Consider the following 52,663-nt stretch of genomic DNA (forward strand, 5'->3'; position numbering starts at 1 on the left):
GGCAATCCCAATGCTGCTGCTCGCGGGCCCACTCAGTTCGTGCCTGACGTACGTCTGTGCGCGATTGCTCGCTGGCGTGCAGGGTTTTTTTTAAACTCAACCCCCATCGACAAGCGTTAGATCCGGCGTGGCTTCTATCCATTGCCGAATCTGCGCTTCCTTGTGCGCAATGCGGGATCGCCGATAACCTCCCATCGGCAAACTATGGCGCTGGCCTTCTTCTTTCCATCGCTTGCGTACCTGATACACCCACATGCGACTCACCTCAAAGCGCCGGGCAATTGCCGTTGGACCTTCGCCACGATCCAACGCACCCAGAATGCGATCCCGAAGATCTTGTGAATAGGCATGCATAACCTTCCCCATCAGTTGTAATAGAGAATAGTCTATTGCATGCATATATTTAAATCAAAAATGCTCTAAGCTTTCTTGCTGCGTTTTTGCCTTTATCCTCTTTTTGAACAGGTTCTAAGATAGACCCGCATATCCTAGGACTAAACAGATCGTACATTTGATTACAACTCTTCCGAGTTATACAAAAAGTAGGCCTTTTATGCTATATTTCTGGCTGGCCACATCTTATTTGTTAATGTGAATTAATAAATAAGATGTAAATTCAATTCATCATCGTTTCATTTCTAATGCATACGATAAAGGAGTTATGAAAAATGAGTACAGTGGAAAAAGACAGCGATATTGATACCACCAAGAATATGTTATTTGCCGGTGTATTTTTATTGGTGCTATTAGCTGGATGTGCTGCACTAGCCGTGCATCTTACGCCTGTTGTGAACTAACTTTTTGACAACTGCATAACACGATATTTCGCTGCTGTGTTGGTTATACCTATACACTATCCCCTCCAGCTTTCCTGCGGCGGGGATGGATTGCAATAATAAGAACAGTTTATTCCGTAATAACTTTATCTTGATCTATCTCGCGTTCAATCATTAACCAGTTCTGTTTCTTTCAGCAACTTGGTTTAATTATCCAGATTTTACTTCAGTTTCATCGTTTATTTCCATATTTATTGGGAAGAAAAATTCTTTTTAAGAATTCTGATTATTTGTTTGTGAGACGGCCGTTTCCCGGGTGGGCCGGTAAATTTACAGTAGGAAGATTCCTGCACCACTTCCCCACGTTAGCCAAATAAACAACTAAACTGGCGAAAGGTAAAAGGTGAGAGGAGTAGAAGATACAGATGAATTTTGGATCCCTGGAACTGGCGCAACGTGCGAAACAAAACAACGTACTGATGAAGATTGACGCGCTGACTGACTAGGGAGCGTTACGTCTGATGCTTACTGGTTTATACAAGCGCGAGCTATCAAATGGTGAAGGACAGTGAGTGGTCTAATTTATCCGGGCACCTCGATAGGTGGAAAATCCACCAGCCGATGAGTTTTACATGAAAAAGCAACGCAGGCAATTTGATACCAGCTTCAAACTAGAAATCGTACGTATGATTAAGGAACAGGGGCTGAGCATAGCCCACATCAGTGAAGCATGAGTATCGGTCAGAGTGCCTCCGTCGCTGGGTAACTTAATATGAATCAGAACAAAGTGGGAATCCTGGCATCGGCATCCGCTCACTGCCGAACAGCAACTTATCCGCCAGCTTGAGCAGGAAAACCGGCAACTGAAGATGGATGTCGATATCTTAAAAAGCGTCAGCCTTCTTTGCCCGGCAACTGAAATGAGCTACCAGCTCGTCAAACCAGTTACAAAAGAAGGCAATCTCTGTTGCCCGTAGTTGTCGCCTCCTGGAGGTAAGCCACTCGGGCTATTATGAGACGCTAGGCAGGCTATGTGTGATTGCGGTCATTGTGGCAAGCATGAAGTTAACGGAACCCGTATCGTACTACCGGACAAGATCCTCAAACAGGATAACCGTTACCAGCGAGACAAAAAGCGCAAGCAATGCAAAAGACATGCAGCCATTGAACCCATCATTGGTCATTTAGAAGCAGATTACCGAATGGCGAAAAATTACCTGAAGGCGCTATTGGTGATCACATCAACCTCTTGATGGCCGCTTGCGCCTGGAATCTGAAACAATGGCTACTGGCCATTTTTTTTGCCGTTTTCTCATACGGAAAATAAAAAAATCATCCCAATCTTCTGATAAAAACCTCAGTTCATGCGAATTGATCCGAATGAACAATAGAAAATCAGATTTGATTCCAAAAACTGCAATCAGTAGCGAGAGTTTTTCAGGGGCGACTAGTTAATATTGGCCTCATTCTACTCAATTATCTGCCTGATCATCAGTGTCGCTGGGCGGGGTTACGATGTTTACTTCGGCCGTATGATCCTGACGATCGTCAATTAGCGGAATAGTTTTGTCGGATTGTTCGATGCCATCCACCGTAACGCGCATTACACTGCTTTGTGGAGCATTGCCAGTATCCGTCGTTTGCGACACGGTAATATGATAGACAGTTTCCCGATACCGATAATATAGTTTAAACGCTTGCCAGGATGCGGGCAGACAGGGATCAAAATAGAGTTTATCCACGTCTAGTCGTAAGCCAAGCAGAGACTCCACAATCAACCGGTACATCAAGCCAGCAGAACCCGTATACCAGCTCCACCCCCCACGACCGATGTGTGGTGAGACCGCGTAGATATCGGCAGTCATGACATAGGGCTCGACTTTGTAAATCGCCACATCTGTTGCTGATTTTCCATGATTCACGGGATTAATCATGTCCATCAATTCCCATGCACGCTGGTTGTCGCCCAAGGCCGCGACCGCCATGACGACCCAGATAGCAGCATGAGTGTACTGCCCTCCGTTTTCGCGCACACCAGGAACATAACCTTTAATATAGCCCGGATCCAGATCGGATGTGTCGAACGGCGGATCAAAAAGCTGAATCAGCGCATGATCGTGCCGTACCAGTCGCTCATAGACGACGTCCATACTCTTGCGTGAACGTATAGGGTCTCCTGCGCCGGAGAGGACCGACCAGCTTTGTGAGATTGAGTCGATCTGACATTCTGTGTTGCTCGCCGATCCCAGTGGGGTGCCGTCGTCGAAGTATGCACGGCGGTACCAGGCACCATCCCAGGCATTTTGCTCGATGCGTTGGCGCAGTTGTTCAGCTTCGTTCCGACATTGTTCGGCAAAAGGCATGTCATCCTTCTGCTGTGCTAGCTCAGCGAAGCGCATCAATACTTCGTACAGGAAGAAGGCGAGCCAGACACTTTCACCCTTGCCGTGCAAGCCTACTAGGTTCATGCCGTCGTTCCAGTCTCCGGAACCGATCAGCGGCAGGCCATGCTCACCAAATTTCAAGCCATGCCAAATAGCACGCGCACAGTGTTGGTACAAACTGGCTGATTCGGTCGAACGTCCTGGCAGATCGTAATATGAGTCATCCTCAGGGCCAACCGGGCGGCCTTCGAGAAAGGGAACGGATTCATCCAGCACACCCATATCACCGGTACTCAATACATAACGACATACTGCCAGCGGTAGCCAGAGATAATCGTCTGAACAACGGGTGCGTACGCCACGACCTGATGGTGGATGCCACCAGTGCAGCACATCACCTTCCACAAACTGCTGCGCTGCACACAGCAGCAATTGCTCACGCACGCGTTTTGGCTCAGCGTGGATTAGCGCCATCACATCTTGCAACTGGTCACGGAAACCAAAGGCACCACTTGATTGGTAATAACCACTGCGTCCCCACAAGCGACAGGCAAGTGTTTGGTAGATAAGCCATCCATTGGCGAGCACGTTGAGAGACGGATCTGGGGTTTCCACCTGGACTGCGCCAAGAGTGTGGTTCCAGTATTGCCATACCGCCTCGAGTGCAGTGTGCGCGGCTGTTGATCCGCGAAAACGATGCACCAGACTGCGCGCATCTTCGGCCCCACGCCTACCGGCCTGCCCCAGGCGGAAAATAACTTCACGTTCTTCTCCGTCTGCCAAGTCGAAACTTACCTGGATCGCAGCACAAGGATCTAATGCTGCCCCCACCTTACCGGAAAGACGTGTGCGCGCCATGGCAGCCGGATTTCTGAGTGACCCGTTACGTCCAATGAACTCGGCGCGGTCGCAACTGATTGAGCGATTGACTCCATCCACATCAAAGAAGGCAATTCGACCAACGAATTCCATATTGTAAGGATTGTGTGCGAACACCGCACCACTGCCAGGATCTACTTCCGTGGTCACATGCATGATTGATTTTGACCGCAAACCGCCCAGCACCCATTCTACATAGCCAGTTGCAGAGAGTCGGCGTGGCCGACCGGATACATTACGTATTTTCAATACCGAGAATTTGACTGCAGCATCTATAGCCACATATACCCACAGCTCTGAGACGATGCCTCCTTCAGTATATTCGAACACACTGTAGCCAAATCCGTGCCGGCTGACATACGGATTTGCGCCACGGCAGGGCAGAGGTGTAGGTGACCAAAAATGGCCACTCTCTTCATCACGTAGATAAAAGGCTTCTCCACCTGTATCAGACACCGGATCATTGTGCCAAGGTGTAAGACGGAACTCGTGTGCATTTTCGCTCCAGGTATAGCCTTGGCCACTCTCGGAGATAACCGTGCCAAAATGTGGATTTGCCAACACATTTACCCATGGTGCTGGCGTCATCTGCGTAGCTGTGGTCGTTATGACGTATTCTCGCCCGTCCCGCGTGAACCCGCCCAGTCCGTTGTGCAGAATAAGATCACGTGGCGGCAATGGGCTACTGTTAGGGGGATCTGCACGGTAGCTTTGACTCGGCCGAAAGCGCGGTATCCGTACATCCCCGATGTTGCGGCGGTTGATCTGTTCTGCCAGCGTTCCTCGGGTATCTGTTATGATCACTCGTGCAACGGATTGGAATAGAATATGGTCTTCGTTCGATATCTGCTCCGTGCGTCGCACGAAGATGCCGCCTGGTTGATCGATGACGTGCGCCTCGGTACTCGCCGCAATTAAACCGATGATTTGGTCTTGGAGCAATTGCCGGTAACCGGCGCGATCTTCATTCCAGATCACTAGATCCACTGCCAACCCTTTTAAACGCCAGTAGGCGTGAGCCTGAACCAATTGACGCACTAATTGTATATTGGCTACATCACCAATCTGTAGCAGGACGATAGGTAAATCTCCAGAAATGGCGTAGCCCCATAAATCGGATTGCCCACGACGATTCTGCATCAAAATGCTGGCTTCAGCGCGCAGTAAACTATTGGTATAAAGAATAGAGTTGGCCAGATGTCCGTAAAGTTGTGCGTCAGCTTCACTTGCATTGAGTTGGCGTAACGCTACTTGGGCATGTGTCCAAGCAACATTAAAGACACGATCCGCAAGTCGCTTGTCTTGATATCTCCCAATCAGACTTATAGCGTCAGCACGCGTCTCTCCTATGCCGCTCACTATATCCAGGGTAATCGTTTGCTCCGGGCCGAGTGTAATGGCATGACGAATAGCGACAATCGGATCCAGCACCGAACCCTGGCTGCCAGAAAGCATTCCTGAGGATGTGCTGCTTAACGCTTGCGGATCGGCTGCAGTGTGACCGCGGCCAATGAATTGCATTCGATCCGTCTCATAAGAAATGGCATTGACATCCACTCCATGCGTTGTCATCATGTGAAACATCCAGGATGTTTGCTCGGTAGCTGAGCGCGGCCGGCGCGTGCAAAGTATTGCCTGATATTTCTCATCAATTTCGGTCTGCACGAACAGCTTACTGAAAGCTGGATGCAGCATATCTGCAACGGGTACAGCGAGCACAACTTCCGCGTAACTCGTCGCTGTGATGGTGCGGGAAGTATGGGCACGATTAGTAATGCGCACACGGCGCAGTTCGATATCGTCTTCTGGTGACACTACGATCTCAGTATAGGTTTCAAAATCGCCATCGCCTATAAAATCACGGCGGCGAAATTCAGCGCGTCCCTCGGAGAAAATCACCTCGTAATGCTGCGGCTGTTTCAGTGTTGGTTGATAGGTAGTTGACCAGATTTCACCACTGCTTTCGTCACGCAGATAACAGAACGATCCCCAATTATCGCAAGTTGTATCTTCGCGCCAACGTGTGACGGCAAGATCTTTCCAACGGCTATAGCCACCACCAGCGTGGGTAACCATTACATGATAACGTCCGTTGGATAACAATTGAACTTCCGGTAGAGGCGTTCTGACATTGCTGAAAATGCGAATCGGAGCTTCTGCAATACGAGCAGCCAGCTGGATATTGGAAAACTGGGTCGTGCGGGGAAAGAATGTCGTAGCTTTGGGAATTCGCTCTTGAAGAAGCAGTAAAGTCGCTTGGAATAATGGTTCTGATTCGAAGCGTTTCTGCATCGGGCGATTCAGCAGTAGATAGGCCAGGGAGAGCAGGCTCATTCCCTGATGGTGAGCCATATAAGATCGTACTATTGTGCTTAATTCCCCGCGCCGCTGACGTGATGGCGTATAGTCGATCGCTTCGTAAAAGCCGAATTTACCTTCCAGTCCTTGTGCAACAAGTTGCTGTAGATTCAGGCACGCTGCCTTGGGTGTTATCATCAGCGCCAGCAGGGTAGCATAAGGAGCAACGACCAGGTCATCAGCGAGTCCGCGTTTGAGTCCCAGGCCAGGCACACCAAATGCTCGATACTGATAATTGAGATGAGCGTCGACTAGGTTATAGCCGGATTCCGACATGCCCCATGGCACGCCTCGTTGCCGTCCATACTCAATCTGCCGTGCTACCGATGCTTTATAGGTCTGGTCAAGCAATGTGTTTTCAAAGGTTGGCATTACCAGGAGTGGCATCAGATACTCAAACATCGATCCACTCCACGATAAAAGCACGGGTTTGCCACCAGCAGTTGTAAGCAAACGCCCTAAGGCAAACCAGCTCTCTTGCGGCACTTGTCCCTGTGCAATTGCAACAAAATTGATTAATCTCGCTTCCGAAGCCAGCAAATCGTAGTAACCTGCATCTCGTCGCAACTCATCCACGTTGTACCCAATTGCCAGTAAACGGGATGATTTATCATATAGGAAGTCATATGCCATGCATGCGAATTCACCCGATTGCATGGCAAGTTGCTCGATGGTCGCAATTCGCTCAGTGGCACGATGACACGCTTGTGTGATGCAGTGCCAGTACTCACGTAGCCATGCATGTTCCGCGGATGTCAAAGTATTCGTAAGGGAGGTTTCAAGTCGTTGTTCGATTGCTGGCAGCAATTTATTTCCGATATTTTCCAATTCTCGTAACGTTGGAATCTCGGTGATATCAAGGTTGTTGTCGAGCCCACTCGGTGCGACTGGCAACGCCAGCCAGGGGGCCAGAAAGGTTAGTTCGTCGAAGGCTGCGCGGCATTGCCGGACCAGCGCATATGACCACCAAACCATGTCACTCTCAGAAGTTGTATCGGAAATGATGGCGCTGGTGTGATCCAAGGTGGGGTTGTCCATGAGATGCTTGTCTATCACCAGGTACCCCCCAGCTTCGGCGAGTGGTTGCTTCTTACGGGTTGATATAAGCGCATTCTCTGTTTGAGAGGGCTGTTGCGTGGCAGTCGTAATGCTGCCGGCAAACGCTTCTGCACGTTTCACCAACTGGCCGAGGCATTGCCGTGCAAGTGTGAGTGTAGTAGGTGGGGCGCTGCATGCGGAATCGATATCTTTCCGTAATGCGATGAGCAGATCCGAGCGAGTATTTCCTGCTGCATCCAACAGAATTCCAAGTGTGTCGTGGAGTCCATGGAACCAGCGTACATCAAAGATTTTTTCGTCGGCAAGCGTAAGCAAACCTGACCGCAAGGTCAACAGATGACCCGCCAGGTTTCCACTATCCACTGTTGAAACATAAAATGGATGTAGTGGTTTCAATGATCGCGTGTCATACCAGTTGTAAAAATGACCGCAATATCGTTCCAGTGTTTGCATGGTATTGAAGGTATGTGTCGTACGCTCAATTAGCTGCCCGGCTGCTAGGTAACCGAAGTCATAAGCGGATAAATTCGCGAGTAGTGCCATCCCGATATTAGTTGGTGAGGTACGGTGTGTAACAGCAACACCATGATGTTCCTGATAATTATCCGGCGGCAGCCAATGGTCTTCTGGCCCGACAAAAGTCTCAAAAAATGCCCAGGTTTTGCGAGAAATCTTGCGCAAAAAGATAGTTTGTTTAGCTGTCAGCTGTGTCTCACCTCGTGTGAGTGGCTGTCCGGTCCACCAGATAAGCATAGGTGAACCTAACCACAGCAGTAGAATGGGTCCCGCTACTACAAGTGCAGTGGGTTTGAATAGCAGCAGGTAGAGGGTTGTAGCAATAGCGATCAGTGGAGCAATCCACATTGCGCGCGATATGGCGGTGAAGCCTGTGTGGCTGCTGCGTGCGACTTCGCCTGATGGATTCCATTCGAGCAGCCGTTTGTGAGTAAATGACATACGCCACACCGTACGCATGATTGCATCTAAGCTGAACCAGGCTTCAAAGGGAAGACATGCTAAAGTAACGGCTCCTTGCGCCAGGCGTTGGCTGGCCGTGTCGAGTGACGCAGCAAAATGTTGATATAACGATCCCTCTTCTGGCTTGCGAAAGATTTCCACAACCAATTCTACTAAGGGTGAAATCAAGAGTGTACCAATCACGGCCAAGGTCCAGAACCAGGGTGAAGCCAACACTACCCAACCTAATAATAGCAGCAGCAGTAACGCAATCGGTACGAGGCTGCGCCGCAGATTGTCGAACAGTTTCCATTGCGACAAACGCGAGAGAGGGTTTTTTGGTCGATGCTTACCAGGACCTGGAACATGTGGCAGCAACCAGCCCAGTAATTGCCAATCGCCCCGTATCCAGCGATGACGGCGGCTCACATCCACAAGGTAGTGTGCAGGGTAATCTTCGTATACATGTACATCACTCAACAAACCAGAGCGCACGTAACATCCTTCCAGCAAGTCGTGACTGAGAATCCGGTTCTCGGGAAAGCGCTCATTCAATGTTCGTTCGAACGCATCTACATCATAAATGCCTTTGCCAATGAAAGAGCCCTCGCCGAATACATCCTGGTAGACATCCGAGATGACGCCGGTGTAGGGGTCGATACCCGCCTCACCACCATGTAATCGTGCATAACGCGAGCAATTAGTGCTCTCCAGGCTCACGCTGACGCGCGGCTGAAGAATGCCGTAGCCTTCACATACAAGTTCTCGCGTCTTATTGTAGCGGGGGCGGTTCAGTGGGTGGGACATGGCAGCTACAAGCTGCCATGCAACATCGCGCGGTAACCGTGTATCCGTATCCAGGGTGATAACATATTTTATATTTGTGAGACAAGAGGTATTACCAACGATACGTGAAAAGCGTTTATCGACATTACTATGTGTTTTATCGCGCAACAATGCATTTAGATCGGCAAGTTTGCCGCGTTTGCGCTCATAACCCATCCAGATAAGCGCTTGTGGATTCCAGCGGCGCGGGCGATGAAAAAGAAAGAAAATACTCTTTTCTGCAGTACCATATTTTGCATTAAGTGTCTCGATTCGCGCCTGAGTCAGCTGCAGCAAAGGCTCGTCTTCGGGTAGCGTTTCTTCATGTGCGTCGTGAAAATCAGTCAAAAGACCAAAATAGAGGTTTTTATCTTGGTTCGCTAAAAAATGCACCTCCAGCACTTCAACTAAGTCGTTGACGCTTTGCGAATTAGTAAGCATGCTCGGCACGATGACTAGTGTCCGAGATTGCGCGGGGATGCCCGTAGAGAAATCCATGCGTGGCAGCAAATGTGGGGTCACAAACAAGGTTGCTAACCAATTCACCAGGGTGAGTGCTAACTGGCTCGTGGGTAATAATGCGAATATACCGATCAACAGCAAGAATTCATCCGACACGTCTTGAGTATGCGCGATGGCTACTAGGCCGGTGCTGAACAGCAGTGTCAGGAGTGTGATCAAACCGAGGTACACGTGTAATGTATACTTCGCCCCCATTTTCATGAGTGTTTTAGCGATAGAGAAGCGTACTTGTGCTTTTGTTTCAAGCTCGTGCAAGCCCCGATCGATCAGATAGAAACCCACATGCGCCATGCGTTCTTCACCATCCGGATGTGCTGCCTGAGCCTCATGTGCAAGTTGGACCGCACTTCGCGCTACCTCGGCTTCGGTAAGGGAACTCCGCTTTGCAATCTTTTCGACTGTATGACGATAGTGGTCACGGGTGGAAAAATCCATCTTGCCATAGGTACCGTCCGGATCTTCCCTCAATGTTTGCTCGACAATACTCATGCTTTCGACAAACTCGCGCCAATCCATTCCCCCCAGAAGACGTAGGCTGCTGATGCTGTGACTAATGGAAACCTGGTCAGCAGCCTGATGTTGATTTCCTGACTGGATAACCTGCTCGATAGTCAGCCCTGACTCGGAAAGCACCTGTTTGATCCAAGATAATGGTAGTGTTAGAGCAAGACCATGCCCTTGCAGTCGGCGCGTAAGTTCTGATACGAATGGTATTGACATTGGAGGTTGCGAGCGCGCCATGTCTGCAATTATCAGCACCAGGTTCTTCGGATCTGTCTCCGCGGCCGTTACCATTCGATCGGCCCATATGTTGGCAAGATCGCTGTCAACTCTATTAGCGGCGATGCGAATGGCAACGCGTCGCAGGTTCTCAATTAAGGCCAGTCGCAGCATGGTGGGAATGGCCCATAATTCACCTAAATTAAGCACACTAACTGTTTGATAAGCCGAGACAAAACGACTGAGACTTTCCGAGTCTACCCGCCCATCCCCGTGCGAAATGATTTCTAGTGCAATATCATAGACACGCGGCAATCCTGCCGAAGAGCCATTCAATAATCGGGGCAATCCACGGTGGTAGCCTTTAGGCATATGGCGCCTGGCAATGCGGATATGTTCTTCGACAAGATAGAAGTTATCAAGCAACCATTCACTGGCCGGTGTGATCTGTTGGTTGGCTTTTACCGCTGCCGTAAGTCGACTGCAGACATTGATTAAGATCGCTTCATTTTCGGCTAGGCGCTGTATCAACTGATTCTGCGAGCGCCCCTGTGACAATTTATGCATGGCCGCAAGACGCCTGCCGCGTTGTTCCATCTGCTCAACACTGAGCAATTCTAAACGTAGCGGCAACTCATTAAAGGCATCCTTCAGTGGAATACCACCACCCAAATAGACGCTCCATCGGCGCAGATATCGGAGGATATAGTTACTATTGGTTTTCATTTATAATGTATTCCGTTTTGGATTAAGATTTCAAATTTCCATTTCCTGGCAATGCCATGATTGGATGAATCAGAATCTAAGTACCTCTTAAAAATACATATCCAGATGGAATGAGGTGGAGCTGGACAGTCATTACTGGCAAGACGCGCAGGGAGCAGGCCTTTTCGTCATATGCGCGTACCCCTACCGTTCAGCTGCATCCAAGGGATACTTCTTTACAGTAGAGGGGACGACCAAAAACTATTTGCGCATGGTTCGTACGATTAAGGAAGCCCCTGCCCCGTTAACCCAACTTATTATGATTATGACGAAATATTGATGAGCAAGCGGCAAGCGCCCAACCAGGCAGACAATTAAATCTAAGTAGCTTGAATGACCGGTGCAACGCCGCACTATCACATATAGCGAGCCTCCTTGGTCGCACAATGTTTTTACATTCCATTCTATTTTTCTACCTATATACCCATATAATGATAAAAAATACAATGGCTGATCAGTTAAGCAATGCAACAATTACTATTTGATTAGCATATCATTCTTGACAGATTTTACACCCGCAACACTACGTGCAACTTCAACCGCTCTATTGGCATGAGCCCGCGAACTAACGAAGCCACTCAATTGAACAACACCTTTGAAAGTTTCAACGTTAATTTCAGCAGATTTTAGGGTGGGTTCATTGAAAATCGCTGCTTTGATCTTTGTGGTAATGACACTATCATCGATATATTCTCCGGTTCCTGATTGCTTTGCGGTCGGCGCACAGCCCAGCAAAGAAATTATTAGGATACTTAAGAAGAAAGTGAAGAAATTGTTATTAAGCTGCGTCATCGTCATGATAAGGTTCTCTCGAATAATTGATAAAGCTAAACACCCTCTCAATTTTTTTAGACCAAGGGGGACTTTGTTTACTTTACTACTTTGGGTACGGTATTCAATCTGAAGTCCGTGATCTTGTTCGATTCTGCGATAAGTCTTTATTATTGCAGGAAACGGTTTTCTGAGAACCCGCCGAGCAAGAATCATCGTACCTTTCCATTTTTAATCGTAATCCTCAAATTAGACTACCAGAAATAATGCACTTGATGTGTACGCTAGCACACAAAGACGACTGCCCCTGTTGTAGATAATGGCAAGATAGTGAAGGATGTCTCATTCCGGATGATTCAGGTTGCTGCACGCGGCAGTTGTGGCCGCTGCCGAAGTGACCGATCGCAAAGGCAGGTTCAAGACTCGACGCTTGATTGCCGCCACATCAAACAATTCCCGCGCTGAACTCCTCAGTCTACGGTGAGGTGATGTTTGTGCGATTGCTCTGGCTTTGTGGGCTGGTGTACATACTAAATGCGCTATTTCTGTAATAATCTTAGAGAGGTAGGCAAGGGGGTTAGCTACTAAAAATTGGAATGGGTTCCAGCAGACTCAGTTCAAACAGAATTGAATCTTCATCCGATTGAATTGGATTAAATTAATATCCTGGTTCAGATAGAAGTACTTTGAAAAGGTTCTTTTGCCCTTTCCTGATAATGCGCAGTGAAGCAATCGTACTCTCAGTATTCAGCCGAGTGATCAAAAACCAAATAGTCTGGAAGACAGATGCAGAAAATACACGAAACAAAGAATTCTCTTTTGGCCCAAAATTGTTCAAATCGCACCTTGAGAAAATTCAGGCATGTTATGCGAATTCTGCTAACCATCATAGTCTCGTTGGCTTGTATATCCACTGCCAGCGCTGCAATAACGGATGATTCTTATATTGCTGGTTACGCTACCGGTATCCTCAAGTACGAACTCAAGAGTGATACCCCTTCGTTAACTGTACGTAACGGAAATATTACCTTATCAGCAAGTGAAGTATTACCAGAAGATCACGCCAGGATCACACAGGTGCTCTTGGAGATACCAGGAGTGACTGGAGTAAACATAAAGGAACCCACTGATCAGCAACCCATCACGACTACGTCTCCAGCGCCGAGTGATACCGTTACTGAAGAAGAAAAAAACATACCCACAACCGATGATCCAACAATACTTGCGACGGGGATTTTACCCTCAGGCTATTTATTTAAGCCGTTACTGGCAGATCCGCGGTGGGCTCATTTTTCTGCTGCCTATCGCAATTACCTTGGGGGCAATATTGATGGTGATAATAACGCTGCTGTTAGTTTTGGTGAAACATTACCGTTTTATCGGGCCAATTTCGGGAAATACTCCGCACAATGGGAAGTGGGGCTGCAAGCTGGCGTGTTTAGCGATTTCAATCTCGACGCCCCTTCATCCGATCTCATCAACACAGATTTCATTGCATCGATTTATTCAAGCATGCGTGCAGGTAATGCATCTGCATTCGCGCGGATTTATCATCAGAGCTCGCATCTTGGGGATGAATTTCTACTAAGGAAGCTAACCGACCTCGATCGGGTCAATCTTAGTTACGAAGGTATCGATCTCAGACTGTCTTATGAACTTCCCTATGGAGTGCGTGTTTATGGAGGAGGTGGCGGTATCTTTCACAAAGAACCCTCAACAATCAAACCTTGGTCAATTCAATATGGCATCGAATTCAGGAGCCCGTGGCGCTTGGATATTGCCCCAGTACGGCCTGTTCTGGCGATTGATATTAAGAATTACGAACAAAACAATTGGAATGCTGATCTCTCTGTTAAGGCTGGATTTCAATTTGAAGATTTTCAGGTTTTCGGTAGGAGACTTCAATTTTTTGCCGAATATTTCAATGGGAACTCTCCTACTGGTCAATTTTTTAAAGAAAAAGTTGACTATATGGGAATCGGAGCGCACTACCATTTTTAGATCTGTCTGTCGCATCCAGGATACTCGTATTCCTGGCCAATCTCGTTGATTGCCTTTACGCCCACGCAGAGCCTCTAGGCCAACCTTGGCTTTGAACTCGGAGCTGTGATATTTCTGCTTTTCGATTCGCTCATTACGACTCGTTCCTTATGGCAGTGTCCAGCTTAAATTGCTATCTTGAAAAAGGGGAGCACTATAGCTCCGCAAACACAATGGGATGGTCGAGCGTTTCAACGGGCGTATTGCTGACGTACTCAAGACACATCGATTCAATAGTATAGTACTGAAGATCTGGAACAGACCTTGATACGTTATGTCAGTCTGTATAACCAGCAACTACCTATGTTTAATGGCGCTGCATTGATTAGGCAGCCCGTCATCAGCCTTCGTCAAATGCATTTTGTATCCATTCAATTTCCCGGTTACCGGAAATCAGAATCGCATCAAAACGGCAGGGAAAATCTTCATCACACCTTGCCAGATAATGCCGAGCGGCGCGTGTCAGCTTGAGCTGCTTGGCAGGCGTGATGCTGGCAGCTGCACCACCAAAGAGTTGATTAACGCGCATTCTGACCTCAACAAATACTACCGTGTCGCCATCCTGCATGATGAGATCAATTTCACCAAACCGGCAGCGATAATTTTTTTCCAGCAGAGTTAATTGCTGTTGTTGGAGAAAAATAGTGGCCTGTTGTTCGGCATCACTGCCTTTGTTTTTCGTGGATGACATAGGAGTACCTGTAACTTATTGGAAAATTATTCCGGGTTGCTTCAGTACGCTACACTTGCGGCTAAAGGTCCATTGGCATTCGCAAAGGCAATTTTTTACTGATTTTTAGAAATTCCCTTTTATCTTTTCACCGGTTTGTACCCGCCACAGGTTGGCATACAGGCCATTATGTGTCAGGAGTGCTTCGTGCGTACCTGTTTCCACTACTTCCCCCTTGTCCAGCACATAAATGCAATGAGCGTTACGGATAGTGGAGAGGCGGTGAGCAATAACAATAGTAGTGCGACCGATGGTAATTCGTTCCAGTGAGCGCTGAATGGCGGCTTCTGTTTCATTATCTACTGCTGAAGTAGCTTCATCGAGTACCAGCACTGGCGGATCCTTGAGCACGGCGCGTGCAATGGAGATGCGTTGCCGCTGGCCACCGGAGAGTTTTTGTCCCCGTTCTCCCACGATGGTCTGATAATCATCCGGTAGTTCTATGATGAAATCATGTGCCTCGGCTGCCTTGGCGGCAGCGATCACGTCTTCCATGCTGGCGCCAAAAGAACCATAGGCGATGTTTTCATACACCGTGCCGTGGAACAGGTAAACATCCTGGCTGACCAGGCCGATTGATTTGCGCAGATCGTGCAGGCGTAAATCCCGGATGTTATGACCATCCAGCAGGATACGGCCTTGTTGTGGTTCATAGAAACGCAGCAGCAGCTTGACAATCGTGCTTTTGCCACTGCCGGTAGCGCCGATCAGTGCAATAGTCTCGCCAGCGGGGATAGTCAGAGAAAGATGATTTAACGTGGAAATACGCCGCTCATAATGGAAGCTGATGTCATCAAAAACAATTTTCCCGCCAATCTGTGCAGTAGTCAGGGTTTGCGGCCCATCAGTAATGGTGGGTTGAGCCTGGAGCAAATCCAGCACACGGTGGGTAGAAGCCATTGCCCGCTGGAACAAATCAAGTGTTTCTCCCAGGCGGGTGAGCGGCCACAGCAGGCGCTGGGTCATGAATACCAGAATACTGTATGCGCCAACATTGAGGTCTCCACCGGCAGCCATTAATCCCGCCGCCACTAGAATGGCACTGAAGCCCAGTGCAATCACCATACGGATGATTGGTACAAAAGCGGCGCTGAGGGCAATTGCATGCTGGTTTTTTTCCTGATAGACATGGCTTTCACGCTCGATCCGGCGCAATTCGTGCTGCTCCGCCGTATAGCTTTTGATGGTGGCAATGCCGCTAAGATTATTGGACAGATAGCTGTTCAAAATGCTGACCTGCTCGCGGATAGCCATATAGCGCGGAGCAATCCGCTTCTGGAACAAATAAGAACCGGCCACGACGAACGGCATCGGTAATAACGCCATCCACGCCACACCAGGAGTCAGATAAATAAACATGCCGCCTACCGTAATCACAGTAGTTAGCAGCTGGATGAGATCATTTGCTCCGACATCCAGAAACCGCTCCAGCTGGTTGATGTCATCGTTCAGAATCGCCATCATTCCCCCGGTACTGCGTTCCTCAAAATAAGCCAGCTCCAGTTTCTGGATATGACTGTAGGCATCCAGACGCAAGGTATGCTGGATATCCTGTGCCAGATTGCGCCAACACAGCTTGAGCAGGTACTCCCAGATGGATTCAAATCCCCAGACGATCAACGTGAGGATGGCCAGTATCCACAGCTGGGCGGAGACATCCGGAAATCCCAGATGGGCGAAAATGGAAGTTTGCTGATTGACGACAATATCCACTGCCATACCGATCAGCACGGGTGGCGCCAGATCAAACAGCTTATTGAGAATCGAATAAAGCGTGGCGAGCCAGATGCGGCCACGAAACAGATGGCCATAGCGCAGCAGACGAACCAGCGGGGCGGTTGTGTGATCAGGTGTCATAAAATATCAGATTGGCTTGGATTTAAGCTGGTTAAACAGGCTGGAAGCTGGCTGACTGTAAATGGAAAAAGCAGAGGAACTGCCGTATAGTGCGATTATGCCCGTGGAAAATCATAGGAACAGACGTTTTATAACCAGAATATGCCAACTGCAGCAGGAGTATCTAAAGGAACATTATATGTGGTTGGCACACCCATCGGGAACTTGCGTGATATTTCCCTGCGTGCACTGGAGGTACTATCTGCTGTCGATTGCATTGCAGCCGAGCATGTCCAGAGCGCACAAAAACTGCTGGCAGCACACACTGTACACATCGCTGTGCATAACAACACTACACATACTCGAATCACGCCGTTGCATCAGCATAACGAAGGTAACGCAGCGCAAAAAATCATTGAGCTGTTGGTATCTGGTCAATCCGTCGCTCTGATTTCTGATGCAGGCACCCCGGCTATCTCTGATCCAGGTGCTTTTCTGGTGCAACAGGTGCGTGCGCGAAATTTTCCGGTAGTGCCGATTCCCGGTGCCAATGCGGCGCTGTGCGCCTTGTCTGCTTCCGGGTTGATTGCCCCGCACTTCTTCTTTTATGGATTTTTACCAGCTAAAAGTGGTGAGCGTCAGCGCAAATTGACGTCTCTCAAGACATTGTATGCTTGCATTCCGGTTTTTTATGAAGCACCACACCGCGTACTCGAATGTGTTGCAGATATGGTTGCCGTATTCGGCCCAACCCGTGAAATCACATTTGCCCGTGAACTTACCAAGATTTTCGAGACGATTCACACCTGCATACTGGGCGAAGCCCTGGATTGGCTGCGAGCAGATGAAAATCGGCTGCGAGGTGAATTCGTTTTGCTGCTGGCGCCAGAGGAAGAGCCAGATCAGGAAGATATCAGCCTGCAAGCCGTGCATACACTGGCCATTCTGCAAAGAGATCTGCCTCTGAAACAGGCCGTGCAACTGGCTGCAGAAATTACCGGAGAGAGCAGGAAAAAACTGTATACCCGGGCGCTGCTGGAACAAAAGACAGGGATGTGACAAATCCAGCCAGATTTGGAAATTTTTACTGCTGTGGAGTTCTGGAGGAGAATTTGTGTTTGTTTATTGATTTGTGAGGAAAACCGGATTGAACGATATGACAAACAAGCTGACGTTTACCCGCCCGGATGACTGGCATTTGCATCTGCGTGATGGCAAGGCTATGCAGTCAGTCCTACCTGATACTGCTCGGCGTTTTGCGCGCGCCATGATCATGCCGAATCTCAAACTGCCCGTGGTAACGACTGAACAGGCGGCTGCCTATCGTGCCCGTATCTTGTCTGCCTTGCCACAGGAATTGGTAGGCCAGTTCGAGCCGCTAATGACACTATACCTGACCGATACCACTACACCTGAAGAAATTAGCCGAGCAAAGGCGAGCGGGATTGTACAGGCAGTTAAGCTGTATCCGGCCGGGGCGACCACACATTCCGATGCTGGTGTTACTGATATTGACCGCTGTAAGGCCACACTGGCGATGATGGAGAAGCTTGATATGCCTTTGCTTGTGCATGGAGAAGTGGTTGATCCTGCAGTGGATATTTTTGATCGTGAAAAAATTTTTATAGATCGGGTGCTGATCCCACTTTTACAGCGTTTCCCGGGGTTGAGGGTGGTATTTGAACATATCACCACTCGAGAGGCGGTTGAGTTTGTGCAGTCGATTTCCAACCGGATTGCTGCCACGATTACCGCGCATCATCTAATGCTGAACCGCAACGCTTTATTTACAGGTGGTTTACAACCACATCATTACTGCCTGCCGGTGCTAAAGCGGGAAATTCATCGCCAGGCGCTGGTAGCAGCAGCAACCAGCGGTCATTCTCGTTTCTTTCTCGGTACTGACAGTGCGCCACACCCACTAAAAGATAAGGAATCAGCCTGTGGTTGTGCGGGTATTTACAGCGCCCACGCAGCGATTGAATTTTATGCTGAAATATTTGAGCAGGCTGGAAGGCTTGATCGGCTAGAGGCATTCGCCAGTTTCTACGGCCCTGATTTTTATGGCTTGCCGCGCAACACGGATCAAATTTCATTAAGCAAAGAAAGCTGGCAAATACCTGGAGAGGTCGAGTTTGGTGGAGACAGGTTAGTGCCACTTAGGGCAGGAGAACAGGTCTGCTGGAGGTTATGATGGAGAGTGGATTTATTTTGATTCATCAGATAAGTGCGAATATACTGTATGGATGATTATTGTGATTGGTTCCTGAATCAAGCAACCTGAACAATCCGCTCTGCTGCTGTTTTAATGCGCATTTGATCGCCTATTGAACCTACCTTTTTGGAAAAGAGCAGGTAATTTTGTTTCTGCAACTAGACGATTTGCCAGATTATATGCAGGAACTATATTTTTCCTGCGGATTACTTTTTCCGTCAGCAATAAACGGAGGTGTTGAAATGTTCTTTCTAAAAGATGATCTGGTTGTAAAACGAATTTTTACGATCAGCATGACGCTGTCTATGGCCTTGTTTATCTTGCCAGCTTACGCTGCTGAAGAGGCTGTAGAGAGAGATCTCGGAAATAGTGGTCAGTGGTCAGGCGGTGAAAACGTTTATGCCAAGGTGTGTGGTTATTGTCATGACACCGGGATTGGCCCTTCTATCAAAGGCCGGCAATTACCGCCCGAGTATATTACCCATGTCGTGCGGCACGGGTTTCGAGCTATGCCTGCTTTTCCTGAGCCGTATATTAGCAACGAAGATTTGAAATCCCTCGGGCAATATATTCAACAAACCACTCCTGAAAAAAAGTGAGGGTAATTCCATGGATATCCAGCGTCGCCTACTACTCAAGGGTATCGTTCTGAGCGGTGTTTCAGGTTGTCTTGGATGGGCAAATCCAAGCGTTGCTCTGGCCGCCGCTACTAACCGCGCCCAATCTGCCAAGTTTTTCAACCCGGAAACGACTCTACTGCTGGTAAACGGGGAGACAGAACATTCAGCTTTTCTGCAGGGTGCCTGGATTGCTGGTGGTGCCAATATGGAAGTACATGACATCAACATAGAACGGGATTTTCTGCTGCTGTTGCAGCGCCGCATTAAGGAAATGTCGACAGAAGGGTGTGTTATCACTGGTTTGGTGGATGATGCCAGTGGCACACTTATTATTGATCTGGCTCGTTCCACAGGCGCTTGTATGCGCTGGCTGGGACAGCATACGGTGGAGCCAGAACAATCCCGCCATCTGTTGTACAGCAGCAGGGTTGCTGGTGATCAAGGTGGATTGTTCGGGCATCAGCTTGCTTTACGTGGCTTCAGCTGTATCCATGGAAGCCATCGAAAGAGAGAAGAACAAGTATTAGAACCCATTTTGTACACACGTGAAGGGGTTCGGGAAGATGCTCAGTGGAGCACAGATCTTGGATTTGCGCTGACTGGTGATGATCTGGTTGATTTTTCGGAGGCTCCACAGATTAACAGCGGGTCGGTAGCGCCGCTGAATGGACACTTCGTTTCCTTTGCCTTTAAGATTCAAGGAGTTTCAATATGAATGAGCAAAACCATGATGTGTTGCCTCGTGGTGTTTCCCAGCAGGAATTTCAGAAAGCTATTGAAGCATTCCAAAAATTGTTGGGTGATAAAAATGTATTGACCAGACCAGAACAGCTCATTGCCTACACAAAAATCATGATGCCGGTAGATGATGCCGAGCATGCGCCATCAGCTACTTTGGTCGCAACGACTGTGAAACAAGTTCAAGAGGTTGTCAAAATCTGCAACACATACAAGATCCCAATCTGGACCATTTCTACTGGTCGCAATTTCGGTTATGGCTCTGCTGCACCACACCATCGTGGCCAGGTGATACTTGATCTCAAAAAAATGAATAAAATCATTCATGTTGATCCAGAACTATGCACTGCGCTGGTTGAGCCTGGGGTGACCTATGGGCAGTTATATGACTACCTTCAGGAAAATAATTTGCCTCTGATGTTGTCATTTTCCGCACCATCGGCGATTGCCGGGCCAGTTGGCAATACCATGGATCGTGGTGTCGGCTATACGCCGTACGGTGAGCATTTTATGATGCAGTGTGGTATGGAATTGGTATTAGCTAACGGTGAAGTACTGAGAACTGGTATGGGGGGTGTCAAGGGGGATAACAGCTGGCAGGTATTCAAGTGGGGCTACGGCCCGACTCTGGATGGCATGTTTACCCAAGCCAATTATGGCATTTGTACCAAGATGGGCTTCTGGCTGATGCCTAGGCCCCCAGTAATCAAGCCATTCGAGATCAGGTACGAACATGAATCCGATATTGCTGATATTGTTGAACTACTGCGTCCATTGCGGATTACCCAGGTCATTCCAAACTCGGTGGTAATTGCTAATGTTTTGTGGGAGGCGGGAAGTGCCAACGTACGTCGCTCCGAATACATGACCGGGCGTGGAGCGACACCGGATTCAGTACTCAAGCAGATTCAGCATGATAAAAATCTGGGTGCCTGGAACGTTTATGCCGCATTGTACGGCACTCAGGAACAGGTTGACGTTAACTGGAAGATCGTCACCGAAACAATTAAAAAATCAGGTAAGGGCACGATCATTACTCAGGAGGAAGCAGGCGATACTCAGCCGTTCAAGTATCGTGCCGAGCTGATGTCCGGTGTGCCTAATCTGCAGGAATTCGGATTGTACAACTGGCGTGGAGGTGGCGGCTCCATGTGGTTTGCACCGGTTAGCCAGGCCCGTGGCAATGAATGTGACAAACAGAAGACGCTGGCCAAAAAAATCCTCAACAAACACGGTTTGGATTACGTGGGTGAATTCATTGTCGGTTGGCGCGATATGCATCATGTCATCGATGTGCTGTACGATCGCACCAGTAGGGAAGAAACCGAATCTGCTTATCGGTGTTTTCATGAACTGATCAATGAATTCGAAAAAGAGGGATATGCCGTCTACCGCGTCAATACTGCCTTTATGGAGCGTGTCGCACAAAGCTATGGTCCAGTAAAGCGTCGGGTCGAACACGCAATTAAACGAGCGCTCGATCCAAATAATATCTTGGCGCCGGGTAAATCTGGAATCGATCTCGATACTTTCGAAGAATGATGATTGCTGCCGCGCGGATTGCAATCTACGAAACAGGTGAAGCTGTTTTTTTGATCAGAGTGAACAGTAGTCGTATGAAAGAGATACGCAGGTTGTTTCTATTGTATATGCAGGCGGTAAGTATTGAGAAGGATATGGATTACGTAAGGTTTCTTACAGGTATTTGATTCCACATCATGTCAAGATAAAATTGGAGTATGACCAAGGCCACATTTTCGTTTATTTGTCTGGTTCTATCGATATTTTCCTACTGTTATCTGCGAGTATTCTGAACGATTTTGTGGCACTTTCTTCCGCCATGCTGGTAATCATCCATGGCATTTGGGGTGGCAAGCGGAAGGAGATACGTCAAGCGTGTTGTTTGCGAGCCCGCAGATAATCGATTGCTGCCTGCCTTGAGCCCTTGAAGCAGGGATTGACCTGGCGGCGTTGTAGTGAGCCGAGATACAGTGGGTCATAGTAATATCTCACCAGTTTTTCAATCCAGGTCTTGTTTGATTGAATTTCATTTCTGTTTACAAAGCTGGATCGGGCGTTTTCCAGATCCTGTGATACTTCCTGAAACCTAACTCCTCCCAGTTTTTTGCTGATTGCCTGCAAGGCACTTGCGTATTTGTCGAATAATAACAGCGCTTGTTGGCACAGTATTTCCTGAATTTCCGTAGCAGAAGACAATGGTTGTGTGTTGCGCCGAGCCTGCTGTGCCTGGCCGATAGGGGTAGCAACAATGTAATCTCCGAATATGTTATCTACCCTGGTATTCAATGGTTCATCCACCCAGATGATTTCAGAGCTGCGCATGTGTTCAAAGAAGCTGGCTGGTAAATATACCCTGCCGGTATGTCGGCTTTCGTCTTCCACAACGACTGGATCAAACAGATAGTTCTGTTTCAGTTTGAGCAAATTGACAGCCAACTGATTCTCAAAATCGATTTGTGTGGGCTGGGGGAGAGACATTCCTCCAAAAGCCGAGCCACGATGCCGGGCAAGGGCTTCGATGTCAAGTACCGGGTAACTGTTTCTGATCTCCTGGATTAGCTGGGTTTTGCCACTGCCCGTTGGTCCGGTAATGACCAGTAGCGTGTGGTTTTCACTGAACCGGTCAATTGTGTTGATCAAAAATTGGCGTGCCTGCTTATAACCACCGATGATCAATGGCCTGTCGACACCAGCATCTTTCAACCATTGTTGCGTGATCTGCGAGCGCTTTCCTCCTCGAAAGCAATACAGCACGGTTCGGGGATGTTGCCGGATAAAATCAAGCCATTGCTGCAGACGATCCTGTTTTGCCTGACCCGAAATCATCTCATGGCCAAGCATGACTGCTGCCTCGGAACCTTGCTGTTTGTAAGTAGTGCCGACCAGTGCACGTTCTTCGTTGTTGAGGATGGGCAGATTGACTGAGCCGGGCAGGGATCCCAGTATGAATTCAAGCGGTGCACGTACGTCAATCAGTGGCGTATCCGCTGTGAATAAAGCTGTTAGCTCATCGCTATCAATGTTTGGATTATTCAAATTGCACCGCTTTATCTTGACGAGGATGAACGGTTCCCACTATTGCTGCTGGCTTGAAGTATGTGCGCAGTGCCTGCAGCACGAGCTGGCTGGCTTCGGGCACCACGCTTAATAATAAACCACCACTGGTTTGCGGATCGTGAATTAGCAGTTTGTACAGCGCATCCAGTTTTGCATCGTCGATATGTGGCGTGGTGTACTCTGCATTGGTCCGGTGTGCTTTGGTCAGAAAACTATTTTTCAGACAGTAGAAAGCTTTGTCAAACCTGGGAAGATTACCAGTTGCAATGCTCAGGGTAACGTTGCTGGCGTTTGCTAGTTGCATGGCGTGGCCGGAAAAGCCGAAGCCGGTGATGTCGGTAGCGGCATGGATAGCTGCCAGCAAATCCGGTGATAGATAGTCGATGACGTTATTGATGGCCGCCATGCTTTCTAGCGCGTCCATGATGTCCTTCTCCTGCAATTGTTGCCGTTTTATTCCGGCTGTCAGGGTGCCTGTTCCCAGCGCCTTGGTCAAAACCAAATGATCTCCCGATTGTGCGTTGGCATTGGTCCATACCTGCTGCGGATTGACTAACCCGGTGACCGATAGGCCAAACTTCAAGGTGTCATCATCAATTGAATGGCCGCCGACAAAATTGGCACCTGCTTCAGCGATCTTATCGCTGGCACCTTGCAGGACATCAACGATGATGTGTTCGGATAAGGTGGCCAGCGGAAATGCCAGAATACCCATGGCGGTAACGGGCCTGCCACCCATGGCATACACATCGCTGATAGCATTGGCGGCAGCAATTTCACCAAACAGTCTTGGAGTATCAACAATCGGCGTGAAGAAATCCAGTGTTTGCACCAGAGCAGTTTGTTCATTGATTTTGTAGATGGCGGCATCGTCAAAATAGCGGCCATCCACCATCAACGCAGAGTGTGCAGCTGGAAATCTGACTTGCTGCAAAATCCGGTGTAATGTTGTGGCGGCAACCTTGGCGGCACACCCGCCTTTTTGTACCGTTTGTGTCAGTGCGATTTTTTCTGGATGCATAAATATTCAAAATAAAAAGTGTTCTGCTGTAACGAGTATCCAGTGAAATACTGGTTAGTGCCGAATTAAACGGGTTTTCAGGTTGTCAGCACAGCGATCTTCTGTCGCCAGTTTGAGGCAGTAGTATAATAATGTTATGGTTGTTAAGTTAGCCTGTCTTGATATTTTAGAGGACAGTAATATCTCTGCTTCAAAGACACTGTTTTTCCTCAGTTGATTAATAATTTTCCATGCCGCTTCTGACACTCGATAACGCCTGTTTAGCCTTTGGTCACCATGCTTTGCTCAATCAAGCCGTGTTGCAACTTGATCCGGGCGAACGGGTTGGATTGATCGGGCGCAACGGCACCGGTAAATCCAGTCTGTTGCGTGCGCTGGTAGGTGAGATCAAACTGGATGACGGGCAACTGTGGATGGCACCTGGTGTAAACGTTGCTTATATCCCGCAGGAGCCGGTGCTAGATGAGAATGAATCAGTATTTGCAGAGGTTGCCCGAGGGCTTGGTACACTGGCACAGACCTTGCTAGATTATCATCAGGTATCTCATGCGCTGGGGGAGGAGGGAGCAGATACCGAGAAGCTGCTTGATCGTATGCAGCAGTTGCAGAGCGTGCTTGAATCCCAAAATGGCTGGAGTCTTCATCATAAGGTGGAAACGGCGATCAACCGACTTGATCTACAGGAAGATACGATTGTAGGAACGTTATCGGGAGGAGGACGCAAGCGGGTGGCACTGGCGCGGGCGCTGGTTGTGTCACCGGATGTGCTGCTGCTGGATGAGCCAACTAACCACCTGGATTTTTCGTCGATAGAATGGCTTGAGGAAATGCTGCAGGGGTTTTCCGGCAGCATGATATTCATTACTCATGACCGACGTTTTCTGGATAACGTAGCGACCCGCATCATTGAGCTGGATCGTGGGGAGCTGAAAGGTTTTCCCGGTAATTTTTCGGCATATCAGCAAAAGAAAGCTGAGCTGCTGGAAATCGAAGCGGTTCATAACCGGAAATTCGATAAGGCGCTGGATCAGGAGGAAATCTGGATACGTAAGGGAGTTCAAGCCAGACGGACGCGTAATGAAGGCCGAGTTAGAAGACTGGAAGCGCTGAGGTTGGAGCGTGCGGCCCGGCGGGACCGGGTTGGGAATGTCAGTTTTCGGGTGGATGCAGGGCAGCATTCCGGGCAGCTGGTCGCGGAACTGGAACATGTGACCAAGCGCTACGGAGATAAAATGATTATTCGAGATTTCTCTTGTCGTATCATGCGGGGTGATCGTGTCGGGTTGCTTGGCCCTAATGGTTCCGGTAAGTCCACTTTGCTGAAACTAATACTAGGTGAGTTGCAACCAGATTCTGGGACGATACGACTGGGCACCAAGTTATCCATAGCCTATTTTGACCAACTGCGGGAGCAATTGGATGAAGATAAAACTTTGGTTGATTCCATCAGCCAGGGTTCAGAGTTTGTTGAAATTGATGGTGCGCGCAGGCATGTCATTAGTTACCTGGAGGATTTCCTGTTCCCACCGCAGCGTGCCCGCTCGCCCGTAAAATCTTTGTCTGGCGGTGAACGTAACCGGTTGTTGCTTGCTCGCTTATTTACACGCCCGGCTAATGTGCTGGTTCTGGATGAGCCGACCAATGATCTCGATATTGAGACACTTGAATTGCTGGAGGCCTTGTTGCAGGAATATAGCGGTACGCTTTTTCTGGTGAGCCACGATCGTGCCTTTATTGATAATGTGGTGACCCAGGCCATTGTGTTTGAAGGAGATGGGTATCTGCGTGAATATGCAGGCGGCTATCAGGAATGGTTGCAATCCAAATCAAATGTAAAAACGCCACAGCAGGAAAGTAGTGACTCTCTCAGATCGATAATCAAATCGCCCCAGGTGGTCAAAAAAGATAAATCACCTGGCCCTGCCGGATTAAGTTATCAGGAAACTAAAGAGCTGGAAGCATTGCCGGAGAAAATCGATATCCTTGAAAAAGAACAAATAATAGTTGGCCAGAAATTGAGTACCCCTGTTATTTATAAAAACAACCCTTATGATGCAATGGTATTGCAGGCGCGTGCGGCTGAGCTGGAAAAAGAGCTTGCGGCATACTATTCCCGCTGGGAGATGCTGGAAAACAAGCAGATCGTTGTGGAAACAATTTGTAAAAAGAAAGGGTAAAAAGTGCTGAAGAAATAATTTCCCTATACACAACAGGGACATAGCTACAACCTTCATTGACTAAACAACACCCATCGTTTAAAGTTCGCTTTTTTGAGAGGAGGATGCAAAAGTGAAAAAGGCAGCTGCCGTTAAACTACTTATCGCTTCTGGCATGATTCTGTCGTTTTCCGGCGTGGCAGATGCAGCTGGAAACACTGATTCAGTTAAGAGCAAGATCGCCATGTGCCAGGGCTGCCATGGTATTGAAGGATATCGCACCGCATATCCGTTTGTTTATCATGTACCGAAACTGGGCGGACAACACCTGCCTTACCTGGTTAAGGCGCTGAAAGATTACAGATCTGGAGAGCGTAACCACCCGACAATGGTTGGTATTGCAGGAACTCTTTCCGATGAGGATATTGATGCCTTGGCTGCTTATTACGCTGGCAATTGATCATTCTTCTTAATCCAAGGGATATAAATAACATGAAAAGCTATTTGGTGGCCGCTGTTAGCGGAGTAATATTTCTTCTGTCGGGGCAGCTGATCGCAGCAGATATTGATGCTGGCAAAAAGAAGGCTGAGGAAGTTTGTGCATCCTGTCATGGTGTGGATGGTAACAGTCCGGTGCCGATGTTCCCGAAAATTGGTGGCCAACCTAGAACCTATATCGTAAAAGCATTGAAAGATTATAAATCAGGCGCACGTAAAGACCCGGTGATGGCCGGAATGGCGGCTGCCCTGAGTGCAGATGATATCGAAAATCTGGCATTTTATTATTCCAGTCAATCAGGCCTGCAAGTTAAGAGATAGTACACCTCCGTATACCCCGTATACGGAGGCTGTGAGCGGAATGCATCCGATACCCCGAGGTGCATTTCGTTTTTTATTTGTTTCCGATCTGCTTATCCATGCATTCCAGATAAATACTGGCATCAGGGGATGATTGATTGCGCTGTGACTGCCAGAGCATTTCTGCAAGACAATCCATCGTGTGATGCATCGCCTCATGCTCGTCCCCTTGTAGCTTGATTTTCAATTGTTCGAAGCGCTGAAGGATACCGGTTGGCTGATTGATGGTAAGTTGCTCCCGGATGGCGATGTGCATACTCATATGTAGAAAGGGATTTATTTTGCCCTGCTCAGGTGGATAATCCTTGTCAAGATACCGTTCGGTATCCTGTAGTATGGAATGATATTCCGGGTGCTGTAGGATAACTTCCACTGCTATGGTTTCCATGCCGGATAGTGGTTCTCTTTGCTGGTATTTGTGCCACGTATCAAAGAATAGCTGCCGTGCCTGGTTTCTTGTTGGATTGAACATTACCGTAAATCCTGCAAAAATTCTGATAAGTGATGGTGGATTTGTCTTGATACCTGGTTATTCAACATAATAAAGCTGGCGAAGCTTTAATGACTGAGGTAATCGCCCCGGGGAAGGGCTGTTATTGTTCGGGATAAAATAACATGAAATATTGATAGCTCGTGAATTTTCTGACTTTATTGATCGAGCTACAATACAGCGTCCCTGCTTCCTGATAACGCAGTTATTCGTGGCAGATTTTTCTTTACGAATTTCTTGTGAGGTTGTATTTTGGCTAGACGCTATTGAGATTTACTTGGAGCTGAGATAACAGATAGCAGGTAAATGACTGACGAGAAGCTGTAGTCGGTTTTGTTGCAGCGCAAAGTAATACGCTTGAATACACCAAACCTTGCTCCAGTCCTGCAAGCGCTTGAAGAGATTGTGTTCCATTTGCCAAATGCGGCTGGTAAGTCGCGCCAGAGGCTGCCACAGTGCGTTATCCAGAAACAAGCTTCTACAAATTGACGATTGCTCGTGCCGCTGCGTCCTGGATCGTCTGCCTTGCCCAAATAATAGGATTCCATCCTTTGCCTACCTACTGTGTCTCTATTCATGCGTGAATTGAATCTCAGTAATCCATTGGAAATATATAGAAGAAGATACACAGAATTTAGCCCGATGGACAAATTCAGGATGAGACACAATCCGTATACATCAGGCACAGACTCTGACCTCGACGGTTATCTGGCGAGGATTGGAATCCAGTAGTTTTTGCATCTGCAAGTGCAGAAGGTATTAATCCTGAATTGGGGTATTTGAGGCCGATATTTATGTCGACGGGATCGATTGCTTTGATGTGTGCTTTAGATGTAACTCGTGATAACCTATTGGAAACATTGGTGTAAAATAAATTTCTGTTTTTATGGACTGTAATCCTTGCTATAATACAAATGTGTTTTGAAGGTGGGCTGGTTGGCCCATTTTTTATTTGTGGTGAGGCTATGTCATTGTTTGAGCTGCTCGAACCAACGATTGCTGGTATGGGGTATGAGCTTGTTGATATTGAACAATCTGCTCCAGGCAGATTGTTGCGGGTGTTTGTGGATAAAAAGGATGGGGCGATAACGCTTGCTGATTGCGTTGCTGTCAGCAATCATTTAGGTCAGCTGCTGGCTGTAGAAAATATTGATTACAACCGGCTTGAGGTTTCATCACCGGGCTTGGATAGGCCTTTGAAGAAAAGAGCTGATTTTGTCCGTTTTGTGGGGGAATCTATCCGGATTAGGTTGCGAATTGCTTTACAAGGGCAAAGAAATTTTGTGGGGACACTGACCGAAGTGGGGGATGATGCCCTGATGTTGAATGTTGACGGAAAGTTGTTGCAGTTTGAATTGAAAAATCTGGAAAAGGCCCGGCTGATTCCAAAATTGTAATTCGGGTAAATCTGTCGATGGATGTAAGGTTGAAAAATAGGGCTGGAGGAATATGAGCCGCGAGATTTTACTGTTGGTCAATGCTTTGGCGCATGAGAAGAATGTGGATAAAAACATTGTTTTTACCGCACTCGAAATGGCTCTGGCTTCTGCTGCCAAGAAGCATGCCCGGGATGATATTGATGTACGTGTCTCTATCGACCGAGATACGGGTGAATTTCAATGCTTTCGCAGATGGTTGATTGTTGCCGATGATGTAGTGGAGCATCCTGAACGGCAAATTGCACTGGTTGAGGCTGTAAAGCAGAATCCGCAATCCGTTCCGGGTGAATATACGGAAGAGCTAATGGAGGATGTTACATTTGACCGGATCGGGGCACAGGCCGCGAAGCAGGTTATCTTTCAGAAAATACGAGATGCCGAACGCGAACAGAATTTGAATGATTTTCTTGAGCGCGGGGAGTATCTAGTAAGTGGTGTGATCAAGCGTATGGATCGCGGGAATGCGATCATTGAATTCGGCAAGATCGAAGCAGTTTTGCCGCGTGATCAAATGATCTCGCATGAGAATCTGAGAATGGGGGATCGCGTTCGCGCTTATCTGCTCAAAATTGATCGTGCTGTCAGAGGACCACAACTGGTGTTATCCAGAACTTCAGCAGATTTTCTGGTCAAATTGTTCGAACTTGAGGTGCCGGAGATAGAGGAGGGTATTCTGGAAATCAGGGCGGCAGCTAGAGATCCGGGTTCCAGGGCAAAAATCGCGGTTAAATCAAATGATGCGCGTGTTGACCCAATTGGTACTTGTGTTGGCATGCGTGGTTCTAGGGTACAGGCGGTTACCGGTGAGCTGGCGGGTGAGCGGGTGGATATTATTCAATGGTCAGATGATCAGGCTACATTTGTCGTGAATGCGCTGGCGCCTGCTGTGATTAGCAGTATAGTAATGGATGAAGATAAGCATAGTATGGATGTTGTAGTGGATGAGGAAAATCTGGCTCAGGCTATCGGGCGAGGCGGGCAGAATGTTCGGCTGGCATCAGAGTTGACGGGCTGGCAGCTCAATATCATGACAGTGGAAGAATCTCACGAAAAGAGTGAGGAGGAAGCTGCTTCCATCTGTGAATTATTTATGGAAAAGCTTGATGTGGATGAAGAGGTCGGGCGTATCCTGGTAGATGAGGGTTTTTCTACACTGGAAGAAATTGCGTATATTCCAATTGAAGAAATGCTGGAAATCCAGGAATTTGATCATGAGACAATTGAAGAGTTACGTAATCGTGCCCGCAATGTTTTGTTGACGGCTGCGATTGTAACAGAAGAAAAAATCGGACATGCGTCTGAAGCATTACTTGCGTTGGAAGGAATGGATATTGATCTTGTGCGTGAGTTGGCTGCTAAAGGGATCAGCACTCAGGAAGAGCTTGCTGATCTGGCGGCGGATGATCTGGTCGAGTTGACGGGTGTGGATCTTGATCGGGCAAGCAAAATTATTATTAAGGCACGCGAACCCTGGTTTACTTGAATTTCGATATAAAGCGGACAAATCCCGTATCTGTTTCCGGAGCGGGATATGAGTTGGTTAAGGAAATATTGATTTTGTTTTTTATGATTTTTGTTGGATTTGGGGTAAAGGGTTGCTGATGACTCAAATGACTGTAGAGCAATTTGCACATGATCTGGGTATGCTGCCCAATTTGTTGCTGGAACAACTTCAAGCTGCCGGAGTTGCTAAACGTTCCGCAGCAGATTTTGTGACAGAGCAGGATAAGACGCAGCTTCTTGATTATCTGCGCAAATCACATGGTAGTAGTGGATCAAGAACCAAGATCACTCTGGCGCGTAGGCAAACAACAGAGATAAAGCAATCAGATAGTGCGGGAAGACCTAGAACTATCGAGGTCAAGGTCAGAAAAAAACGGGTGTTGACTACCAAACAGGATGAATCTGATGCGGCTGGCAAAAGAGCAGCTGAAGATGTCTCTCTGAGAACAGCTGAAGCACCGGAAGCGCCGGAAGCTGTTCCGGTAAAATCTGTACTTGATGCTGAACAAATCGCTTTGCGTGCTGAAGAAGCCAGAAAAAGATCGGAATTAATGGCGCGCCAGGCTGCGGAACTGAAAGAGAAACAGGAAAAACGAAGACAGCAAGTAACAGCTCAGACTGAGGTGAAAAAAGAATCCACCCAGGTTCAAGAGCCTGGGTCGGAAACGGCGGCTGTGTCAGGATCTGTAGCTGCAACTCAACCAGAATCTACTGAAACAGCTGCTGTAACTCCCTCTGCTACGATTACAGTAACTACTCAAACGACTCCGGCGGCCAAGGAACGTGCTCCGCAGAAGCCAGCTGTAAAACCGGAAGAAAAGGGCGAGAAGAAAAAGAAACAGGCCAGACAGCAGGAAGCATGGAAGGATGAGCCAGTTAAGCGTCGTGAATCAAAAGCACGTGGAGATGTATCTGGTGGGCAGGAATGGCGCATGCGCAAAGATAAACACGGCAGGAGCAGGTCGGATGAGTCGCAATCCCAGCATGCATTTTCAGCGCCAACTGAGCCGGTTGTGCATGAGGTATTGATCCCTGAAACGATTTCGGTTGCTGTACTGGCACAAAAAATGGCGGTCAAGGCAGCCGAAGTTATCAAGGTATTGATGAAAATGGGCAACATGGTGACAATCAATCAAATGCTGGATCAGGATACAGCTATGATTGTTGTTGAAGAGATGGGGCATGTAGCCAAGATCGCTGCACCGGATAACCCGGAAGCCTTCTTGGAAGAAGTTGATTTATCTCCTGACGAAGCCAGGATGGAGTCGCGTGCCCCGGTAGTGACGGTGATGGGACACGTTGATCATGGCAAAACCTCATTGCTGGACTATATTCGCAGAACGCGTGTTGCGGGTGGAGAGGCCGGCGGTATTACGCAACATATCGGGGCCTATCACGTCAAAACCTCGCGTGGCGTAGTTACCTTTCTGGATACCCCAGGGCATGAGGCGTTTACGGCCATGCGTGCCCGTGGTGCCAAAATTACCGATATAGTCATATTGGTAGTGGCAGCTGATGATGGTGTGATGCCGCAGACGATTGAGGCAGTTCATCACGCCAAGGCAGCAAGTATACCCATTGTTGTGGCTGTTAATAAAATGGACAAGCCAGAAGCCAATCTTGAACGTATTAAACAAGAGCTCGTCAATCATGGCGTTGTGCCTGAAGATTGGGGAGGGGATGCCATGTTTATTGGTGTTTCAGCAAAAACTGGTCAGGGAATTGATGAGTTGCTGGAAGCTGTTTTATTGCAGGCAGAGGTGCTGGAGCTGAAGGCTGTGCGGGATGCGCCGGCGAAAGGAGTGATTATTGAATCACGTTTGGACAAGGGCCGTGGCCCGGTTGCAACAGTTCTGGTACAGTCCGGAACTTTGAGACGAGGTGACGTTGTCCTTACTGGAGCTGTATTCGGTAAGATCAGAGCAATGCTGGATGAGCGAGGCAAATCCGTCAGTGAAGCGGGCACCTCGATTCCTGTTGAGATTCAGGGATTGTCTGAAGTTGCTGCGGCGGGTGAAGTGTTTATAGCACTTAGTGATGAACGCAAAGCCAGGGAAATTGCTCTTTTCCGCCAAGGTAAATTCCGCGATGTCCGACTGGACAAACTTCATGTGGCAAAAATGGAAGATGTATTCGGCCATCAGGAGGACATCAGTACACTTAATCTGATTATTAAGGCCGATGTGCAGGGATCATGCGAGGCACTGGCTTACGCATTGAAGAAGCTGGAAACCGATGAGGTGAAGATCAATATCGTGCATAGCGGGGTCGGAGCAATTATTGAATCTGATATTAATCTGGCTCTTGCGTCCAAAGCAGTTGTCATCGGGTTCAACTGTCGTGCTGACCTGGGGGCACGCAAGCTGATTGCTTCAACCGGGGTGGATGTGCGCTATTACAACATCATCTATGAAGCAGTTGATGAAGTTAAAAAGGCCTTGTCGGGAATGATGACGCCAGATCGCAAGGAAAAAATCCTGGGTTTGGTCGATATTCGCGAGATTTACCGGATATCCAAAGTTGGTGTCGTGGCTGGTTGTTATGTGCTTGAAGGATTAATTCGACGCGATGCGCCGGTAAGAGTACTGCGTGACGGTGTTGTTATACATAGTGGCAGTCTGGATTCTCTGAAGCGATTCAAGGATGATGTCAAGGAAGTTAAATCTGGTTTCGAATGCGGACTTTCATTGAAGAACTTTAATGACATTCAACAGGGTGATCAGATTGAAGTGTATGAGATCGTTGAAACCGCCCGTGTATTGTGATGCTGTACATCAGGCGCGATGAATAACTCGCCTGATTGAAGAGGAGGTAATCATGCCGAAGGATTTTTCCCGTACCTTACGAGTGGCTGACCAGGTTCAGCGTGAATTGGCTTCGTTGATCCAGAATGAAATAATGGATCCGCGAATCGGGATGATAACGTTAACCGGGGTGGAGGTGACGCGGGATTATACTTATGCCAAGGTTTTCTATACTACGCTGGGAGGTAATGAAAATGCTCAGCTTGCGGAGGAAGGATTGAAGCGGGCCGCAGGATTTCTGCGCAGTCAGCTGGCTGGTAAAATCAGGTTGAGAATTATTCCGAAGTTACAATTTGTTTATGATGAATCTATCGAGCGCGGAATAAAACTCTCCAGATTGATCGATGAGGCTGTAGGTAAAACCTGATCCTGATTGGTGATATCTACAGAATTGGCGTTTTATGCGATATGGCGATATAACCTAGAATTACATTTAGCTAGCTAAAATTTTTTGGTCAAACTCTTATCATCAGCAAGATCTGTTCAGCTTAAATCAGTTAACTGTAATGGGGTTTTGTTACTCAACAAGCCTGTTGGCATCTCATCTAACCGGGCTCTTCAAATCAGTAAGCGTTTGTTGTCAGCAACAAAGGCCGGTCATACTGGCACGTTGGATCCGATGGCACAAGGCTTGCTGCCAATTTGTCTTGGTGAAGCCACCAAGTTTTCTTCAGCTTTGCTGAGCGCGGATAAAACCTACAAAGCCTCTCTTCAGCTTGGTTATATCAGTAGTACAGGGGATGCTGAGGGTGAAATCAGGCGGGTAGCTAAATCTGATGCGTGTCCACCTGATTCTCGGCAAGTAACTGCAATCCTGCAAACCTTTCTTGGCCGATCAAATCAGATTCCGCCCATGTTCAGCGCGCTGAAGCTGTATGGCAAACCACTTTATCGATATGCACGAGAGGGAATTACAATTGAGCGCAAGGTGCGTGAAATTGTAATTCACAGTATATCTCTCAATGCTTTGTCGGGTTTTGAGATGATGATTGCGGTCCGTTGTAGTTCAGGCACCTATATTCGTACACTGGCAGAAGATATTGGAAAGGCGCTTGGCTATGGCGGCGCTTATCTCACCGCGCTTTCCCGTACTGGTGTCGGCCATTTCGATTTATCGCAAGCTTGCAATCTGGATCAGCTCGAATCCGAGCAGCCTTCTGACCGCCTGAAATTTTTGTATCCAATTGATAGCCTTTTAAGCGACATTCCTTCTATGGTGTTTGATGACGATGAAGTGGTGCGTTTGCAGCAAGGGCAGAAAATCAGGAAGGACAGATCGCGCCCCCTGTTCCTGGCCAGTCCCAAATTGAAGCTATACGATAGGGAGAATATTTTTCTTGGTCTCGGAGAGTGGGTTGATTCCGAGGTCATCGCACCCAGAAGAATGGTTGTGTTGGCCGCTGTTACAGCAGCAGGCGGGTTAGCTGATTCAATAGGCTAGAAAAAAGAGCAGAATGATTTTTATATATCCAAGCACTGGCAGCACCACTAAGAAATCAGCAATACGCTATAATCTCCAACTTTTATGATTGCGGCTCAATTATTATTTAGATGTTGACGGCCAGGAACCTGGAGTGTATACGAGGGGAGCATAAACTCTTCAGTAACATTTTCTTCTCAGTAAATCCCGGTGAGCTGATGTTTGTTGGCGGACCTAACGGTAGCGGTAAAACCAGCTTGCTAAGATTGTTGTGTGGATTATCGTCACCTGATAGTGGTGAGATTCTCTGGAATGGAATGGATATTCGGGATCTGGACGGAGATTATCGTGGCATGATGACCTATCTAGGGCATCTGGGTGGTATCAAGGATGATCTGACTGCTCTCGAGAATTTACGGATATCCTGTGCATTGGCTGATTGTGAGATTGATGAAAATCAAGCAGCAGATGCGTTAGGGCAGATTGGGCTGGCGGGGCGTGAGATGCTGCCGGCCAAAGTATTATCACAAGGACAACGCAGACGGGTGGCTTTGGCGCGTCTGCTGGTGGTGCAGACTAGGTTGTGGATATTGGATGAGCCTTTGACCGCGCTGGATACTGCAGCGGTGAAGCTGATTAAAGAGATACTGGAACATAATCTATCGAAAGGAGGCATGGTCATTATGACCACTCATCAGGAAATTGTCATGACTGCTGCAGCTGTTCATCATTTGACTTTATCCTGATTCGATATGATCTGGTGGATAGTTAAACGGGATTTATTGCTGGCAATGCGCCGACGCTCTGATGTGTTGACAACGCTATTTTTTTTCATAATAGTTGTCAGCTTGTTTCCATTGGGTGTGGGGCCTGAACCCAGCATACTGCGGACAATGGCCTCGGGTGTGGTCTGGGTGGCAGCTTTGCTGGCTTCGATGTTATCACTTGGACGTATGTTCTCCAGTGATTATGCAGATGGCACCTTGGAGCAAATGCTGCTTTCCCCTGTTTCCCTGGCGGCGCTGGTCACCGGGAAAGCAATATCACACTGGTTGGTAACAGGGGTTCCTCTGGTATTGATGGCCCCGGTATTGGGGATTCAGTATGACTTAGCCGGAGATGCCTTGCTTGTGCTGACGCTTTCATTGCTGCTGGGAACTCCTGTACTAAGTTTGATCGGTGCAATCGGTGCTGCGTTAACGCTGGGATTAAGAGGAGGGGGGGTATTAGTGTCGATACTGGTTTTGCCGCTCTACATTCCGGTATTAATTTTTGGTACAGGCGCGGTTGAAGCGAGTAGCGCCGGGATGGAGTTTGGGGCCCATTTTTCGATACTGGGTGCACTTTTGCTGGTTTCTATCGTTTTTTCACCTTGGGCAACAGCTGCCTCTCTCCGGATATCCATGAGCTGATAGAAAGGATGTGCCCAGAAATAATAGTGATGTTGCGTTTGTTGGTATGGTAGTAGAGCGTAATTTTATCTACTGGATCAATTCAGAGAGAATATTCAGAACATGACAATCAATTGGTTTAAATATGCCTCTCCCGCAAGTTTTTACTTTCTGGCGGGCCGGATGCTTCCCTATTTTACGGCTTTAGCGATTACTTTACTGATCGTGGGTTTGTATATTGGTTTTTTTGTAGCTCCGACAGATTTTCAACAGGGTGAGGCCTACCGAATTATTTTTATCCATGTCCCGGCTGCCTGGATGTCAATGTTTCTGTATGTGGTTATGGCATTCTGGGCCGGAGTGGGGCTGGCATTTAACACTCGACTTTCATCTATGGTGGCCAGTGCCATAGCGCCGACAGGTGCTATGTTTGCTTTCCTTGCTCTGTGGACAGGAGCATGGTGGGGGAAACCAATGTGGGGAACATGGTGGGTCTGGGATGCTCGCCTAACATCAGAGTTAATACTGTTCTTTTTGTATATCGGCTTTATGTCGCTGCAGGCAGCTATTGATGATCCAAAGCGTGCGGATAAGGCTGGAGCGGTCATTGCTCTGGTGGGCGTTGTCAATGTCCCGATTATTTATTTCTCGGTGCAGTGGTGGAATACCCTCCATCAGGGTGCTTCCGTTAGCCTGGTTCAATCTCCCAAGATGGCAACTGCCATGTTATCCGGCATGCTGATCATGACCTTGGCAGCATGGATGTATTCAATTGTAATAATTCTGATCCGTACTCGTCTCATTATTCTGGAGCGTGAGCGCCACACGGCATGGGTATCGGAGTTGAAGGAAGGAGTATTAGAATGAAATGGGAGAGCTTGTCTGATTTTTTTGCTATGGGCGGCTATGGCCTTTATGTATGGGGGTCTTATCTTGTTGCAATGATATGCGTAATTGGTGAAGTTGTATTGATTCGTGGTCGCAAACGAACTTTATACAAGCACCTTGGTCAGAGTAGAAGATCAATTTTGCGAGGATAGAAATGAAGCCACGTCATAAAAAAATGGCTGTTATTGCATTGAGTGTTAGTGCATTGGCAGTCTCTGTTGTACTGGTACTGAATGCATTTCAGAGTAATTTGGTTTTTTTCTTTAGTCCCAGTCAGGTAGCTGCAAAAGAAGCGCCTGTTGGAAAAAGCTTCAGAGTGGGTGGACTAGTAGAAGAAGGTTCACTCAAGCGACATGGAGACGGTACAACCATGAAGTTTGCCATAACGGATACTGCAGAGGTGATTCGGGTGGTTTATACAGGGATTCTTCCTGATCTGTTTAAAGAAGGGAAGGGTGTCGTAGCACAGGGGAAAATGGCAGATGATGGTGTTTTTTATGCTGATGAAGTGCTCGCCAAACACGATGAAAATTACATGCCACCTGAAGCTGCCGCTGCATTGGAACAAGCTGCCAAAGCACAGAAAACCTCTTTTACACAGTGAGTTTTATCCCGTAATTTAAAACAAGGAATAATTTTAAACCATGATTCCGGAACTTGGTAACTTCGCCCTCATACTTGCAATGTTGCTGGCCTTGATTCAGGGAACTTTGCCCCTTATTGGTGCGACACGTGGAATACCTTCGTGGGTAGCCTTGGCGCGTCCAGTCACGCAGGGTCAGTTTGTATTTACTACCATTGCTTTTGGCTGTCTCGCCTATTCATTCTTGAACAATGATTTTTCTGTATTGAATGTGGCGTCTCATTCAAATTCAGATTTACCTTTACATTTTCGTTTTGCTGCCACGTGGGGATCTCACGAAGGTTCTCTATTGCTGTGGGTAACCATACTTGCCGGCTGGTCGGTTGCTGTGAGTGTTTTCAGTCGCCAATTACCGGATGACATGGTGGCTCGTGTTTTGGCTGTTTTAGGATTGGTTAGTGCTGGTTTTCTGTTGTTTCTTCTGTTTACTTCTAATCCATTTGATCGATTATTACCTGCCGCAATCGAAGGGAATGATCTGAACCCATTGTTGCAAGATCCTGGAATGGTTATGCATCCACCCATGTTGTATATGGGGTATGTTGGCTTTTCAGTTGCATTTGCATTTGCAATTGCAGCACTGCTTAGTGGGCAGTTGGATGCGGCTTGGGCAAGATGGTCACGTCCCTGGACGATTGTTGCCTGGATTTTCCTGACTATTGGCATCATGTTTGGTAGCTGGTGGGCATATTATGAACTTGGCTGGGGTGGCTGGTGGTTCTGGGATCCAGTTGAGAATGCATCATTTATGCCTTGGTTGGTGGGTACAGCATTGATTCATTCACTGGCGGTAACTGAGAAACGTGGAAGTTTTAAGAGCTGGACGATATTATTGGCAATCACTGCCTTTTCATTAAGTTTGTTAGGAACCTTCCTGGTACGTTCCGGGGTTCTGACTTCTGTGCATGCTTTTGCGACTGATCCGGCACGTGGGATATTTATCCTGATCTATCTATCGCTGGTAGTAGGATGTTCATTAACACTGTTTGCATGGCGCGCTTCCAAAGTGGGTTTGGGGGGTAACTTTGAGATTGTCTCACGTGAAACTACCTTACTTGCTAATAATGTATTGCTGCTAGTTGCGGCGGGCAGCGTGGTATTAGGCACGCTTTATCCTCTTCTTATTGATGCGCTTAATTTAGGGAAAATTTCTGTTGGCCCTCCCTATTTTGAGGCAGTTTTTGTGCCTTTAATGGCACCAGCCATTTTTCTGATGGGGCTGGGGCCAGTTGCTCGTTGGAAGAAAGCTAGCCTGCCCGCCCTGACGGTGCTGTTGAGATGGGCATTTGTGGTGAGCGTGGTGGCTGCAGGAATTATGCCGTTCATTATGGGTGAATGGAAACCTATGGTCAGTTTTGGGTTACTACTGGCTTTCTGGGTTGTGACCAGTATATTTGTCGGTATTAGGCACCGACTCCAGAATAGTGGGGAAGGCGGGTTGATCACTAAGTTGGTGAAACAACCAAGGAGCTATTATGGTATGCATTGCGCACACTTCGGTATCGCAGTATTTATCATTGGTGTTACGCTGGTTAACGGCTATGAAACTGAAAAAGATGTGCGTATGGAAGTAGGTAGTACCGTAACACTTAAAGATTACACATTTCAATTTAATGGAACGAAATCGGTTCCTGGCCCTAACTACAATGCATCTCAAGGACAGATTGAGGTGTTCAGAGAGGGCAAGAAAATAAGTGAGCTTTTCCCTGAGAAAAGAACTTACACCGCTTCAGGTATGCCGATGACCGAGGCTGATGTTGATATGGGGTTTCTGCGTGATCTGTATGTGGCACTGGGTGAACCATTGGAGAATGATGCCTGGATAGTACGGGTTTATCACAAACCTTTTGTTAACTGGATCTGGTTTGGTTGCATATTGATGGCTCTGGGAGGAGCTCTATCTGTCAGTGATCGGCGTTACCGCCTTGCTATTAATAAAAAATATCGCCGCAAAGCAGCTGAAACACCTGGTGCTGCAGATATACCTGCCAAAGATATTATGGTGACCAATTCTGTTACTCTTTCGGAGGAAGGTGGTAAAGCATGATGCGTTTCCTGCTGCCTCTCGCGATATTTGTAATATTAGTAATCTTTCTAGGAATTGGTTTGACCTTGAATCCGCGTCAAGTGCCATCTCCATTAATAGATAAACCCGCACCCATTTTTCATCTGCAACAACTCTATGATTCCAGTAAGACGCTTTCGTCTGAGGATAATCTTGGAAAAGTATGGATGTTGAATGTTTGGGCTTCCTGGTGTGTGGCTTGTCGTGATGAGCACCCTGTGCTGGTAGAACTCTCAAAGCTGGGTATTGTTCCAATTTATGGTCTGAATTACAAAGATCAGCGTGATACTGCCATGCAGTGGCTTAGACAATATGGTAACCCTTATGAAACCAGTATCGTTGATGCGGATGGGAAAGTCGGTATTGATTATGGCGTTTATGGCGTGCCAGAAACTTATGTAATCGATAAGCAAGGCATTATCAGGTATAAGCATATTGGCCCGGTAACGGTTGAATCACTGAAAGATAAAATTCTTCCTTTAATCAAGGAACTGAAGAGTTGAGTTGGTAATGATGAAACAACTGATCTGTATGAGAGTGGACTCGTTAAAGCGTTGCTTAATGGTGATTATTCTGTCTCTTATAGCTTTCCAGGGCTATGCAAATGAAGCCCCACCTGTCGCCGATGATCCTGAACTTGAGAGTCGGTTGAATAATTTGGCAGAGAATCTACGCTGTTTGGTGTGTCAGAATGAAACACTAGCTGCATCACATGCTGATTTTGCTAAGGATATGAGGCGTGAAATCAGAGAACAGATGCGAATGAATAAAAGTGATGAGGAAATTGTAGATTTTTTAGTAGCTCGCTACGGAGATTTCATTCTTTTCAACCCTCCCTTTAAATCAATAACATGGTTGTTGTGGCTCGGTCCGTTCACTTTGTTTTTGGGGGGTGGTTCTGCGCTCATTTTTTATTTGAGGCGTCGTCGTATTCGAATAAAGGAAAACGAGGTACCACTGACAGAAAATCAGCGTTTACAGGCTGAATCTCTTATTAAAGAAATGGACAAGGATCAAAGTATATGACGACGGTATTTTGGGTTATAGTCGGTATATTTATCATGGCAGCATTGCTGTTTATTATACCTGTATTGCTGAGAAATAAAAAAAACGAGCTTCAAGATCAAGTTGAACGTCAGGCTGCAAATATTACTATTTACCGTGATCAGCTTGCGGAGCTGGATCGTGATCTACTTGACGATGTTCTTTCCAAGGAACAGCATGAACTCAGCAAGCAGGAATTACAAAAGCGAATGTTGCAGGATTTATCTGAAGATGATGAAACTGTTCGCGTAACTCCTGTCAATCGTCATGGCACTATTGTGAGTGTTATTGTTGCTCTGGCAGTTCCACTTGCTGCCATCTACCTTTATCTGGTAATTGGAGATACTCGCGGGCTGCTTCCGCAATCTCAACTGGCTAATGCTACGCAGTTTCAGGGGGGTGATGCGGAAGGAATGCCGCCGGATCATGCTGAGATCAAGGCAATGGTTGACAGTCTTGCTGCCCGTCTTAAGGATAATCCGGACGATATAGAAGGCTGGGTGATGCTTGGACGTTCTTACATAATTATGGAACGTTTTGATGAAGCTGGCGCAGTCTATGCCAAACTGGTTCAAATGGCTCCGGATAACCCCCAATTCTTGAGTGATTATGCCGATATGCTGGCCATAACGAATAATGGCAACTTACAGGGTAAACCTGCCGAGTTGATCAGCAAGGCGCTTGATATCGATCCGGATTATCCTAAGGCACTGGCTTTAGCCGGTACACTTGAATTTGAGCGGGAAAAGTTTGATCAGGCAGTTACTTACTGGGAGCGCCTGTTGAATGTTATACCCGCCGAGGCAAAAGATTCGAAATTTTATAAATCTGTGAGTGACAGTATCGCCCAGGCTAAATTTCTGGCCATGAAAGGTAGAAATGAATCTATTCCTGTACAGCTGGCGCAGAATTCAAATGTGGAGAGTGATGTGCCTGTGACATTGTCTTCTGGTGAGAAGCAGGAAGCTGCTACGGGCATACCAAGCGTTTCTGGCTCGGTTACTCTGGATGCCTCATTGGCATCAAAAGTTTCGCCTGATGATACACTTTTCGTTTTTGCAAGGGCCAGCCAAGGGCCAAAGATGCCATTGGCTATTTTGAGGCTGCATGCTAAGGATCTTCCAGTTTCGTTTAAACTTGATGACAACATGGCTATGACCCCCGCGATGAAGCTCTCAAGCTTTCCAGAGGTGGTGGTGGGGGCGAGAATCAGCAAAACCGGACAGGCTATTCCCTCCAGTGGAGATCTTGAGGGTCACAGCATTCCTGTGAAAATTGGTGAAGAAAATATTTCTATTACAATTGATCATATTGTCCCGTAAATTTAATTTGTTGATGAGGGGTATATATTTGTATGCCGGTTGATTTGATCCCTGATTTTGAGTTGGCTTCCACGGGTAACAAACAGTTTCGTCTGTCAGGTATAAAGAGCAAATACCTGGTTATTTTCTTTTATCCGAAAGACGATACACCTGGCTGTACTAATGAGGGTCAGCAATTCAGGGATCTATATCCAGAGTTTGTGCAGGAAGGTTGTGAAATCGTTGGTATTTCTCGTGACAGCCTGAAGTCACACGAGAAGTTTAGAGAAAAATATAATTTTCCCTATAATTTGCTGAGTGATGCCGATGAGGTAGTGTGCGAGCTGTTTGGTGTCATCAAGATGAAGAATATGTATGGTAAGCAGGTACGCGGGATAGAGCGCAGCACATTTATACTTGACCGGGAAGGCAAGCTATATAAAGCGTGGCGAGGTGTTAAGGTTCCAGGGCATGCTGAGGAAGTTTTAGCATTTATCAAGAAAATATAATGTGATAAGCACTTGAGAGGCTTGGAAACTATAGAATCTAGTTTCGTAATCTCAGGGTAGCAAGTGTCTGATTGAATCCAGTTCCTGAGTTAGCTCGTTGTAGGCAGCATCTAATCTGGTACGTGAGAATGGGTTGATTTCAAGTCCCTGTACAATTTCCCTCATACCATTTTTGCAGATGACCGGGAAGCCATAAATTACCCCCTCCGGTATTTCATAACTACCATCGGATAAGATTCCCATCGTAGTCCAGTCACCGTCGGCCGTTCCAAAAAACCAGTTACGCAGATGATCAATAATAGCATTAGCTGCACTGGCTGCACTGGATAAGCCACGTGCCTCGATTACCACAGCACCCCGTTTTTGTACCGTAGGGATAAAGTAGTTTTCGATCCAAATCGGATCTTTGATGAGATTAATAACTTTGGTATCACCGATCTCAGCATGATACAAATCAGGAAATTGAGTGGATGAATGGTTTCCCCATACAATCATCTTTTTGATATTGCTGACCGGCTGGTTTAACTTCATAGCAACTTGTGATAATGCCCGGTTATGATCGAGCCGGAGCATTCCTGAAAAATTTTCTGCTGGTAAATCTGGAGCATTTTTCATGGTGATAAGGGTATTGGTGTTCGCTGGATTTCCCACCACCAGTATTTTTGCATCACGTTTGGCCACTTGATTCAGGATCTTGCCCTGATTTCTGAATATTTCGCCATTGGTCTGCAGTAAATCCTTACGTTCCATCCCTTTGCGGCGGGGGCGGGCCCCAACTAGTATTGCTATATCTGTCTGATCAAATGCCATCATCGGGTCGTGAGTGGCAATAATGCCAGCCAGTAGCGGAAATGCGCAATCCTGAAGTTCCATAACCACTCCATCCAGTATTTTCCTGGATTCCGGGATGTCGAGGAGTTGAAGAATAACGGGTTGATTGCTGCCCAGCATGTCTCCCGCAGCAATTCGGAATAACAGGCTGTAGCTGATTTGTCCTGCTGCGCCGGTGACGGTAATACGAACGGGTGAAAGCACCAAATTCTGCTCCTTGGTATTTGATATATTTCCTGACAGGAAAAGAGAATTGGTAAAAACGATTGGTAGGAATTATACCGATAAACTCAATTGACAAGAAAGGTAAGTATCGTCCAGACTGCAGCTTTCCAGATTTTTATATTAAGGATTAGAATAACAAACTGATTGGACCCATAAATCGTAATGTGTTTACTTATTTATTATACAAATTGACTGGGGACTCGAATACTGATGCATAAATTTGATGTGATAATCATTGGTGCGGGAAGTGCTGGTTTATCTGCCTTGCGTGAGGTAAGAAAACGAACTGATAATTTTGTACTGATCAACGATGGTCCGTGGGGTACTACCTGTGCACGGGTCGGGTGTATGCCTTCTAAGTTATTGATTGAAGCAGCCAATGCTTTTCATCGACGGTTCAATTTTGGTGAGTTCGGGATTATGGGCGCAGATCAACTGGAACTGGATGGCAAAAAGGTTCTGCAACGTCTACGCAGGCTACGTGATGATTTTGTTACCAGCACCCTTAAAATAACCAATGATTTGGGTGAACGTGCAATATCGGGGCGTGCCCGTATTCTGTCGCCAGATCAAGTAATGGTCAATGGAGAGAAACTCAGCGCTCATAAAATCATTATTGCAACGGGTTCCCGGCCTGTTGTGCCCAAGAACTGGCTGAATCTTGGCAAACGTTTGCTGACGACGGATACTTTGTTTGAGCTGGATACGTTGCCAAAAAGTATTGCTGTCATCGGCATGGGTCCAGTTGGTCTGGAAATGATCCAGGCATTATCCAGGCTTGGTGTACATGTAACAGGCTTTGGATTTCGCAGCTCAGTAGGGGGGATAAGTGATCCATTCATTAATCAGACAGCAGTGAAGCTGTTGTCAGAAGAATTTCCACTCTATCTTGGTAGCAAAGCGAGTGTCGCCATAAATCCGGATAATAATGTGCTTACTGTCCGTGCAGAGAATATCGAAATTGAGGTAGACAGTGTACTAGCCGCATTGGGGAGGCAACCAAATATCGATGATATTGGTCTCGATACACTGGATGTGCCGCTTGATGAAAAAGGGCTACCATCAGTAAATCCAATTACCCTGCAGATTGCAGATTTACCAGTATTTCTGGCAGGAGATGCAAATCAGCGTCTTCCTCTGCTGCATGAGGCTGCAGATGATGGGCATATTGCCGGTTTAAATACAACAAGTGAAGAATTAATTTACTTTAAGCGCCGAGTACCACTAGCTATCGTATTTGCTGATCCTAATATTGCCGTAGTTGGTCAATCCTTTCATTCACTCGAACACGAAAATATTCAAATAGGTGAAGTCTCTTTCTCTAACCAGGGAAGGGCACGTTCGGCCCAGTCTAATCGTGGTGCCTTACGTGTGTATGCTGCGGCAAATGATGGCCGATTGCTAGGTGCAGAAATGTGTGCACCAGCCGGGGAGCATTTCGCACATTTGCTTGCTTTGGCAATCGATCAATCTCTAAGTGTGTGGGATTTATTGCGAATACCGTTTTATCATCCGGTGCTGGAAGAAGGTTTGCGTACAGCATTACGTAATCTGGCATCCAAGCTTCCAGCGTGCAGTAAGTCAGATCTAGCGGCTTGCGACTCTTTTAATTCCGAGGCGCTTGATTGAGCGTAACCTGGAACTTCTATCTCATCAGATAAATCAGGATGATCACAACTGGCTGTGTTGTATATTACGAAAGCAAGTCATTAAGCAGATGATTTTTAATGGTGGCGAATCAGGGATTTGAACCCCGGACCAACGGATTATGATTCCGCTGCTCTAACCACTGAGCTAATTCGCCAGCTATCTAAACGACATAGCGCGTATTCTGCCTTTTGTGGGGGAGGTAGTCAAGACCGATTACTTTTCCTTTGCTTCAGAATTGAAACAGGCACAGGTCGCCGACTCCGGTATTATTGGTTCTCAATTGAAAATTATCCAGATTAGTATATTCAATACTTTTTTGAATTTATATTCTTTATGTGGTTTTTGCAGAGCTTGTTCGTAAATTCCGATAATAAGAAGGTGGTTTTGAGGATGAGGGGAGAACAGCAATCCTGAAACGTTTGTTTCTCTCGTTATGTTCTTGACAGTATTCCGTATCAATCCGTAGCCAAAGTAACATGCAGATCACAAGCAACATGCGCCGTATAACCTCTCGCGAGCATCCCGTATTTAAAAAGCTGTTCAAGCTGCAACGTTCGTCACGGCAGCGCCGTGACGATGGACTTGCTTTGCTTGATGGCATCCATTTGTTGCAGTCTTATCTTGCTTCAGGAAGAATTCCGGAATTGCTGATCGTTAGCGAATCAGGAGGCCAACATGCTGAAATTAATCAGCTGCTAGGTAGTATTGGTAAAGATTTTGGAAGAGCTGATTGTCTAATGTTGAGTGATGCGCTATTCAACCAGATATCGCTAGTCAAAACACCGGTTGGTATTATGACACTCGTTCGTATTCCCCGGCATACCCGGTCTGTTGACTCCTATGAAGATTCTTTTTGCATCGCGCTGGAAGCTATTCAGGATCCAGGTAATCTGGGTTCGATTCTGCGTTCTGCGGTTGCTGCGGGTGTTAAAGATGCGTTCCTGTCTAGTGATTGTGCTGATAGCTGGTCGCCCAAAACATTAAGAGCCGGTATGGGGGCGCATTTTTCTTTGAGAATTCATGAAGATTCCGATCTGATCCAGATTGCTTGTCAATTTAATGGAAATGTTATAGCGACGGCACTGGCTGGCGCTGACAATATTTATCATACAGACCTGCGAGGGCCGGTCATGTTTGCTTTCGGTAATGAGGGGTGCGGTGTATCAGAAGAGCTGCTAGAAGTTGTGCGTGAACGTGTGGCAATACCCATGCCAGGGTGTGCCGAATCACTCAACGTTGCTGCGGCTGCTGCAATCTGTTTATTCGAGAAAATCCGGCAGGAGAATTCTGGTGAGAGTTACTCGCAAGAGTGATAAATGCTATTCCGCTTAGTGCCTGTGATACGTCAGTAATACTCCTTATTTTCTCGCGGAATTGGAAATTCAGGGTGACAAAGTAAAAACTCAGAATTGTCGTTTCTGTGTTCCTATCAGGTGTAATGAATCTTGCTTGCTCTGGTTACTCAGGTGCCATTTGCGAACCATGATCATGGTGGTAGATACAAATAACCCGAACAGAGCGATTACAGTATAAATATGCACATCGAACCAGATTAGCAGTGCATACAATGACAACATGGTAAGAATGCCAAGATTTTCATTAAAATTCTGTACTGCGATAGAGTGTCCAGCGCCCATCAGAATATGTCCGCGATGTTGCAGCAAAGCGTTCATAGGTACTACGAAAAATCCGGCTAATCCACCAATTATGACCAGCAAAACAACAGCTAGCCAGATATTCTGAGCCGTAATGATGAGAATTACCACGATTCCCATGGCAATCCCCAGAGGAATGACATCCAGCGATCGGCGTAATGAAACCAGCTTCGCTGCCAGAACAGAGCCCAATGCAATACCAATAGCGACGACACCCTGCAGTAGCGCTGCTTTGTTTAACGCATAACCAAGCGCCACTTCAGCCCACTTTAATACAATAAACTGCAGCGTTGCTCCCGCTCCCCAAAACAAGGTGGTAACCGCCAGCGAGATCTGGCCAAGCTTGTCAAACCACAATAGCTTTACACAGCGCACAAAGTCGTGAAACAGGAAAACCGGATTTTTTTTGAGTATCCGGTGATCAATTCCGGTATCAGGTATAAATAAATTGGTAATGGCAGCAATAATGTAAAACAGCATGATGACTATGATACTGGCATCTACAGCGGTATTGATCAGAGGGAGATTTGCAGTAAGTAGAATGGAAGCAACAGAAGGGGTAATAAGCAGGCCGCCAATAACTGTACCAAGAATGATCGATGCAACCGTCAGTCCTTCCATCCAGCCATTGGCAATCACCAGCTTCTCTGGGGGCAGCAATTCTGTAAGGATGCCATATTTTGCTGGGGAATAAGCTGCTGCTCCTAATCCAACAACCGCGTATGCGCCCAGCGCAGAAAGCTGATGCGCAGCAAAAAACAGCAATGCGCAACCGATAATTTTGATTGAGTTGCTGATAAACATGACCCAGCCTTTAGCCATGGAATCTGCAAACGCGCCGACAAGCGGGGCGAGTAATACATAAAATAATACGAATACGAATTTGAGCATGGGGGTGAGGTACTCGGGAGCATGCAGATCAATTAGCAGAGCAATGGCCACAACCAGCAGAGCATTGTCTGCCAGAGATGAAAAAAATTGTGCCGCCATGATGGTATAAAATCCGCGTCCCAAATTGTTCTCCTTACCTGCTTGTTCAATAACCTGAAAGCCTGATGCTGGCTTTTCTGCTACGGGCTGTTTTAACACTGCAGCTTTATATCATGAAAATTGTACTGAGCGTATTCTGGCTTTCAAAGTTTTCAGATTCTATTCAGAAAGATGTGCTACCAGCGCAACATTAAGCCACTATATAAATTGATGGCGAGAGTAGTTTTTCCACTAAACTTTGCAAGCATCAGGGTCTGTATTTTTGAGCGATATGCATCCGATATCACGAGGCGTTGCAATTGGAAGATCGGTTTTAGTGTGCTTGGAGCGCAGCAGAGATGGGAGAATGATATTGCGGATATAAGAGCCTTTGTGCGTAGCCGATAATAACTCGATCATCGATGGAATCAGGGAATGTGATGAAGTGAATCTTGCTGAAATTGTCGAGACCCTGGCTAAAAGATTTACCGAGAGTATGGTTCGAACTCCACACATTTCTCGATGCAAACCATATTGTTTGAAATAGAGAAATTTTGAATCATCATATCTTGTTGTTTTTTCTATTGAAGGACCAGAACAAAATTTTGCAATTTGCATATTTGCAAAAGGAGGAAAATAATGCGTATTAAGCTTTTTCTGACTGCTGTGCTGAGTTTAGGTGTTTCTTGCTTTGCTGAATCAGGGGAGAGTCAGCCTCAATCGTTGTCAGTTACTAATCAGGCCGAGCCTATTTCGACCGAAAATAGGCAACCAGCCCAGATTAAGGCAAAAAAGAAAAAAACTAAATCACAGCCTTCACAAGAGATCGGCTTAGATAAAAAATCTTTAATGATCGACTATTGCAGGAAACATACCTGCTAATTTAATAACTATTATGATAGGAATTACTCGTGAGAACTAAAATACTGGCAAATCTAGTTTCTATAATCTTTATAAGTTACACAGCAGTTGCAGTTTCTGCTCCACCTCATTGGTCTTATGAAGAGGAGCCTAACTGGGGAGCGATTGAAGACGCTACTCAATCGATACCATTGCGTTATCCCTACGCAGAGTGTGGTATTGGTAAACATCAGTCACCGGTAGATCTGGCAGATGAAAAGATTGTGAAATCCAGGCCGCTAAATAAACTTGCGGCACAGTATGGTACAGATACGCCATCTTTCTTCAATACAGGACATGCCATACAAGTTAATACTTCCCAGAATTTTACGGGTGGATTAAAAGTCGGGAAGGAATTGCTGCCGCTGGTTCAACTACATTTCCATGAGCCCAGCGAACATGTTGTTGAGGGCAAAAAATTTCCTGCGGAATTACATTTTGTACATATCAATAAGGATGGAAGAATTGCGGTACTGGCTGTGACCATAAATATCGGGAAAGAGAATGCGATGTTCCAGACTGTTCTGGATAATATGCCGTATGAAAGCGGCAAAGAAAATTCGACTTCCGGGGTTAAGTTCAAACTAGCGAAGTTATTACCGTCAGGTATGAATGCGGCCAATCTGAAATATTTAACGCTGGCTGGTTCATTGACGACTCCGCCTTGTAGCGAAGGCGTGCAATGGTATATTTTGACAAAATCAATCACGATTTCAGCGGCTCAATTAGAGCAAATGAAAACTTTCTACAGCAACAATGCCAGATCAGCACAGGATCTGAATGAAAGGTCAATTCTTTCAAACCAGTAATCGTGAGCTGTAAATAATTCTTCCCCGGCATGGCTCTGGCATCCGGGGAAGCTCCTTATTTGTTCGAATTTTTCTCGGTCCCATCACGTATTTTGGTTCTTGCCTGTTTGGCAGGTTGTCAAATCGCAGATTAAGCGCTAATTTTTTCGTGTGCGCCGCATGGGTGGCGTGTAGCTCGGCCAGGAAAACTGACCGCCCCTGCCCCGATAGCTACGCGCAATTCTGCAGGATGATGTCTTTCAGAACGTTCAGCTTGCCGTGGAAAAAATGTTCGGCACCAGGGATGATGGTCACAGGCAATGTTTGCGGTGTGGCCCAATCCAATATACTTTGCAGCGGCACGACGGTATCCTGATCCCCCTGAATGACCAGAATATGCTCAGCGCAATCAGTTACGGGTGGTGCTTGCAGACGCTCAACAGCAGGCGCGATCAGTATCAGCTTGTGAGGCCGCAGTTGCTGTGCAACATACGCCTGAACAGCGCCACCGAATGAAAATCCGGCCAGTATTAGTGGCAATGGGGTTGATCCGGTGTCATACCGCTCCCGGATAGATTGTGTGACAGCAAGCACATCCTCGATTTCTCCTTTCCCTTCCGCATAGTTGCCTTCACTTTCGCCCACTCCGCGAAAATTGAATTTCACCGTGATGTACTGCTGCTCGATGAATGCCCTGGCAAGAATATAGACGATCTTGTTATCCATGCTGCCATGGTAAAGCGGATGTGGGTGAGCTACGACTGCAATGCCATGTGGCGCATCATTCGGCAGTGTGACAACTGTCTCCAGCTTCCCGGCAGGGCCGGTAACAAAGAATCTTTGCTCATTTGGCATAAATACGGAATCCTGTGGTGTAGATTAGTTGGCATGACAAATAATTATAGGATGCTTTATCTAAAAACTACTGATAATTTATCCCTGCTGCGAATAATCGGCACATCCAATCTACCTTGAACAAAACTGTACTGGTACTGAAAAAACTGACTGATACCTGCCGCAGTGCGGTTGTTACTAAACATAGAAAAGGTATTTGCTTGAAGAACTGATTTTATGTTACCAGAAGAACTGCACGGGACTTTGAGGAGGCTTCAACTTTAAATACTGGTAAAAATTGTCATCTGCTTATTTGACTCCTCTGCTAAATCAATATGGACTAAATATATTGCTCCAGCCCCCGTAGTCCGGCGGTAAATCCCTCCATGGGGTTCCTGTTCGTATCATCCAGAAAAAACACATTAATTACGCCACCCCATGCTCCTTCACGTCCTGTCTGGAATTGCTGAGTCACTACAGTTATCTCTCCCAACAACTAATAGCAAATCAAAGTAGTTTCTAGCATCTCCGAAACAATTTTCATATTGCAAAGTGTTTTTGCGCCATTAACCGAAATATGTTTCGCCAGTCCCTATATTTTTACTTCTTAATCATATTTGTTATGACTGGTAATTTATTGGACATCTAATTTATTTTCAGCATGTTAAGTGCGTAGCGAGTCAAAAATAAGAGTTGTATTTTATTTTGGCATGTTATTTGCTTTTATCTATTGTAAGGACAGCCTGAATTGAGCTGGTTGACCTGACGGTGATGAGCCCCAAAAAGCGCTAACGCCAAACTTGGTGAGAAACCTGGTTATTGATCAAGGTGTGATGAGAAATCTGAGAATTGGAGGAATTAACCATGTATGAAAGTGAAAATATATTCGAATTCAATCCGGAAATGAGTGGTTTTGAAGCTGAGCAATATGAAGGTGAGGGCGAACAATATGAAGGTGAAGGCGAACAGTTTGAGCAATTCGAATATGGTGAAGCGGAGTGGGGGGAGGTATTTAACGAAGGCGAGGTGATGGAACTTGCCGCCGAACTTCTGGAAGTTACTAATGAAGCAGAGCTTGACCGTTTTCTGGGTTCGTTGATCAAGAAAGCCGGTAGCGCCTTAGGCAAGGTAGTGAAATCTCCAATCGGCCGGGCAGTGGGCGGCATACTAAAAGGGGTCGCCAAAAAGGCACTGCCGATTGCCGGTGGCGCGTTGGGTGCTTATTTCGGCGGACCTTTAGGTGCCAAAATCGGCAGCGGCCTGGCTTCTGCAGCAGGAAGCGCGCTTGGACTCGAACTTGAAGCACTCAGCCAGGAAGATCGCGAATTTGAGGGAGGTAAACAATTTGTACGATTTGCTGCCAATACCGTCAAAAATTCTCTGTCGGCCCCTCCTTCCAGTGACCGGAGTTATGGGGGCAGATACACGCAGCGCAGTGCGGAGTTTTCAGCGGCAGCAAGGGTTGAGGGTGAGTGGTATTGCCGGGCCGGATACGGAAGAGGCATTGAGGTCTGCTTGTGAGCGCCGGAATATTCAGCCTTCAGTGAAGGAAATGGAATCGGGTTATGAGAGTGAGTGGATGGAGATGGAATTGCTTGCTGCATTCCGGGACAACTACAGCAAACTTCTGCGTCACATGTCACCGGCAGATCAGAAACTCTGGGCTACCAGACGATGTTACCGGCTTTCGCAATATCGCCGTGTGCCCCGGAAGCGGGGGGTATATCTGCTTGTTTTCCGTAATCGCTCATCCAGCGGACATATCGGTTATGTTGGCGAGACCGGGAACCTTTATGACCGGATGCAGGGGTATCACCGGGATGTAATATCCTTTGGCCTTAATCCTGATAATTATTCCTTCTGCTGGGTACTGACTCCTCAACATAAAGCAATCGAAACAAATCTCCGGACTGAATCGTCCCGGGTTTTGAGGAGGCTGTTTGGTTAAAGTCAAGCCACCGGAATGGCTTCCCTGGCGAATTGCCTATAGTAGTTTACCTCAGCTT

The 52,663-nt window shown here is 47.0% G+C and carries 43 protein-coding genes, 1 tRNA gene and 3 pseudogenes; 33 read left to right on the forward strand and 14 right to left on the reverse strand.

Annotation, left to right across the window (positions count from 1 at the left end; all coding sequences use genetic code 11):
* Positions 1–96: 96 nt before the first annotated feature.
* Entirely contained in the window at positions 97–399 is a 303-nt protein-coding gene (locus C8R14_RS07940; protein WP_049753112.1) for a helix-turn-helix domain-containing protein, read from the reverse strand.
* Between the two features lie 269 nt (positions 400–668).
* On the opposite strand from C8R14_RS07940, the gene C8R14_RS14085 reads away from it, so the two are divergent.
* On the forward strand, positions 669–797 hold the full coding sequence (locus tag C8R14_RS14085; RefSeq protein ID WP_256201571.1) for a hypothetical protein: 129 nt from the start codon (positions 669–671) through the stop codon (positions 795–797).
* Between the two features lie 998 nt (positions 798–1,795).
* A pseudogene (locus C8R14_RS07945) lies at positions 1,796–2,103 on the forward strand (IS5/IS1182 family transposase); the annotation flags it as partial.
* Positions 2,104–2,248: 145 nt separating this feature from the next.
* Here C8R14_RS07945 and C8R14_RS07950 read toward each other — a convergent pair.
* Both C8R14_RS07950 and C8R14_RS07960 read right to left on the reverse strand, forming a co-directional pair.
* Positions 2,249–11,206 carry a glycoside hydrolase family 94 protein gene (locus C8R14_RS07950; RefSeq protein WP_011634713.1) on the reverse strand — a complete coding sequence of 2,986 codons (8,958 nt, stop codon included), beginning with the start codon at positions 11,204–11,206 and terminating at the stop codon, positions 2,249–2,251.
* Positions 11,207–11,722: 516 nt separating this feature from the next.
* On the reverse strand, positions 11,723–12,037 hold the full coding sequence (locus C8R14_RS07960) for a BON domain-containing protein (protein WP_041353796.1): 315 nt from the start codon (positions 12,035–12,037) through the stop codon (positions 11,723–11,725).
* Positions 12,038–12,802: 765 nt separating this feature from the next.
* Between C8R14_RS07960 and C8R14_RS07965 the strand changes: the two genes are divergently transcribed.
* Positions 12,803–14,017, forward strand: a complete 1,215-nt coding sequence (locus C8R14_RS07965; RefSeq protein WP_011634711.1) for a DUF1207 domain-containing protein — start codon at positions 12,803–12,805, stop codon at positions 14,015–14,017.
* 211 nt (positions 14,018–14,228) lie between these two features.
* Positions 14,229–14,359, forward strand: a pseudogene (locus C8R14_RS07970) (IS481 family transposase); the annotation flags it as partial.
* 37 nt (positions 14,360–14,396) lie between these two features.
* On the opposite strand, the gene C8R14_RS07975 reads toward C8R14_RS07970, so the two are convergent.
* The gene (locus C8R14_RS07975; protein ID WP_011634710.1) at positions 14,397–14,747 is read right to left on the reverse strand and encodes a YraN family protein; all 351 of its coding nucleotides are present in this window, start codon (positions 14,745–14,747) and stop codon (positions 14,397–14,399) included.
* Between the two features lie 105 nt (positions 14,748–14,852).
* Positions 14,853–16,643 carry an ABC transporter ATP-binding protein gene (locus C8R14_RS07980; RefSeq protein ID WP_011634709.1) on the reverse strand — a complete coding sequence of 597 codons (1,791 nt, stop codon included), beginning with the start codon at positions 16,641–16,643 and terminating at the stop codon, positions 14,853–14,855.
* Positions 16,644–16,784: 141 nt separating this feature from the next.
* On the opposite strand from C8R14_RS07980, the gene rsmI reads away from it, so the two are divergent.
* The 5 genes from rsmI (at position 16,785) to C8R14_RS08005 (ending at position 21,737) form a co-directional block, all read left to right on the forward strand.
* On the forward strand, positions 16,785–17,681 hold the full coding sequence (rsmI, locus tag C8R14_RS07985) for a 16S rRNA (cytidine(1402)-2'-O)-methyltransferase (protein WP_011634708.1): 897 nt from the start codon (positions 16,785–16,787) through the stop codon (positions 17,679–17,681).
* A 97-nt stretch (positions 17,682–17,778) separates the two neighbouring features.
* Positions 17,779–18,816, forward strand: coding sequence for a dihydroorotase (pyrC, locus tag C8R14_RS07990; RefSeq protein WP_011634707.1), 1,038 nt, complete (start codon positions 17,779–17,781; stop codon positions 18,814–18,816).
* A gap of 167 nt (positions 18,817–18,983) precedes the next feature.
* Positions 18,984–19,436, forward strand: a complete 453-nt coding sequence (locus C8R14_RS07995; protein ID WP_207204467.1) for a c-type cytochrome — start codon at positions 18,984–18,986, stop codon at positions 19,434–19,436.
* A 10-nt stretch (positions 19,437–19,446) separates the two neighbouring features.
* Positions 19,447–20,172 carry a hypothetical protein gene (locus C8R14_RS08000; protein WP_011634705.1) on the forward strand — a complete coding sequence of 242 codons (726 nt, stop codon included), beginning with the start codon at positions 19,447–19,449 and terminating at the stop codon, positions 20,170–20,172.
* Positions 20,169–21,737: an FAD-binding oxidoreductase gene (locus C8R14_RS08005; RefSeq protein WP_011634704.1), complete on the forward strand. Its 1,569-nt coding sequence runs from the start codon at positions 20,169–20,171 to the stop codon at positions 21,735–21,737. Before C8R14_RS08000 ends, C8R14_RS08005 begins: the two co-directional genes overlap by 4 nt.
* Positions 21,738–22,085: 348 nt before the next feature.
* Here C8R14_RS08005 and mnmH read toward each other — a convergent pair whose 3' ends face one another.
* Positions 22,086–23,252: a tRNA 2-selenouridine(34) synthase MnmH gene (mnmH, locus tag C8R14_RS08010; RefSeq protein WP_011634703.1), complete on the reverse strand. Its 1,167-nt coding sequence runs from the start codon at positions 23,250–23,252 to the stop codon at positions 22,086–22,088.
* Complete coding sequence (selD, locus tag C8R14_RS08015; protein ID WP_011634702.1) at positions 23,245–24,294, reverse strand: selenide, water dikinase SelD; 1,050 nt, start codon at positions 24,292–24,294, stop codon at positions 23,245–23,247. The genes mnmH and selD overlap by 8 nt, the downstream gene beginning before the upstream one ends.
* 230 nt (positions 24,295–24,524) lie before the next feature.
* Here selD and C8R14_RS08020 point away from each other — a divergent pair, with 230 nt between their 5' ends.
* From C8R14_RS08020 to C8R14_RS08030, 3 genes are all read left to right on the forward strand, one after another.
* Entirely contained in the window at positions 24,525–26,471 is a 1,947-nt protein-coding gene (locus C8R14_RS08020) for an ATP-binding cassette domain-containing protein (RefSeq protein ID WP_011634701.1), read from the forward strand.
* 112 nt (positions 26,472–26,583) lie between these two features.
* Positions 26,584–26,910 carry a c-type cytochrome gene (locus tag C8R14_RS08025; RefSeq protein WP_011634700.1) on the forward strand — a complete coding sequence of 109 codons (327 nt, stop codon included), beginning with the start codon at positions 26,584–26,586 and terminating at the stop codon, positions 26,908–26,910.
* Between the two features lie 32 nt (positions 26,911–26,942).
* The gene (locus tag C8R14_RS08030) at positions 26,943–27,269 is read left to right on the forward strand and encodes a c-type cytochrome (RefSeq protein WP_011634699.1); all 327 of its coding nucleotides are present in this window, start codon (positions 26,943–26,945) and stop codon (positions 27,267–27,269) included.
* A 73-nt stretch (positions 27,270–27,342) separates the two neighbouring features.
* Here the strand turns inward: C8R14_RS08030 and C8R14_RS08035 are convergent, their stop codons facing one another.
* Entirely contained in the window at positions 27,343–27,780 is a 438-nt protein-coding gene (locus C8R14_RS08035; protein ID WP_011634698.1) for a DUF1841 family protein, read from the reverse strand.
* A 281-nt stretch (positions 27,781–28,061) separates the two neighbouring features.
* Positions 28,062–28,376, reverse strand: coding sequence for a transposase (locus C8R14_RS08040; RefSeq protein ID WP_082211257.1), 315 nt, complete (start codon positions 28,374–28,376; stop codon positions 28,062–28,064).
* 387 nt (positions 28,377–28,763) lie between these two features.
* Here C8R14_RS08040 and rimP point away from each other — a divergent pair, with 387 nt between their 5' ends.
* From rimP to C8R14_RS08115, 15 genes are all read left to right on the forward strand, one after another.
* Complete coding sequence (rimP, locus tag C8R14_RS08045) at positions 28,764–29,195, forward strand: ribosome maturation factor RimP (protein WP_041353794.1); 432 nt, start codon at positions 28,764–28,766, stop codon at positions 29,193–29,195.
* A 52-nt stretch (positions 29,196–29,247) separates the two neighbouring features.
* A complete protein-coding gene (gene nusA, locus C8R14_RS08050; protein WP_011634696.1) occupies positions 29,248–30,720 on the forward strand; it encodes a transcription termination factor NusA in 1,473 nt (490 codons plus the stop codon).
* A gap of 118 nt (positions 30,721–30,838) precedes the next feature.
* Positions 30,839–33,505: a translation initiation factor IF-2 gene (gene infB / locus C8R14_RS08055; RefSeq protein ID WP_011634695.1), complete on the forward strand. Its 2,667-nt coding sequence runs from the start codon at positions 30,839–30,841 to the stop codon at positions 33,503–33,505.
* Positions 33,506–33,557: 52 nt separating this feature from the next.
* Entirely contained in the window at positions 33,558–33,911 is a 354-nt protein-coding gene (rbfA, locus tag C8R14_RS08060) for a 30S ribosome-binding factor RbfA (RefSeq protein WP_011634694.1), read from the forward strand.
* Positions 33,912–33,995: 84 nt separating this feature from the next.
* Positions 33,996–34,985, forward strand: a complete 990-nt coding sequence (gene truB, locus C8R14_RS08065) for a tRNA pseudouridine(55) synthase TruB (protein ID WP_011634693.1) — start codon at positions 33,996–33,998, stop codon at positions 34,983–34,985.
* A 110-nt stretch (positions 34,986–35,095) separates the two neighbouring features.
* On the forward strand, positions 35,096–35,710 hold the full coding sequence (gene ccmA, locus C8R14_RS08070) for a cytochrome c biogenesis heme-transporting ATPase CcmA (protein ID WP_011634692.1): 615 nt from the start codon (positions 35,096–35,098) through the stop codon (positions 35,708–35,710).
* Between the two features lie 6 nt (positions 35,711–35,716).
* Entirely contained in the window at positions 35,717–36,376 is a 660-nt protein-coding gene (gene ccmB / locus C8R14_RS08075; RefSeq protein ID WP_011634691.1) for a heme exporter protein CcmB, read from the forward strand.
* A 102-nt stretch (positions 36,377–36,478) separates the two neighbouring features.
* Positions 36,479–37,222, forward strand: coding sequence for a heme ABC transporter permease CcmC (gene ccmC, locus C8R14_RS08080; RefSeq protein ID WP_011634690.1), 744 nt, complete (start codon positions 36,479–36,481; stop codon positions 37,220–37,222).
* A 74-nt stretch (positions 37,223–37,296) separates the two neighbouring features.
* Positions 37,297–37,395, forward strand: a complete 99-nt coding sequence (locus C8R14_RS08085) for a hypothetical protein (RefSeq protein ID WP_240142248.1) — start codon at positions 37,297–37,299, stop codon at positions 37,393–37,395.
* A gap of 2 nt (positions 37,396–37,397) precedes the next feature.
* The gene (gene ccmE / locus C8R14_RS08090) at positions 37,398–37,847 is read left to right on the forward strand and encodes a cytochrome c maturation protein CcmE (protein ID WP_011634688.1); all 450 of its coding nucleotides are present in this window, start codon (positions 37,398–37,400) and stop codon (positions 37,845–37,847) included.
* Between the two features lie 40 nt (positions 37,848–37,887).
* Complete coding sequence (locus C8R14_RS08095) at positions 37,888–39,933, forward strand: heme lyase CcmF/NrfE family subunit (RefSeq protein ID WP_011634687.1); 2,046 nt, start codon at positions 37,888–37,890, stop codon at positions 39,931–39,933.
* Complete coding sequence (locus C8R14_RS08100) at positions 39,930–40,454, forward strand: DsbE family thiol:disulfide interchange protein (RefSeq protein WP_011634686.1); 525 nt, start codon at positions 39,930–39,932, stop codon at positions 40,452–40,454. Before C8R14_RS08095 ends, C8R14_RS08100 begins: the two co-directional genes overlap by 4 nt.
* A gap of 7 nt (positions 40,455–40,461) precedes the next feature.
* Positions 40,462–40,977, forward strand: coding sequence for a cytochrome c-type biogenesis protein (locus C8R14_RS08105; RefSeq protein ID WP_011634685.1), 516 nt, complete (start codon positions 40,462–40,464; stop codon positions 40,975–40,977).
* Positions 40,974–42,317, forward strand: coding sequence for a c-type cytochrome biogenesis protein CcmI (gene ccmI, locus C8R14_RS08110; RefSeq protein WP_011634684.1), 1,344 nt, complete (start codon positions 40,974–40,976; stop codon positions 42,315–42,317). Before C8R14_RS08105 ends, ccmI begins: the two co-directional genes overlap by 4 nt.
* Positions 42,318–42,349: 32 nt before the next feature.
* A complete protein-coding gene (locus tag C8R14_RS08115; protein WP_011634683.1) occupies positions 42,350–42,805 on the forward strand; it encodes a peroxiredoxin in 456 nt (151 codons plus the stop codon).
* A 51-nt stretch (positions 42,806–42,856) separates the two neighbouring features.
* Here C8R14_RS08115 and C8R14_RS08120 read toward each other — a convergent pair whose 3' ends face one another.
* The gene (locus tag C8R14_RS08120) at positions 42,857–43,840 is read right to left on the reverse strand and encodes a malate dehydrogenase (protein ID WP_011634682.1); all 984 of its coding nucleotides are present in this window, start codon (positions 43,838–43,840) and stop codon (positions 42,857–42,859) included.
* Between the two features lie 231 nt (positions 43,841–44,071).
* Between C8R14_RS08120 and C8R14_RS08125 the strand changes: the two genes are divergently transcribed.
* Positions 44,072–45,490: a dihydrolipoyl dehydrogenase gene (locus C8R14_RS08125; RefSeq protein ID WP_011634681.1), complete on the forward strand. Its 1,419-nt coding sequence runs from the start codon at positions 44,072–44,074 to the stop codon at positions 45,488–45,490.
* A 99-nt stretch (positions 45,491–45,589) separates the two neighbouring features.
* Here C8R14_RS08125 and C8R14_RS08130 read toward each other — a convergent pair.
* Positions 45,590–45,665, reverse strand: a tRNA-Met gene (locus C8R14_RS08130).
* Positions 45,666–46,005: 340 nt separating this feature from the next.
* Between C8R14_RS08130 and C8R14_RS08135 the strand changes: the two genes are divergently transcribed.
* Positions 46,006–46,824: a TrmH family RNA methyltransferase gene (locus C8R14_RS08135; RefSeq protein WP_041353523.1), complete on the forward strand. Its 819-nt coding sequence runs from the start codon at positions 46,006–46,008 to the stop codon at positions 46,822–46,824.
* 90 nt (positions 46,825–46,914) lie between these two features.
* Here the strand turns inward: C8R14_RS08135 and lplT are convergent, their stop codons facing one another.
* Positions 46,915–48,180 carry a lysophospholipid transporter LplT gene (gene lplT / locus C8R14_RS08140; RefSeq protein ID WP_041353522.1) on the reverse strand — a complete coding sequence of 422 codons (1,266 nt, stop codon included), beginning with the start codon at positions 48,178–48,180 and terminating at the stop codon, positions 46,915–46,917.
* A gap of 594 nt (positions 48,181–48,774) precedes the next feature.
* Here lplT and C8R14_RS08145 point away from each other — a divergent pair.
* The gene (locus C8R14_RS08145) at positions 48,775–49,017 is read left to right on the forward strand and encodes a hypothetical protein (RefSeq protein WP_011634678.1); all 243 of its coding nucleotides are present in this window, start codon (positions 48,775–48,777) and stop codon (positions 49,015–49,017) included.
* A gap of 29 nt (positions 49,018–49,046) precedes the next feature.
* Positions 49,047–49,844, forward strand: a complete 798-nt coding sequence (locus C8R14_RS08150) for a carbonic anhydrase (protein WP_011634677.1) — start codon at positions 49,047–49,049, stop codon at positions 49,842–49,844.
* A 210-nt stretch (positions 49,845–50,054) separates the two neighbouring features.
* Here C8R14_RS08150 and C8R14_RS08155 read toward each other — a convergent pair whose 3' ends face one another.
* On the reverse strand, positions 50,055–50,678 hold the full coding sequence (locus C8R14_RS08155; protein WP_011634676.1) for an alpha/beta hydrolase: 624 nt from the start codon (positions 50,676–50,678) through the stop codon (positions 50,055–50,057).
* A gap of 327 nt (positions 50,679–51,005) precedes the next feature.
* Positions 51,006–51,111 (reverse strand): annotated as a pseudogene (locus tag C8R14_RS14390) (IS5/IS1182 family transposase); the annotation flags it as partial.
* Between the two features lie 410 nt (positions 51,112–51,521).
* Here C8R14_RS14390 and C8R14_RS13530 point away from each other — a divergent pair.
* Both C8R14_RS13530 and C8R14_RS08170 read left to right on the forward strand, forming a co-directional pair.
* Entirely contained in the window at positions 51,522–52,178 is a 657-nt protein-coding gene (locus C8R14_RS13530) for a hypothetical protein (protein WP_011634675.1), read from the forward strand.
* Positions 52,069–52,605: a peptidoglycan-binding protein gene (locus C8R14_RS08170; RefSeq protein ID WP_074710113.1), complete on the forward strand. Its 537-nt coding sequence runs from the start codon at positions 52,069–52,071 to the stop codon at positions 52,603–52,605. The genes C8R14_RS13530 and C8R14_RS08170 overlap by 110 nt, the downstream gene beginning before the upstream one ends.
* The last annotated feature ends 58 nt before the right edge of the window (positions 52,606–52,663 follow it).

This window comes from Nitrosomonas eutropha (assembly GCF_003201195.1).
In the GTDB taxonomy this organism is placed as follows: domain Bacteria; phylum Pseudomonadota; class Gammaproteobacteria; order Burkholderiales; family Nitrosomonadaceae; genus Nitrosomonas; species Nitrosomonas eutropha.

Coding starts and splice junctions, on each gene's coding strand:
- rimP (WP_041353794.1), top strand. CDS start 28,764: ATGTCATTGTTTGAGCTGCTCGAACCAACGATTGCTGGTATGGGGTAT.
- rsmI (WP_011634708.1), top strand. CDS start 16,785: ATGCCAACTGCAGCAGGAGTATCTAAAGGAACATTATATGTGGTTGGC.
- ccmE (WP_011634688.1), top strand. CDS start 37,398: ATGAAGCCACGTCATAAAAAAATGGCTGTTATTGCATTGAGTGTTAGT.
- C8R14_RS08000 (WP_011634705.1), top strand. CDS start 19,447: ATGGATATCCAGCGTCGCCTACTACTCAAGGGTATCGTTCTGAGCGGT.
- nusA (WP_011634696.1), top strand. CDS start 29,248: ATGAGCCGCGAGATTTTACTGTTGGTCAATGCTTTGGCGCATGAGAAG.
- ccmA (WP_011634692.1), top strand. CDS start 35,096: ATGTTGACGGCCAGGAACCTGGAGTGTATACGAGGGGAGCATAAACTC.
- rbfA (WP_011634694.1), top strand. CDS start 33,558: ATGCCGAAGGATTTTTCCCGTACCTTACGAGTGGCTGACCAGGTTCAG.
- C8R14_RS08125 (WP_011634681.1), top strand. CDS start 44,072: ATGCATAAATTTGATGTGATAATCATTGGTGCGGGAAGTGCTGGTTTA.
- pyrC (WP_011634707.1), top strand. CDS start 17,779: ATGACAAACAAGCTGACGTTTACCCGCCCGGATGACTGGCATTTGCAT.
- C8R14_RS08135 (WP_041353523.1), top strand. CDS start 46,006: ATGCGCCGTATAACCTCTCGCGAGCATCCCGTATTTAAAAAGCTGTTC.
- C8R14_RS07960 (WP_041353796.1), bottom strand. CDS start 12,037: ATGACGCAGCTTAATAACAATTTCTTCACTTTCTTCTTAAGTATCCTA.
- C8R14_RS08155 (WP_011634676.1), bottom strand. CDS start 50,678: ATGCCAAATGAGCAAAGATTCTTTGTTACCGGCCCTGCCGGGAAGCTG.
- ccmB (WP_011634691.1), top strand. CDS start 35,717: ATGATCTGGTGGATAGTTAAACGGGATTTATTGCTGGCAATGCGCCGA.
- C8R14_RS07975 (WP_011634710.1), bottom strand. CDS start 14,747: ATGTCATCCACGAAAAACAAAGGCAGTGATGCCGAACAACAGGCCACT.
- selD (WP_011634702.1), bottom strand. CDS start 24,294: ATGCATCCAGAAAAAATCGCACTGACACAAACGGTACAAAAAGGCGGG.
- C8R14_RS13530 (WP_011634675.1), top strand. CDS start 51,522: ATGTATGAAAGTGAAAATATATTCGAATTCAATCCGGAAATGAGTGGT.
- ccmC (WP_011634690.1), top strand. CDS start 36,479: ATGACAATCAATTGGTTTAAATATGCCTCTCCCGCAAGTTTTTACTTT.
- C8R14_RS08085 (WP_240142248.1), top strand. CDS start 37,297: ATGATATGCGTAATTGGTGAAGTTGTATTGATTCGTGGTCGCAAACGA.
- C8R14_RS08145 (WP_011634678.1), top strand. CDS start 48,775: ATGCGTATTAAGCTTTTTCTGACTGCTGTGCTGAGTTTAGGTGTTTCT.
- C8R14_RS07940 (WP_049753112.1), bottom strand. CDS start 399: ATGCATGCAATAGACTATTCTCTATTACAACTGATGGGGAAGGTTATG.
- C8R14_RS08040 (WP_082211257.1), bottom strand. CDS start 28,376: ATGAATAGAGACACAGTAGGTAGGCAAAGGATGGAATCCTATTATTTG.
- C8R14_RS08100 (WP_011634686.1), top strand. CDS start 39,930: ATGATGCGTTTCCTGCTGCCTCTCGCGATATTTGTAATATTAGTAATC.
- C8R14_RS07980 (WP_011634709.1), bottom strand. CDS start 16,643: ATGACACCTGATCACACAACCGCCCCGCTGGTTCGTCTGCTGCGCTAT.
- infB (WP_011634695.1), top strand. CDS start 30,839: ATGACTCAAATGACTGTAGAGCAATTTGCACATGATCTGGGTATGCTG.
- C8R14_RS08105 (WP_011634685.1), top strand. CDS start 40,462: ATGATGAAACAACTGATCTGTATGAGAGTGGACTCGTTAAAGCGTTGC.
- C8R14_RS08095 (WP_011634687.1), top strand. CDS start 37,888: ATGATTCCGGAACTTGGTAACTTCGCCCTCATACTTGCAATGTTGCTG.
- C8R14_RS08035 (WP_011634698.1), bottom strand. CDS start 27,780: ATGTTCAATCCAACAAGAAACCAGGCACGGCAGCTATTCTTTGATACG.
- C8R14_RS07950 (WP_011634713.1), bottom strand. CDS start 11,206: ATGAAAACCAATAGTAACTATATCCTCCGATATCTGCGCCGATGGAGC.
- C8R14_RS14085 (WP_256201571.1), top strand. CDS start 669: ATGAGTACAGTGGAAAAAGACAGCGATATTGATACCACCAAGAATATG.
- C8R14_RS07965 (WP_011634711.1), top strand. CDS start 12,803: ATGCAGAAAATACACGAAACAAAGAATTCTCTTTTGGCCCAAAATTGT.
- C8R14_RS08020 (WP_011634701.1), top strand. CDS start 24,525: ATGCCGCTTCTGACACTCGATAACGCCTGTTTAGCCTTTGGTCACCAT.
- C8R14_RS08115 (WP_011634683.1), top strand. CDS start 42,350: ATGCCGGTTGATTTGATCCCTGATTTTGAGTTGGCTTCCACGGGTAAC.
- C8R14_RS08170 (WP_074710113.1), top strand. CDS start 52,069: ATGGGGGCAGATACACGCAGCGCAGTGCGGAGTTTTCAGCGGCAGCAA.
- C8R14_RS08005 (WP_011634704.1), top strand. CDS start 20,169: ATGAATGAGCAAAACCATGATGTGTTGCCTCGTGGTGTTTCCCAGCAG.
- ccmI (WP_011634684.1), top strand. CDS start 40,974: ATGACGACGGTATTTTGGGTTATAGTCGGTATATTTATCATGGCAGCA.
- C8R14_RS08030 (WP_011634699.1), top strand. CDS start 26,943: ATGAAAAGCTATTTGGTGGCCGCTGTTAGCGGAGTAATATTTCTTCTG.